We start from the raw sequence: 52646 nt of genomic DNA on the forward strand, positions 1-52646 counted from the left end.
CTTATTATACATTTACTTGCGGTCCGGTAGATTTGAAACTGACATTTACCGCTCCTATGTTCATGGATAATCTGGACTTGTTGTCACGTCCGGTCAACTACATTTCTTATGAAGTAGCCTCCAATGACGGTCAGAAACATCAGGTTGAGTTGTATTTCGAAGCATCTCCACAATGGGCAATCGACCAACCTCACCAGGAATCTGTTGCTGACAGCTTTACTGACGGTGATTTGTTATTCCTTCGTACCGGAAGCCGTAATCAGGATATTCTGAAGAAAAAGGGTGATGATGTTCGTATCGACTGGGGACATTTCTATCTCGCGGCAGAAAAGGAAAACAGCACTTATGCAATCGGTGACGGCAGAGAGCTGCGGAAGAACTTTGTAGCCAATAAACTGGAAGCTCCTACCACAAATGGTTATGATAAACTGGCTTTGGTACGTTCATTGGGCGAAACACAAAAAGCTGATGGCCACCTGTTGATCGGATATGATGATATTTATTCTATCCAATACTTTGGTGATAACCTGCGTCCCTACTGGAACCGTGAGGGCAATGAAACGATTGTTTCCCAATTCCAGAAAGCGGAGAAAGAATACAAGACGCAAATGAAGAATAGCGCTGCTTTTGATAAGAAACTGATGGAAGAAGCTACTGTTGCCGGTGGACGTAAATATGCTGAACTTTGTGCATTGGCTTATCGCCAGGCATTGGCAGCTCATAAACTGGTACAGGCTCCGAACGGTGACTTGGTATTCCTTTCTAAGGAGAACTTCAGTAATGGTTCCATCGGAACGGTCGACCTGACTTATCCGGGAGCTCCGTTGCTTTTATACTATAATCCGGAATTGGTGAAGGCTACTATGAACCATATCTTCTATTATAGCGAAAGCGGAAAATGGGCGAAACCATTTGCTGCACATGATGTCGGTACTTATCCATTGGCTAACGGCCAGACCTATGGCGGTGATATGCCTGTAGAAGAATCGGGTAATATGGTAGTGCTGGCTGCTGCCATTGCAAAGGTAGAAGGTAATGCAGATTACGCACAGAAACATTGGGAAACTTTGACCACATGGACAGACTATCTGGTAGAGAACGGACTTGATCCGGCCAACCAACTTTGTACCGATGACTTTGCAGGTCACTTTGCACACAATGCCAACCTTTCTATCAAAGCGATCATGGGGGTTGCTTCCTACGGTTATCTGGCAGATATGCTGGGTAAAAAAGACGTGGCTGAAAAGTACACACAGAAAGCGAAAGAAATGGCTGCCGAATGGGTGAAAATGGCTGATGATGGTGACCACTATCGTCTGACATTTGATAAGCCGGGAACATGGAGCCAGAAGTATAACTTGGTATGGGATAAACTGTTGAATCTGCAAATCTTCCCTAAAAATGTTGCAGAAACGGAAATAGCTTACTATCTTTCGAAGCAAAATAAATATGGTCTTCCGTTGGATAACCGTGAAACATACACAAAAACCGACTGGATCATGTGGACAGCTACATTGGCAAATGACAAGGCTACCTTTGAGAAATTTATCGAACCCGTATATCTGTTTATGAACGTTACACCTAACCGTGTTCCGATGTCCGACTGGGTGTTTACAGATGAACCGAATCAGAGAGGCTTTCAGGCACGTTCCGTTGTAGGTGGATATTATATTAAGATGCTTGAAGGAAAATTGATTAAATAACACACACCATGAAGAAACTAGCTCTATTCGCTTTTACGTTACTTAGTGCGTGGAGTATGACTGCAAAAACAATTACCGGACCGGTGGACTACGTTAGTCCACTGGTTGGTACGCAGTCAAAGCACGCATTATCTACCGGAAATACTTACCCCGCCATTGCGCTACCCTGGGGAATGAACTTTTGGGTTCCGCAGACTGGTAAAATGGGCGATGGATGGGCGTATACGTATGACGCTGACAAGATCAGAGGATTCAAACAAACCCATCAACCAAGTCCCTGGATCAATGATTACGGTCAATTTGCCATTATGCCGGTAACCGGTAAGGCAGTATTTAATCAGGATGAGCGTGCCAGTTGGTTCTCTCACAAAGCTGAAACGGCTACTCCTTATTATTATAAGGTATATCTTGCCGATCATGATGTAGTGACCGAAATCGCTCCGACAGAGAGAGCGGCTGCTTTCCGTTTCACTTTCCCCGAAAACGACCATTCTTACGTAGTGGTAGACGCCTTCGATAAAGGCTCGTTTGTGAAAGTAATCCCTTCGGAGAACAAGATTATCGGCTATACCACAAAAAACAGCGGTGGTGTTCCTGCCAACTTTAAAAACTACTTTGTACTGGTATTCGACAAACCGTTTACTTATACGGCTGCCGTAGCCGGCGGTGTGATTGACACCAACAAACTGGAAGCGACAGACAATCATGCCGGCGCACTGATCGGTTTCAAAACCCGCAAGGGCGAACAGGTAAATGTGCGTGTAGCTTCTTCTTTTATCAGTCCCGAACAGGCGGAGCTGAACCTGAAAGAACTGGGTACGGACAATATTGAACAGATTGCAGCAAAAGGCCGCAAGGTATGGAACGATGTTCTGGGACGTATTGAAGTGAAAGATGATGATATCGATCATTTGCGTACCTTCTACTCTTGTCTGTATCGTTCGGTATTATTTCCCAGAAGTTTCTACGAGATAGATGCAAAAGGAGACGTGATGCATTATAGCCCTTATAACGGCGAAGTACTTCCGGGATATATGTTTACCGATACCGGTTTCTGGGATACGTTCCGTTGTCTTTTTCCATTTCTTAACCTGATGTATCCATCCATGAATACGAAGATGCAGGAAGGACTGGTGAACACTTATAAGGAAAGCGGCTTCCTTCCGGAATGGGCGAGCCCCGGCCATAGAGGTTGTATGGTTGGAAACAACTCCGCTTCCATCGTTGCCGATGCTTATTTGAAAGGATTAAAAGGATATGATATCGAGACGCTGTGGGAGGCCGTGAAACATGGAGCGAATGCGGTGCATCCGAATGTTCGTTCTACCGGACGTCTGGGATATGAATATTACAATAAACTGGGATATGTGCCTTATAACGTAGGTATTAACGAAAATGCAGCCCGTACATTGGAATATGCTTATGATGACTGGTGTATCTATCAACTGGGCAAAGCCTTGAAGAAGCCGAAAAAAGAGATCGAGGTCTTCGCAAAGAGAGCGATGAACTATAAGAATCTTTATGATCCCGAACACAAGTTGATGCGCGGTAAGAATGAAGACGGTACGTTCCAGTCTCCGTTCAATCCGTTGAAGTGGGGTGATGCCTTTACGGAAGGTAACAGCTGGCATTACACCTGGTCGGTATTCCATGATCCTCAAGGTCTGATCGACCTGATGGGAGGTAAAGACGGATTCAACCAGATGATGGACTCTGTATTTATTCTGCCTCCGATTTTCGATGAAAGCTATTACAGAGCCGTTATTCATGAAATCCGTGAGATGCAGATAATGAATATGGGTAACTATGCACATGGTAATCAACCGATTCAGCACATGCTCTATATGTACAACTATTCCGGGGAACCCTGGAAAGCGCAACATTGGATTCGTGAAGTGATGGACAAACTTTATACTCCTGCTCCCGACGGTTACTGCGGTGATGAGGATAACGGTCAGACTTCCGCCTGGTATGTATTCTCTGCCATGGGATTCTATCCGGTATGTCCGGGTACGGATGAATATGTTTTGGGTACTCCTTACTTCAAGGAGATGAAGCTGCATCTGGAAAACGGAAAGACGGTGTCTATCTCTGCTCCGAATAACGGAGACGACAAGCGTTACATTTCATCGATGACGTTGAATGGCAAAGAATACACCAAAAACTACCTGACTCATCAGGATTTGTTGAATGGCGCCACCATTTCTTTCAAAATGGACGCAACCCCCAATCAGCAACGTGGTACCAAAGAGTCCGATTTCCCTTATTCTTTCTCTAACGAACTAAAAAAGAAGAAGTAATCATGAAGAAACAAATCAAATATATCAGCGCAGGTATGCTGGCAGGTATGCTTCTCTGTGGCGGGGAGCTGCAAGCCTCCAACCGTATGCCGGAAATGCATGTATGTCTGGCGGATGCCATTCAGAAAGATAACCGCCCGGAAATATCCAATCGCCTGTTCCGTTCCAATGCGGTAGAGAAGGAGATTCTCCGTGTACAGAAACTTTTAAAGAATGCGAAGTTGGCATGGATGTTTACCAACTGTTTCCCGAATACACTGGATACAACCGTACATTTCCGTAAAGGAAGCGATGGCAAACCGGATACGTTCGTATATACGGGCGATATTCATGCCATGTGGTTGCGTGATTCCGGTGCGCAGGTATGGCCTTACGTGCAATTAGCTAATTCGGACCCCGAACTGAAAGAAATGCTGGCAGGAGTTATTCTCCGTCAGTTCAAATGTATCAATATCGATCCGTACGCGAACGCTTTTAATGACGGTGCTATTCCTGACGGTCATTGGATGAGCGACCTTACGGACATGAAACCGGAGTTGCACGAACGTAAATGGGAAATTGACTCCTTATGCTATCCGTTGCGCTTGGCCTATCATTACTGGAAGACTACCGGAGATGCGAGCATATTCAATGAAGAGTGGATTCAGGCAATCACTAATGTCCTGAAAACATTCAAAGAACAACAACGCAAAGACGGAGTAGGTCCTTATAAATTCCAACGTAAGACGGAACGTGCACTGGATACTGTGAGCAATGACGGTCTGGGAGCACCGGTGAAACCAGTCGGTTTGATTGTTTCCAGTTTCCGTCCTTCGGACGACGCTACTACGCTTCAATTCCTGGTTCCCTCCAATTTCTTTGCCGTATCTTCCTTGCGTAAGGCTGCCGAGATCCTGGAGAAGGTAAACAAGAAGACAGCCTTGTCTAAAGAATGTAAAGACCTGGCGCAGGAGGTGGAAACAGCTTTAAAGAAATATGCGGTGTATAATCATCCTAAATATGGTAAAATCTATGCGTTCGAGGTGGATGGTTTTGGAAATCATCATCTGATGGACGACGCCAATGTGCCGAGTTTGCTTGCGATGCCTTATCTGGGTGATGTGAATGTGAACGATCCGATTTATCAGAATACCCGCCGTTTTGTGTGGAGTGAGGACAATCCTTATTTCTTTAAAGGCAAGGCAGGCGAAGGAATCGGCGGACCGCATATCGGTTATGACATGGTGTGGCCGATGAGTATTATGATGAAGGCTTTCACAAGTCAGAATGATGCCGAAATCAAGACTTGCATTAAGATGTTGATGGACACAGATGCTGACACCGGCTTTATGCACGAATCTTTCCACAAGGATAATCCGAAGAAATTTACCCGCGCATGGTTCGCCTGGCAGAATACTCTTTTCGGTGAGTTGATTTTGAAGCTGGTTAATGAAGGAAAGGTAGATTTATTGAATAGTATACAGTAATATGCTGACATAGTAAATTGAACGCTGATAACGCGGATGATGCGGTTCTTTTTCTGATGCAAGATTAGAAAAAACGTGTTATCCGCGTCGTCTGCATCTAAATATGAATAGCTGAAAACTAATATTAAAAAAAACAATTGTATCATGAAAAAGTTATGTGTATGGGCAGTTGCCGCCCTTTTAATGGCAGCTTGTACTCCGAAAGCTGAAAAGGTTACAGATTCCGGTTTATTGCAGAGTAAATTCCAGACAGAAGTAGATGGAAAGAAGACTGATTTGTTCACTCTGCGTAACAAGAACAACATGGAAGTTTGTATCACGAACTTCGGTGGACGTATTGTTTCAGTGATGGTTCCCGACAAAGACGGACAGATGCGTGACGTTGTTCTCGGTTTCGATTCTATTCAGGACTATATCAGCAAACCTTCGGACTTCGGTGCTACTATCGGACGTTATGCCAATCGTATCAACCAGGGCAAGTTCACATTGGATGATGTAGAATATCAGCTTCCCCGCAATAACTACGGTCATTGTCTGCACGGCGGACCGCAAGGATTCCAATACCAGGTGTTTGATGCAGAATTGTTGAACCCGCAGGAATTGCAGTTGACTTACCGTGCAGAAGACGGTGAAGAAGGTTTTCCGGGAAACATCACTTGCAAGGTGTTGATGAAACTGACGGACGATAATGCCATTGATATTCAATACGAAGCGGAAACAGACAAACCGACGATTGTAAATATGACCAACCATTCCTATTTTAACCTTGAAGGCGATGCCGGCAACAATTCCGGTCATTTGCTGATGGTGGATGCGGACTATTATACTCCGGTGGACAGCACCTTTATGACGACTGGCGAGATCGTTCCGGTAGAAGGAACTCCGATGGATTTCCGTACCCCGACTCCGGTAGGCGAACGTATCAACGATTATGATTTCGTACAGCTGAAAAACGGCAATGGCTACGATCACAACTGGGTATTGAACACGAAAGGCGACGTAACCCGTAAATGCGCTTCTTTGAAATCACCGAAGACTGGTATCGTACTCGACGTTTATACTAACGAACCGGGTATTCAAGTATATGCAGGTAACTTCCTCGATGGTTCACTGACCGGAAAGAAAGGCATTACTTACAACCAACGCGCTTCCGTATGTCTCGAAACGCAGAAATATCCGGATACACCGAACAAACCGGAATGGCCGTCGGCTGTACTTCGCCCGGGCGAAAAGTATACAAGCCAATGTATCTTCAAATTCTCTGTTGATAAATAGGTTATAAAGGCAGTTCATGCCATTGAAGAACGGGTTGTCTGATCAGAGATTATCCGTTCTTTGCTTCGAATGTAATTTGTTGGTGTTCGATAGGGCTCATAGGAAAATTAGGATGATTTCCGGAATCAGTAGAATAGACGAAATGAAAAAAAATAAAACTAAAGGACTTTTTGCATCGATAGTGCTTGGAGTGGCAGTTACAGCTTGTGCGCCTGCTTCTTCTAGTGGTACGGTGACGGTAGTGGACAGACCGGACATACAGTCAGTCAATATCAATTATATCGGGTATCGTGCTCCGCTTCGACCGTTGAATTTTATAAAGTTACCAGTAGGTAGTATCCAGCCCGAAGGTTGGGTAAAGAAATATTTGGAATTGCAGCGTGATGGTCTGACCGGACATTTGGGAGAAATCAGTGCTTGGTTGGAAAAGGATAATAATGCCTGGTTGACGACTGGCGGAGACCACGGTTGGGAGGAAGTTCCTTACTGGCTCAAGGGGTATGGCAATCTGGCATATATCCTGAACGACCCGAAGATGATAGAAGAAACCAAATATTGGATTGAAGGTGTATTTGCCAGTCGCCAGCCGGATGGCTATTTCGGTCCGGTCAATGAACGTAACGGCAAACGCGAACTTTGGGCACAGATGATTATGCTTTGGTGTCTGCAATCTTATTATGAGTACTCTCAAGATCAACGTGTCATAGACCTGATGACGAATTACTTCAAGTGGCAGATGACCGTTCCCGACGACCAGCTTCTGGAAGATTATTGGGAAAAAAGCCGTGGCGGTGACAATATCATCAGTATCTACTGGCTTTATAATCATACCGGAGATGCTTTCCTGCTCGAGTTAGCCGAGAAGATTCACCGTAATACTGCCGACTGGACGAAATCCACCTCCTTACCTAACTGGCACAATGTAAATATCGCTCAATGTTTCCGTGAGCCTGCTACTTATTATATGCAGACCGGAGATTCAGCGATGCTGAAAGCCTCTTATAATGTCCATCATCTGATTCGACGTACTTTTGGTCAGGTTCCCGGAGGTATGTTCGGTGCGGACGAAAATGCCCGTTTAGGATATATTGATCCCCGTCAGGGAGTGGAAACTTGCGGCTTGGTAGAACAAATGGCTTCCGACGAAATCATGCTTTGCATGACAGGAGACCCCATGTGGGCGGAACACTGTGAAGAAGTGGCATTCAACTCTTATCCGGCTGCCGTGATGCCGGACTTTAAAGCATTGCGTTATATCACTTGCCCGAATCATGCTATCAGTGATTCGAAGAACCATCATCCGGGCATTGACAATCGTGGTCCGTTCCTTTCAATGAATCCTTTCAGCAGTCGTTGCTGCCAACACAATCATGCACAAGGCTGGCCTTACTTTGCCGAACATCTGGTATTGGCAACTCCTGACAACGGAGTGGCAACAGCTATTTATGCAGCTTGCAAAGCTACAGTGAAAGTGGGTGACGGTAAGAAAATCACTCTCTGTGAAGAGACGAATTATCCTTTTGAAGAAGGCATCACTTTCACGATTTCTACCGATGAAAAGGTCGCTTTTCCATTTTATCTTCGCATTCCTTCATGGACTCGAAAGGCGGAAGTTCGAGTGAATGGCAAGAAGGTAAGTGCAGCTCCTGTAGCGGGAAAATATCTTTGCGTCAATCGCGAGTGGGCGAATGGTGATCGTGTGGAATTGACTCTTCCGATGTCTTTGTCTATGCGTACCTGGCAGGTTAACAAAAACAGCGTGAGTGTAGATTACGGACCTTTGACTTTGTCTCTTAAGATTGCAGAGAAATATGTAGAGAAAGACAGCCGTGAAACTGCTATCGGTGATTCTAAATGGCAGAAAGGTGCTGATTCGAAGAAATGGCCTACTACTGAAATCTATCCGGATAGCCCTTGGAATTATTCATTGGTACTGGATAAGAAAGAGCCTTTGAAGAACTTCAAAGTAATCCGTAAATCCTGGCCGGCCGACAACTATCCTTTCACAGTAGCCAGTGTACCTTTGGAAGTGAAAGCTACCGGTCGTTTGGTTCCTGAATGGAAGATAGACGAAACAGGACTGTGTGGCGTATTGCCGGAAGAAGATGCGGTGAAAGGTGATAAAGAAGAAATAACATTGATCCCTATGGGTGCAGCACGGTTGAGAATATCTGCGTTCCCGAATACAAAAGAATAAACTAATAAATAGAAAACATAGAATAAATGAAACGTATTGTTTTTTTAGATTACATCCGTGTGTTTGCATGCTTTCTCGTCATCCTTGTTCATGCCAGTGAGAACTTCTACGGTGCTCCCGGATCCACTGATATGGCGGGACCGCAGTCTTTTCTAGCGAATGAAGCAGACCGGCTATGGGTATCAGTATACGACGGTTTTTCACGTATGGCGGTACCCCTGTTCATGATAGTCTCTGCCTTCCTGCTTGCACCGATGAAGGAAGAGCAGTCTATGTGGCAATTCTATCGCCAGCGCTGTCTTCGCATCCTTCCACCGTTTTTTATATTCATGCTACTGTACAGCACTCTACCTATGTTGTGGGGACAGATAGACGGAGAAACATCTATGAAGGACTTGTCGCGGATATTCCTGAATTTCCCGACGCTAGCCGGACACTTGTGGTTTATGTATCCCCTGATAAGCCTTTACTTGTTTATCCCTATTATATCCCCATGGTTGAGAAAAGCCACGGCTAAAGAAGAACGTTTTTTTATAGGGTTGTTTGTGTTGTCAACCTGTATACCTTATCTCAATCGTTGGTGCGGTGAAGTGTGGGGACAATGTTTCTGGAATGAATATCACATGTTGTGGTACTTCTCCGGTTATCTGGGCTATCTTGTTCTGGCGCATTACATTCGCGTACACCTTACCTGGAATCGTTCCAAACGTTTCACTATAGGAACCATTTTAATGGTAATCGGTGCTGTATGGACTATTTATTCATTCTATGTGCAGGCTATACCCGGCGAAATCCATTCCACACCTGTAATAGAAATAGGATGGGCTTTCTGTACGATTAACTGTGTGCTTCTCACAACGGGTACATTCCTTATGTTTACATGTATCAAACGTCCGCAAGCTCCCAGGTTGGTGACGGAAACATCAAAACTTAGCTATGGTATGTATCTTATGCACATATTCTGGCTCGGACTGTGGGTGACTGTGTTCAAAGATACGTTGGCGCTTCCCACTGTTGCCGCTATACCATGTATCGCAGTGGTTACATTTGTCTGTTGTTTTGTAACAACTAAGATCATATCGTTTATACCGGGCAGTAAATGGATAGTAGGATAAATATCCGGAAATAGTAAGAATCTGAATAGATCATCATGTTTTTTCTGATTTTCTATTCAGATTCTTATTATTTGTAGCTTATCTTCTCCTAATACTCTTTATTTCTTTTCACCTCTTTCACTCCTTTGTAAACTGTTATTTCCCAGTTTCTTACGGGTGAACCCTCCCTCTGTCTAGAGCTTTATGCCGCTTTCATCGGTTTCACCAAATATACATTCCCATATTTGGTGTGTTTGCGGGTGACCCCTGCCGCAAGCAAAACTTGCGCGAACGTAGCCGGATTACTTCCACGCATGGCAGCGGGGTTATACATCTTCAGTCTCCTGAATATGTCCGAAGCCGAGAGCCGTTCGCTTCCCTCTTCATCATCTTTAGCTATCCGGAAGCAGGCATGAAAGACTTCCTCTGCCGGACACGGATGATAAAAAGCAGCGTTATGGTGTTGCAGTTCTCGTTCCTCTTCTTTGGTGAACCAATAGCGAATGCCGGAGAGCAGTTCAGCTTTCAGTTGGGCATAGATCTGATCGTGCATGATACCTTCGCAATCGATCAGATGTTCTGCTTCAATGCAGATGAATCGCCGGCTACCGGTGGGATCGGTGAGCAAGTCAAAGCGGTTGCTTGTACCGATGAAAGAAGCGATGCGCGGCAAGTTGCGGAAATTCTTTTGATAAGCTTTGCAGATATTCAGGTTTGCCATTTGCATCAGATTCTTCAATAATGGCATTTGCTGTGTGCCGTACTTGTCAAATTCATCCATGTTCAGAAGTCCCATTTCGGCAAGTAACCTTTCGGATTTTCCTTGTGCAGACAGCTTCAGGTTGTCCATGTAATAACGTGACAGTGCCGGCGGCATCAGTGCCTTGCAAAATGTGGATTTTTGTCGTCCTTGCTCGTTGCTGACAAGTATGGGGGCTACGCTGTTGGCATGTATTCCCGTCATGCCTAACCATTGGGCGGTGAGTCCCAGCATCCAGGTATGGAAGCTTTTTATCCAGAGCTGATTGTCAGAGACACGCTGCGCCAAAGCCTCCAGTCTGTCTGTCCCATCCCAGCCGGGTAGTTCTTCCATGTAAAGCCGGAAAGGATGGTATTCAGGAATACAAGTGGAATAAATGTAACGGCTCAAGTCTTTATCCCAGCAGGATATGCCCTGGTCGTGTGCTTCCATACAGAAAGTGTTCAGTTCCCGCTTACTTACAGGTTCGAAAGGAACGGCACGCTTGTTGGCAGGACGATATTCCGTTTCTTCCGTCAATAGGTTGTAACGAAAATCATACTGTTTTTGCAGGAATGTACGTACCTCTTGGGTTAATCGGACCGGTTGTTTTCGTTCTGTCTCCTTCTCTCTTTCAGTAGGCGGTACTGTGTCCGGCAGGGGAACGGTATATTTATCTTCATGACATTTTAGCGTTTTCTGTAGCTCTTTGTCTGTTTTCTCAACTGCATCTTCTTTGTTCTCCTTCATCTGAAACAAGTTTAGTTCCTTCAATACCTGTCTCCATATCAATGTTATTGCATTCATTATTTTTTCTATTTTTAAGTGATTAAAATCGGTTTATTGTTCAGCGCTGATACTGCGAATGTACTATAGGATGATACCGGTTTGCAAGTATTTCTCCGGAAAAAATATTAATTTCTACGTACCTGAAGAAGTCGGCTTCTTATCATCCTTTTCTCTATTTTTTATCGTATCTTTGACGAAGAGTTATTGTTGATTCACTTTCGTGGTTCAATCAAATGACAAGAGTGATCTAATTGGATAACGATTGTGATTTAAATGAACCACAGTAGTGGTTTGATGATAAACTTAAAGTTTTTACATGAAATGTATTCACTATCAAAACGTTAACTGCTGATGGCTATACTTTACGATTGGTATGAGAATCCCGGTGAGTCCGACGATTCGGAAGAGAAAGGTTTGCATCCCCGCATTTTTTTGAATGGTAAGGTGGGAACGGATAAACTGTGCCGGATGATTCACGGACGCAGTTCGCTTTCCGTAGGTGATGTAAAAAATGCGTTCGAGATGCTTGCCCAAATTTGTGGTGAAGAACTGCGCGAGGGACGTGAGGTACATATCGAGGGGCTAGGCTATTTTGCCCCTATTTTGAGGAGCACGCAAAAGGTGACTCGCAGCACTAAGAACAAATGGTCGAAAATGGAGTTGAAAACAATCGGTTTTCGTCCCGATGCCCGTTTGCGGGGAGAACTGGTAGGTGTTAAGGGCAGCCGAAGCAAGTATGCACGCCATTCGGAATCCTTGTCGGCAGTGGAGATAGATATGCGGCTGAAGGAATATTTCGCCGATCATGACGTAATGCTTCGCTACGATTTTCAGGAAGTATGCTGTATGACACGGACTACGGCGAATCGTCATCTCCGGCGATTGCTGGAAGAAGGTAAATTGCGAAATATCGGCAAACGTATGCAGCCGATTTATGTGGCTGCGGCGGGTTATTATGGGGTATCTCGTGATGTGCTCCGGCGGTAAATGGAAACGATTTGAAGTGTGTCGGTGAAAGTGGTGAAAGCGTGATAGAAGGGCTTTTGTATGGTCGCTTTCACCCGCTTTCCTGCTTAGAATAGAGGTTTCAGGAAGAAGGTGAAAGCGGTGAAGGATGTAGTCTTATAGATGATTTACTTTCATTGTTTGATTGAATAGTAAGTTTTTTTGGGTTATCTGCTAAATTGATAATATATCTGCTTAGAGGGGATTATTTAATAGCATCGAACTTCAGTGTCCCGTTTACGTCGATAATTTTCAAAGTACGGTTACCCTTTATTCCCATATCAATGAAATTGACCTTGTATAAACCATTTCCCAATGCAGCTACTGATGTTACTTTAGATATGTCGCTTGGTCCGTCTTGCATACCTGTTCGGAAGTTCCATATCGCATATCCTTCGCCGTCATACTCGTAGTTATCTTTCAGCTGCTTTTGCAATTTGGCTGTACAATGCTTTTTTACTGCCGGAACATAATTCTTTGCTCCAAAAACGTAGTTTGCGTAGAAATCTTTGATGAACTGAATGGTTTTGCTATTGTCCACTTTAGGGATATGGATGCTAAGATAAAGATTGGCGAACGTTTCTTGGATGCTAAAGTGAAAGATAATATAGGTAACACGAAGCTCTTGTCCGATTATGTAGGTAAGGGAAAATATGTATTGATTGACTTTTGGGCTTCATGGTGCGGACCTTGCCGGCATGAAATGCCCAATGTGAGAGCTGCTTATGAAAAATATGCTTCTAAGGGATTTGAGGTGATTAGCATATCTACAGATCGGAAACTGAAACCTTGGAGGGCTGCTATTGAAGAACTTGGAATGAATTGGGCACAATTGTTGGATGTGGATGCTTCTGATATATATGGTATCTATGCTATACCCAGAACTTTCCTTGTAGATCCTACGGGGATTGTTATAGACAAAAATTTAAGGGGTGAAAAACTGGAGGAAGCTTTATCGAAGTTGTTTGAATAATCGTTGCTTTGTTTTTATTGTATGGGTGAATTGATAGTTGAGAATTATATAATAGGATAACAACTATCAATTCACCAATGACTTTTATTAGATCAGAAGTCCGTCCAATAACTCTAAATAAAGTCCGATAGCTTCTTCTATTTCTTTTAACATGATATATTCTTCTGCCGTGTGTGAACGTGACGAACGGCCCGGTCCAATTTTTACCGATGGGAAGGACATTAATGCCTGGTCGGACAATGTTGGAGAACCAAAAGGAACGCGTCCTAACTTCATAGCTTTCTGTACAAATGGGTGTTTCTCGTCAATTCGTGAAGAATTGAGACGGAATGAACGAGCTTGGGCTTCACAGGAAATATGCTTTTTGATTTCAGCAAACAATTCTTCGTTTGAGTAAAGCTCGTTACTCCGGACATCAACGATGAAAGTACATTTATCGGGAATCACATTGTGTTGTGTGCCGGCATTGATGACAGTAACACTCATTTTCACGGGACCTAACAAGGGTGATTCTTTCTCAAAACGATAGTCACGGAACCAGGCAATATCATCCAATACCTTGTAAATAGCATTGTCTCCTTCGTTACGTGCTGCGTGTCCCGCTTTACCTGTTGCGGTCACATCCAATACCATTAATCCCTTTTCGGCAATGGCAGGTTGCATTTCCGTCGGTTCTCCTACGATAGCGAATGAGACTGGAGGAAGTCCCGGCAATACACTCTCAATCCCGTCCTTGCCTGAAACCTCTTCTTCGCAAGAAGCAAGGTAAATCAGATTGTATTTTTGCGAAGTACGACATAGTTGCAGGAACACCTGTAATAACGAAACAACGCTGGCACCGGCATCGTTGCTTCCTAATCCATAGATCTTGCCGTTTTCTTCACGTGGAGTGAACGGATCTTTCCGCCATCCATTAACAGGTTTCACCGTGTCTATGTGGGAGTTAAGTAAAATAGTCGGCTTCTTCAGATCAAACATCGGACTAAAGCACCACACATTATTACCTTTACGTCCAGTCTGCATACCCGCCATTTCAATATAGTTTTGCAGGAAATCCGCAGCCTGGGTTTCTTCCCGACTGATTGAGGGGATGCTAATCAGTGATTTAAGTAGGCTTACAGCCTCTGTTGACATATACGGAATATCATATTTCATAGTGCAAATCTTTTATCTATATCTTAATCTTTGCACAAAGATAGTCGTTTTGAACAATAGTTTCAAATAAAACAACAGGCTTTCAAGAAACTGTTTTTTTTTGAAAGATTATATAAAAACATTATCTTTGCTTTCATTATAATCATGAAATGATTTTTTCAATACTATGAACGTGGAATATATTGCTATACAAGAAAGGAAGCACAATTATATCATATATGTTTTATGTTTACTATGGATATTGTTAGTAAGCTCTCGTTGCTTGGCGCAGGGACTTCTCTTTTGTGGGAATGAGAAAAAAATTGCAGAAAGGTCTTCTTATCAAGTTTTTACGGATGATAAGCTGCCGGATTTTTCTAATGAAATAAAAATTAGTTTTGACTGTTCGATACAAAATATATGGAGTCCTGGTTATATCCTTTTGTTGAAAGATAATCGTAATAATAAGTCTTACAATTTTACTTATTTATGTGGGGAAAAGGAGGCTTTTTTTATATTTTCGGAGGATGGTAAGAGATCTTATTATTCGACAAAGTATGCTATTGACTCGTTGAAAAATAAAAAAGTGATTCCTATATCTTTGCGTCTGTTGGTATCACAAAACCGAGCAGAAATCAAGATAGGAAAAGACAGTGTGTCGCTTGCGGGAGTAGGTCTCGATGATGGGCGTTTTTCACCTATGGTATATTTTGGAATGTGCGACTATATTCTTGAAACGGCTTCTTTTTCTATTTGGAATCTTTCAGTATCTAACGGAAAGAAGACTTGGAAAATTCCTCTGGACGAGAGTAGTGGTGAAGATGTACATGATGATAAGGGAGAGGTAATCGGACAAGTAAAACAACCTGTTTGGCTGATCAACCAGTCATATTATTGGAAGTCCGAATTCTGTTATTGCTCTTCTACTCCAGTTGGGGTGAATTTTAGCGAAAGAGAACAAAAACTGTATATTTATAATAAGGATTCTTTGATTTCCTATGATATACAATCTAAGGCATTAGAAGCTGAGCCCTATAGAAATTTTTCTGCTTTTCCTGGGGACCTTTGTTTGGGGATGAATTTTTTAGATGATCAGTCCGGTAAGATTTATGCTTATGAACTGACTTGGGAGAAAATGGTGGCGGAACTCTCACTTGATACTATGCAATGGAGACTGGCTTCTATGGATCCTTTCGCTACTTGTATCTGCTTACATCATCATTGTGGTTTTTATCATCCTTACCAGAAAAAGTTCCTGTTGTTTGGTGGTTATGGTATGCGGCGATATAGTGATTGTTTTTTGTCGTATGAGGTGGAAAAGGCCCGTTGGGATACTATCCAGTTTTCCGGTGATCGAATTACTCCCCGTTTTTTTGCAGGGTTGGCAGTTTCTGATAATTATAAGTATGCCTATATTTATGGTGGAAAAGGGAATGAGGCAGGAGATCAGAATATCGGAGTACAATATTATTATGATCTTTATCGTGTTGATTTAGAGCAACAGACAATTCGAAAATTGTGGGAACAGAAACCGATGTCCGGTAACAATCGTGTAGTGGCACGTAACATGATCTTGTCTGAAGATGAGCAGTCAATTTATTTTTTGGGTTATCCGGAATATCTGCCTCAATCGTATGCGTTGCTTTATCGCATGAATATAGCAGATGGAAGTTGTGAGGAGTTGGGGGATAGTATTCCTTTTATTTCGGAAGAGATTGCTACGAATGTCAATTTGTATTATAGCAACAAACGGAAAGAGTTTTATTGTTTGGTACAGGAGTTTGAGAAACAAGGAGAAGCAGCTGTTAGAATGTATTCTTTGCAAGCTCCTCCTGTTTCGCTAAATGAAATGAAGCGTTATGAGTTGGAAGCTACACGCGAATTGTGGCAGGTATATGCTGCCATGGGGGGATTGGTATTAAGCGTTTTAGTTGTATTATGTTGGGCGGTATATAAGAAAAAAAAGAACGTAGCGAAAATTGCTGATGCACCTTCCGAACAGGAACAAAAAGAGGCGGAAAGGTTGGTAAAGGTGGATAAAGTTGAGGAAGCTAACTTGATGGAAATCCATTATAGGGATCGGAATGCCATTTATCTTTTTGGCACCTTTTCCGTGCTTGATCGTGAAGGACGGGATATTGCATATATGTTCTCTCCAAAGTTACGCACTATTTTTCTGTATATTTTGTTGCACAGTATTTGGGACGACGGTATTTTCTCTTCTGCAATGAATGAAATATTTTGGCCGGAAAAAACGAATGATAAGGTTAAGAATTTGAAAGGGGTTGCAATCAATCATATTAGAAAAATATTGCAGGAACTTGATGGAATAGAACTTATACACGTGCACGACAGAGGTCGTTTTATCTTGAAAACTTGTGATGATTTCTATTGTGATTATGCTAGTTTCGCGCATATTCTTAACTCGGGCAATACTTTGGATTCGGAAGTTGTTGGCAGGCTTTTGAAAATATGGATTCGTGGCCGTTTCTTAAATGCGATAGACCATGAATTGTTTGATAGTTATAAATATAAAGTAGAGGAAACAATCTTGACTATAGTTCCTGTTGAGGTAAACAAAGCATATAATATAGCTAATTTTGTGTTGGTGATTAAACTCTGTAATGTATGGGCTTACGCAGATCCGTTGAATGAGCAGGGATTATTTTATATGGTATGTGCTTATCGCAAAATGGGAAATCCGGAAGAAGCGTTGAGGCGCTATAACTCTTTTGTCAATCTCTATAAAAAAACGATGAACGTAAACTATTCAATTGGATATGAATCTATAAAACTTCCCCAGATTTTATAATTTTATTTCGCTACATATATTCGAATTATCTTATGGCATATTGGTTACTTTTAAATAAAGCCCAATATGCCTGCTAAATGTGTATTTATCCTGGAAAGCTCGTTTAAATATCTCTTGTAATAAACTGCTTTTCTTTAGACTTATTATACTCCTTTGATTGCTTAATCTGTTTATTCATAGTGATTTATGGGTGTGTTAATAAAAAATGTGCAGGGTTAATAAGTTTGCTAACCCATATTTAGACATTTTATTAACATGGCTCAAATATATTTGCCTTGACTTCTTCAAAACGAAGAGGTGATTTGATTCTATTATATAAAATTCTTAAAGCTATGAATGAACACGGTAATACCTCATGATGAATTTATACGATTTTTCGTGGGAAGAATGTCAGAGTGAAATATTCTATCATATCAATTATGACGAAGGATATATTTAAGTTCTAATCTAATTTATTATGTAAAGCATGGGAAAATACAAATTGCTTAACAAAACGGGCTGGCTGAAACGCCCTCTTTTTTGCTTGTTGTTAACTTATCCTCTTATGGCTATGGCTGATGAAGCACCTATAGAGGCGGTAAAAGAAACGGTGGAACTGGAAGTTGCACAGCAAAAGAAAGTAGAAATGCGTACTGTGGTAGGAACAATTGTCGATAATTCTGATAATACGCCTGTCATAGGGGCAAATGTTCGGATTAAAGATGAAAAAATCGGTGTAATTAGTGATGTAGACGGACATTTCTCTATTCAGATACCAAGGGGAAAGCATGTGACTTTAGAAATTAGTTACATCGGTTATGCAACTCAAACTGTTTATATAACAGATCAGGGTGAGGTAAATATAAAGTTGGTGTCTGACGATAAGATATTGGAAGAGGTGGTTATTGTAGGAGCCGGAACACAAAAGAAAGTTTCTGTAACGGGGGCTATCACTTCTATAAAAGGAACAGTCCTTAATGCTCCGTCCTCTTCTCTTACTAATAATATAGCAGGTAAACTGGCCGGTGTAATATCCAAGACGACTAGTGGTGAACCAGGATCTGCTTCAGAATTTTATATTCGTGGTATCGGAACATTCGGCGGACGTGCTACACCTCTCATTTTATTAGACGGTGTGGAGATTTCTAAAGAAGACCTTAACCGTATACCTGCAGAAAGTATTGAGAGTTTTTCTTTGTTAAAGGACGCTTCTGCAACGGCTATCTATGGTGCTCGTGGAGCAAACGGAGTGATGATGGTTACGACGAAAGAGGGAGAACTGAATCAGAAAGCCAGAATAAGCGTATCGGCAGAAGCCTCCATGCAGAAAAGTATGAAATTTGTGGAATATGTTGACGGAGCGCAATGGATGGAGATTTATAATGAAGCTGCGATGGCAAGAGACAAAAATCCGAGGTATACTGTTGACGAAATAGATTTTACAAGAAGTGGAAAGTATCCATATCGTTATCCTAGTGTAGACTGGCAGGATGTAATGTTCAAGAATTCCACATGGAATGAACGTGCTAACATTAACATATCCGGAGGTGGATCGAAAGTTACGTATTACATGAGTTTACAGGCTTCTCATGACACTGGTATGTTGGATATCCCGAAAACATATTCGTTTGACAACAATATTAGTCAATGGACATATGTATTTCAGAACAATATAAATTATACTTTGACTCCTACTACAAAGATAAGTTTGAAAATGAATACTCAGATAGGTCATCAGAAAGGACCGGGAAATTCTGTATCTTCATTGTTCGATGCTGCATGGAAGGTTAATCCTACAGCTTTTCCGGCAACATATCCGGCTCGTGAAGGTGATACACATATTCGTTTTGGTAATGATATCTTATCAGGATGGGAACTTTATACCAATCCTTATGCCTTGATGCTTAGTAAACTGACGGAAACAAACTACAATACATTAAATACCGTAATGGACATTGAGCAGAAATTGGATTTTATAACCAAAGGACTTAAGGTTACAGCTCTTGTAAACTTTAAGAATTGGTCTTCGTCCAGTTTCGATAGATGGATGGATCCTTATTACTATAGAATGAATAAGAGTACATGGGATCCGAACAGTCCTGATACGTATGAAATGGAAAGACTGGGAGAGAGTGGTACCGATTATATTAATGAACAGGATAAAGGGTATTCATCTGATAATACTTTCTATTTTGATGCTAGATTGGATTACAATCGTGCCTTTGGTAACCATAATGTTTCCGGTATGTTGATGTACATGCAAAGGGAATTCAGAAATGGAGTACGCCCCAATCGTCTTCAAGGCTTTTCCGGACGATTTACTTACGATTATAAGCATAAATACCTTGCTGAATTCAACTTTGGATACAATGGTACGGAACGACTTGCGAAAGATAACCGTTTTGAATTCTTCCCTGCAATGTCATTAGGATGGGTGCCGAGTAGTGAAGACTTTTGGGAACCTTTGCAGAAATATATAAATCATTTTAAGATAAGAGGTTCATACGGTATTGTAGGTAGTGACGGGCTTGATGAAGGTGCAGGACATTATCTTTATGTGGATAATGTAGCTCTTTCAGGAAATACGTTCCATACAGGTTATCATGGAGAATATGCTTATAGTGGTCCGGTTTTCAATACATTTGCAGTAGAAGATGCTTGTTGGGAAAGAGTGAACAAACTGGATATTGGTGTTGACCTGGAGTTATTCAACCAACTGAATATAACATTCGACTATTTCTATGATCGCAGACACAAAATATTGATGAAACGCGGCTCATGGCCTATACTTACCGGTTATGCTAATACAACTCCGTGGAGTAATATTGGTAAGGTAGATAATCAGGGGGTAGAATTTAGCGTAAATTGGCGTAAGGAACTTGTTAAAGATTTAGTAATGGACCTTAGAGGAAACTTTACTTATAATAAGAACAAATATGTTTATTACGATGACCCCAACTATTCGTCAGTATGGCATAAGAAAAACAACCAGCCGTTGAGCATTTCGTGGGGATATCTGGCTGAAGGATATTTCCAGAGCGATGAAGAAGTTGCACAATGGGCTGACCAAACAGGACTTGGAAGCCAGCCACGGGCAGGTGATATTAAGTATCGCGATGTAAATGGTGACGGTATCATCAGCAACGATGATAAGGTGATGCTTTCTCCTTATGGAACAACACCTAGGATACAATATGGTTTCGGGTTGAATCTGACTTATAAGAAGTTTGATTTTGGTGTGTTCTTCAACGGATCGGCAAAACGTAATATTATGATTCATGGATCGTTTACAGATTTCGGACAATATAACTCGAACGTTATGAAATGGATTGCCGATGATCATTGGACAAAAGATAATCAGAATGCTCAATTCCCTAGGCTTGGCTTGTCTTGGTCCGATATAGGAAACAACGCTCAAGAAAGTAGTCATTGGATGCGTAATGGTAACTTTATCCGTTTCAAAACACTCGAAGTAGGGTATCGCTTCCCACATTGTCGCGTTTACTTCAGCGGTGATAACTTAGCTGTTTGGAGTCCGTTCGATTTGTGGGATCCGGAATTGAGCTGGAACTCTTATCCGTTGCAACGCACATTTAACATTGGTGTACAAATGAATTTTTAACTGGAAATTTTAATTGTTATGAGAAAACATAAAGCAAGGAATATAGCATGTAGCATGATTTTAGGTCTTAGTGTATGTGTGACATCATGTGATTATCTTGATGTGGTTCCACCGGAACAGGCTACAATAAACGATACGATGAAAGACCGGGAAGATGTTGTAAATTTTATCAACTCATGTTATGTGGCGGTAGAAAATACGTCTCCTTTTTTCTATTCTATTTTTGAATGGTCGGCTGATGAAACTGTATCTCCTCCCCTTTGGAATGATAATAACCAGAATACAGCGTGGAATTTACGTTCGGCTTCTAATGCTGGTGGGTATTGGAGCGATCTGTATAATTCAATAGGACAATGTAATATGTTCCAAAAATTGCTTGCAGGTAGTTCTCCGTTAGGAGCTACGGAGCAAGATATAAAACGTTGGTATGCGGAATCCGAATTTTTGAAGGCCTATTATCATTTTCGTCTGTTAGAAATGTATGGTCCTATTCCTATTATAGATGAAAGACCGTCACAAGGTACATTGCCGGAAGAATTTCCGGGACGTTCGCATTTCGATTATGTGGTAGACTATATAGTAAATCAGAAATTAAAGGATGAGACTATCAATGCGCTGCCGGATGTAGGCAATGCAGATGATTGGGGGCGTGCTACCAAAACGACTGCTTTGGCTTTGAAAGGACGTACGTTGTTGTATGCTGCTTCTGATTTATGGAATGGTCGTTTCCCTTATCCTGACTGGAAAAATGACAAATATGAGACTCCAGGGTATGGAAAGGAACTGGTGAGTACTACCAAAGACAGGAAAAAATGGGAAACAGCGCTTGCGGCTAACCTTGCTGCTTTAAAATATGCAGAAAGTGAAGATGGAGGAAAACGCAAGTTAATAGATTTGGATAATATGCCCAAAACATTGATGGATGTAGGTTTGCCATATATCCCGGGAGTAGATACATCGACGCCGGAAGGAAAAGAGTTTGCACAAAGAGTACTTATGTTACGCTCTATCACTGCTTCCAATGAGGATGACGGAAACAGAGAGACTATTTGGGGATTATTCTTGCAAGGCAATGGCTCTCATGACAGAATAAATTTCGAAGCACAGTCACCGAAACATATCGTTTGTTATAATCAAGCAAATAATAGTTGGATGGAAGGATGGTGCGGACTGGCTCCTACTCTTTATAGCGCGGAACATTTTTATACAAAGAATGGGAAATTGCCTGAAAAAGATAGCGAGTTCGCTCCCAAGACTGAATGGCTGGAAAGTGCTAATTTAGATCGACCGGAAATTATAAAGCTGAATGCTTATAGAGAACCTCGTTTTTATGCCACAATATCTTTTGACGGCGACGATTACTCTACGGAAATTTGTGACGGAGAACCTTTGAGGATAAACTTAAGAGATAAGGAAAAACAAGGATATAATCCTAATCACGCGAACCGTGACTTCACTGTTACAGGTTTCTTTATGAAAAAGCATATAGCGCCAAACATAAAAATATCAAGTGTAACAGGAGCAATAAGCAACAAAAATTATCCTAAACCTTTATTCCGTTTGGGCGAACTTTATTTGAACGTGGCTGAATGCTATGCTGAACTTGGAGAGATAGGTAATGCGATTAAGTATTTAAATCCTATACGTAAACGTGCGGGAGTGCCTGAATTGACAGAGGCGGACGTTACGAGCGAAATGACAATTGTTGACTGGGTACGTTCGGAACGATTCATTGAGCTTTGGGGAGAAGGGCATCGTTATTACGATGTACGTCGCTGGATGATTGCTCCCGAACAGTTGAAGGCTGGGGCAAGAGAAGGGCTTAATGTCGAAAATGCAGGTATGGACCCTAAATTTGGGGAATTGAATAGAAGAGTAACGATTAATCAACCTTTCCAATGGGATAACCGTATGTATATGTGGCCTATTGATTGGAGTGAAATTGCAAACGATCCTCAGTTAGTTCAGTGCCCGGGATATTAATCGTATAAAGAAATTTAGTATGAAAAAGAAAATATTAGTAACGTTATTGACAGGAGGCTTGATTTTACTGGCTTCTTGTAATAAATCAGATTATGATCTGGAGAAAATGATTCCAGAGGAGTTCCATAAAATAGTGTATTTGAAAACATATGGTAAACAGGAACTGAATTTACTCGTTACAGGAAAGAAAAATGTATTTAATTATTCAGTTTTGAAGGGTGGAGTGATGCCTGAACTTACAGCGACGGCTGATTTGAAAGTAATGACCCAGAAAGAATTGGATGAAAAATATAGCAATCTGGAGAATGTAAAATATAAGTTGATCACAGAAGAAGCTTATACGATTAGTAACACTCATTTTGATTTTACGTCAGAAGAAAACTATAAAGAGTTCAATATATCATTTGATCCTCAAATAGTGGCTGATGATAGTGAAGACGATCCGGATGCTGTGTGGGTACTTCCGCTGTATTTGAGCAGTGATACGGACTCTGTAAATGCAAATAAAAATAATATATTTTTGCAGGTAACAGATATTGTAAGACCTCTTGTCGGGTTTAAAACTACTGCTTTGGAATATCATGAAGAAAGTTTAGGTAGTCCATTACAATCTATATCATTGCCTGTCCCTGTTGTTTTGAATGTAGAAAATACGGGTTGGAACATTGATTGCAGTTTCGCAACTAATGCTGATTATGTAAAGTCATACAACGAAACACATGGAACCAGTTTTCAACTGTTGGAAAGCGGATATTCATTCGATGAGTCTTTGACATTGTCTCAAACTACTCCCGAGGCTTCTATCAATGTCAAAGTCGATATTAAAGATTTAGGTCCGGGAGATTATCTGCTGCCAATAGAGATTGTGGGAACTTCTATATTTGGCATACAGAATGGAAAGAACATATACCCTTTAGCTATACGTATCATGGGTTATATACAAAATAGGGATAAGTGGGAAGCAAAAGCCTCTTCGGATTCTAAAGGTGCTGAAATGGAAGGTGATTATCAAGGTGGGGCAGAACATGCGATTGATGGTAACGTGAATACGTTCTGGAATTCCAGATGGAAAAATCCTATACCTAATCCACCTCATTATTTATGGTTTGACACGAAGAGAGAAACTTTATTCACTCACATTCGTATTGTTCCTAGAGATGTGTTTAAAAACGAGATGTCAGGTAAATTCTATGTAAGTGACAGTGACGTTGCTATCTCTAGTGATGACAGTTCATGGAAAGAAGTGGGTTCATTTACCATGTTAGATACTCCGATTACTCAGATATTTGGTATTGTTCCTACTAAAGGACGTCAGATAATGATTAAAGTTGAATCAAGTACTGATGGTAATAAGACCGCATGTTTTGCTGAAGTCTATGCTTATGGCATGTAAATAAAAACTGGAAAAAGTTGCCATACATATGGCAGACCCCGCAAGATTTTTCTAACTTTATTGCTTGATTTTGCGGGGTTTTCTTATTTAGAGAATATTATTAACAAAATAGCTGATACATGAAGATGAACAGGAAAAGAACTTTATTAATAACGGGACTGACAGCTTTGTTTATGCAAACTTTTGCACAAAAAGCTCCGGAACCCTACGGATTAGTTCCGAGTGAAAGACAATTGGAATGGTATGATCGTGAGATGATTGCTTTTTTTCATTTTGGTATTAATACATTCGAAGAATATGTAAATGAAGGAGATGGGAGAGCGCCGGCCGCTATTTTCAATCCTACCGCTTTAGATTGCCGGCAGTGGATGGAAACACTGAAATCGGCTGGTATTCCATGTGGTATTATTACTGCAAAACATGCTGACGGATTTTGTCTTTGGCCAAGCCAATATACTGATTACTGCGTAAAAAATGCTGCATGGAAAGGGGGAAAGGGAGATGTCGTTCGTGAATTTGTGGATGCTTGTGAGGAATATGGTGTAAAGGCCGGCATATATCTTGGACCTCACGACAGACATGAGCATCTCTCTCCACTTTATACAACTGAACGATATAAAGAGTATTATGCTCATCAGTTAGAAGAACTTATGGGTAATTATGGTAAAATATGGGAAACATGGTGGGATGGTGCAGGAGCAGATGAACTGATTACTCCTGTTTATAAACATTGGTATAAGATTGTGCGCGAAAAGCAGCCTGATTGTGTCATTTTCGGAACGAAAAATTCTTATCCTTTCGCTGATGTGCGTTGGATGGGAAATGAGGCGGGGAAAGCCGGAGATCCTTGTTGGGCTACAACGGATTCTGTAGCGATACGCGATGAAGCTCAATATTATAAGGAGTTAAACGAGGGTGTACTTGGTGGTAATGCATATGTCCCGGCTGAAACGGATGTTTCCATTCGTCCTAGCTGGTTCTATCATGAGGAAGAAGATGAGAGAGTGAAAAGTGTGAAAGAACTTTGGGAGATCTATTGCTCGTCTGTAGGACATAATAGTGTATTACTGCTAAATCTTCCGCCGGACAGACGTGGACTTATTCATTCTACGGACTCTCTGAATATGGCTTTATTAAAGAAAGGTATAGACGAAACGTTCTCGAAAAATTTATTGGCGGGCTCAAAAATAAATGCAACAAATGTACGAGGTAGTAATTTCCGGCCGGAGAATCTGATAGATGCAGATAAAAAAACGTATTATGCCGGTAAAGATGGTCAAGCAAACTCCGATATTACATTTAAATTACCCCGTACTACGGAATTTGATTGCTTGATGTTGCAAGAAGTTATTCAGTTAGGACATCGGACCACTAAATGGAGTGTAGAATATTCCAATGATGGAAAGAATTGGAAGTCCATACCGGAGGCAAGCGAAAAACAGACAGTAGGGAATAAGTGGATCATTTGTTTTAGTCCTGTGAAAGCTGGTTATGTGCGTCTGCGTATTCAAGATGGTTTGGCATGTCCGGCCTTGCATACATTCGGAGTTTACAAACAATCTTCACTTTTTAAATAATCGGAATAGGTATATTTAATAAAATTATATCAATGAGAGGAATTGCAGGAATATACTTTATCTTCTTTTGTCTACTTTCCGTTTCGGCACAGAAATTTGATCCTAAACAAGGGTATGAAATTCATACTGTAAATGGATTGGTATTAGATAATCAAGAAAGCTACAGTCCGAATTCAAATATTTTTATAGCTAAACGTGAATCTAACAAAGGTTCACAAGTCTGGAATTTGCGTCCGACAGGAAGAGAGGGGTATTATAGTATTGTAAGCCCGCTTACTGAAATGGGGATAGACAATGCAGGACTCGGAGAAAAAGAAGGAGCTATTATTCAATGGGATGCGGATGTAAAAAACTTAAATCAGCAATGGAAAGTGACTAAACTCGATAACGGGAATTATACGTTTTCCAGTGCTACTAGTGGTTATTGTCTAGGGTTTTCAGGGGCAGGTCTTGTGGGAGAACCTGTATTTCAGGTAGAACCGGATGATGCAAAAAGCAATCAGCAATGGAAAATAGTAGAGTCTTCTATGAAAATAGAGCCTGCTCCATTGAAGACTGAAAGCGATAACGACTGGGAAAATGAACGTATCTTTGCCATAAACAAAGAGGATGGGCGTTCTACATTTATTCCATTTGTCAATACGGAGGAGATGAAGAAAGACCCCATTTATCAGTATCCCTGGGAACGTACTAACTCGTCGCGTTACTTCTTGTTGAATGGGAATTGGAAGTTCAGTTGGGTGAAACAGCCTTCTGAACGTCCGAAGAATTTCTATCAGCTTGACTATGATGTGTCTGACTGGAAAGAAATACCTGTTCCGTCCAATTGGGAAATGCATGGATATGGGACTCCTATCTATACCAATATCGCTTATCCTATTCGTAATAATCCTCCTTTTATTCAATCCCAAAGGAAATATACAATAGAGAAAGAACCCAATGCAGTCGGGTCTTACAGACGTGATTTCAGATTGCCGGACGAATGGACAGACAAACAAATATTTATTCATTTCGATGGCATATATAGTGCTGCGTATGTATGGATTAACGGGAAAAAGGTGGGATATACTCAAGGTGCAAATAATGATGCCGAATTTGACATTACGAAATATGTGAAACGGGGAACTAATACGGTAGCTGTAGAAGTCTATAGATGGAGTGATGGCAGCTATCTTGAAGATCAGGATATGTTCCGGATGAGCGGGATTCATCGTGATGTGTATTTGATTGCTACTCCTAAGGTTCGTCTGCGTGACATCAAATTGACTTCTGTGATAAGTGACAGGCTGGATAAGGCAGAATTAAAGGTAGAGGCTGACGTGCGTAACTATACTTTGAAAAAAACGAATGCTTTACTGCGTGTATCTTTGCTTGATACTAAGGGTATTACGGTACGCTCATTCGTTATTGGTGCAAATGGAATTGAAAGCACCAAAGAAGTGAGATGCGAGGGAAAGACAGTCATTAGAGATCCTCTTTTATGGAGTGCGGAAATGCCGAATCTCTATACCGTAAACTTTGAACTGATGGATGAAAACGGTCATGTGTTGGAGGCGACAACCCAGAAATATGGTTTCCGTAAAATAAATATGTGGAATAAGAAGGTATATATAAACAATAAGCTGACTTATTTTAAAGGGGCTAATCGACATGATACCCATCCTCAATTCGGTAAAGCTGTACCAGTGGAAAGTATGAAAGAAGATGTGTTGTTATTTAAACGATTCAATCTCAACACGCTTCGGACGAGTCATTATCCCAATGATCCCAAAATGTATGCTTTATGCGATTATTATGGTATTTATGTAATGGACGAAGCTGATCTGGAATGCCACGGAAATATGTCACTGAGCAATCTTGAAAGTTGGGAAGGTGCCTATGTTGATCGGGTGGTTCGTATGGTAGAAAGAGATAAAAATCATCCTTCTGTGATCTTCTGGTCTATGGGTAATGAGTCTGGAGGCGGGCGTAACTTCGAAGCTTCTTATAAGGCGATAAGAGCATTGGATGACAGGCTTATACACTATGAGGGGATGAATGACGTGGCAGACATCGATTCGCGCATGTACCCTTCGTTGGAAAGCATGATAGAACAAGACAAACAAGAACGGAATAAACCGTTTTTCCTTTGTGAATATGCTCATGCTATGGGAAATGCTGTAGGAAATCTGGAAGAGTATTGGGATTATATTGAAAATCATTCCAACCGTATGATTGGCGGATGTATTTGGGATTGGGTAGATCAAGGTATCAATATGCCCGGACAAGCTACTGACAGATATTATTTTGGAGGAAGTTTTGGAGATTATCCTAACGACAATGATTTCTGTTGCAATGGGCTGATTACTCCGGACCGACGTATTACTGCAAAACTATGGGAGGTGAAGAAGGTATACCAGTATATCACCTTTGATAAGAATGGGGAAAACAGCATAGGACTGCGTAATCGCTATTGTGTATATAATCTACACGATTTCAACCTCCATTATACACTGTTGAAGAATGGAGTTCCATTCAAAGAAGAAGAGTTCTCGCTACCGGACGGAAAACCGGGAGAACACAGAGCTGTACAGGTTTTATATGAACGCTATTTAACGGAAGATGCTGACTATCATATTAATTTGGAGGTAAAACTTAAAAAAGATTGTGTATGGGCAAAAGCAGGACATGTGGTGGCTACAGAGCAATTCCAGCTTAAAAAAGGTCCTGAGGAAAGCATAACTCCTATGCAGGTCGGAACTAATGATTTGATTAAGATTGTCGAAGAAAGAGATCATGGTGTATATATCCGCGGTAATATGTTTGAAGTCGTGTTCGACTCTAAAGAAGGAAAAATGACCGCTTTAAGATATCATGGTAAGAACATGATACATCAGCGCGAAGGCTGGGTTTTCAATGGGTATCGCTCTATAAATAATGATCCGCGGGAGTGGATTGCTTCACAAAAGGAACTTTCATCATTCAAATGGGAAATGGCAGAAGACAAACAATCGGTGACGGTCATCGTTCAATTAGTGGAAAAGTTCGGAAAACAAGACGTAGCTTATTCTGTCTCCTATTGCATACATGGAGACGGAAAGGTGTTTGTTGATGCTTCATTCAAAACAGGATCCGGCTTTGACTTGCCGCGTTTGGCATTGCAGAGTTTCCTGAATCCTGAATTGGAAAATATTGAATGGTATGGACGTGGACCAATAGAAAATTATCCGGATCGTAAGAACGCTGCTTATATCGGTCGGTATAAGAGTACTGTCTCGGACATGGGGGAATATTATACACGTTCTCAAACAATGGGCGGACGTACGGATACACGTTGGATTGCATTAACAGCTAACAATGGAAAAGGACTGAAGATTACTTCTACAGATGTTTTTGATTTTAGTGCTTTGCATTATACAGACAAGGATTTGTGGAATGTAAAATATGGACATGACTTAGAGGATATTCGTCGTTCCGAAGTTGTTCTCAATTTAGATTGTATACAACGAGGATTGGGCAATGCCAGCTGTGGTCCGGGACCTCGTCCGCAATATGAAATAAAGAAAGATACAGTATATCGATATTCTTTTTGGATAGAACCAATTGAATGAAAGACTGTATGATGTGATAACTTGAAAATTAAATAGTGAAATGAAAAATATAAATAGATTCTTATTGTTCTTCTTCTTAAGCAGTGTATTATTGGCTTGCTCCGAGGATGAAGGCGATTCTAGGAGTGAAACGTCATTGCCATATGCCATAATAGGGGAGAATCAGAATATGCCTTCAGGTGGTATTATTATTGCGGAATTCGATGATGCTCCGCGAGGGCAGGATATTAGTAAAATAGTTGACGCTAATGCGGACACTAAATATACTACGGGACACAACACATTTTCTATTATATGGAACGGTGACCAAAGAGCGACTGTGTCCAGTTATTCTTTAACTTCAGCTGACGAGGCTGCAGGGAAAGATCCGAAATCGTGGACTCTTTCCGGATCAAATGATAACAAGATTTGGGTTACGCTTGATTCTAAAGAAGGAGAAATTTTTGAGGAAAGAAAAGAAACGAGAGTTTTCAATATTACAAATGGTACGGCATATAAGTATTATAAGCTGGATATCAATAACAATAATGGAGGCTCCGGGACGCAGATCGCAGAGTGGACATTGAAGCAAGAGGAGGCTATTATTAATATAGATGACTTAATCGAGAAATATGGCAGTGGTTTTACGTATAGTGACTCCAATCCTATGGGGACTCAGTACGAAAATAAGCATGTGACTACAAAGGAAGATCGGGAATGGCTGGCAAATCCTGATAATGAACCGTTACTTCTTCCGGGGACACCAAGTCTGACTCAATTCAAGGAGTTTTATGTGAATCTGTATCCGTTTGGTGAACCTGTGCCGGCAGATGTGAATCAGCATGCTATTGGCGACTGTTGGGCTTTGGCTATTTTTGCGTCTTTCGCTTATCAGTGCCCGGATTTTATCAAATCTATTATCACAAAGAATGACGGTAATACATTTACTGTAAAGATGTTCGATCCTCAAGGTAAACGGGTAGATGTTTGCATCAGATCCACATTCTTGGCAGATGCTTCCGGTAACATTGGAGCTACTACGGGGAAAGGAAATGTTCCGACATGGGCTACTGTATTAGAAAAGGCTATGATGAAATGGGAAAAAATATATCAGGTAAATCCGGATATTAATGGCATAGGCGGTTATCTGGTATCGCCGATGTTTACTGGTGCAGGAGGTAGTTTCTCTTTTGGTCCCGGACAGCTAAAAGCGGCAGAACTTGAACGGGTAGCAAAAGCGTGTTTGCAACAAAGAAAAATTTCAGGAGGTGGCTTTAATGTGGGTGATTTACCGGCCGGGCCGTTGACTACAGTTACATATCATGCTTTCACACTTATGCATTCAGCTGATCCTGATGCCTTATTCTCAATGCGTAATCCATGGGGAATAGATGCGGGCAATGGAGATAAAGTTGACGGAGTCTTGAATATATATGATGACGGAGTTGTGCCTCCGACTGTTGATTTTAGTATAATTGAACCAGGCATAGCTGTCAATTATATGAAGAAAAATTTAGGAGCGTATATTCCTCCTCGATATTCATCTGCCCCTTTATATAAAGCATTACCCTATGAGGTAAGAAAATAATAAAAAGCCATCCCTGGAATAGACGAAAACAGGGATGGCTTTTTAGTTGCACGTTTACTATTCTCAAGCAAAACACTGATTTTCAATACTCATTATAAAACTTCTGGCTAATTTTGCCTAAATGAGATAAAACTAATACCTTTGCACCATATTTACTAATACAAAGAGTATGACTTATCATCATTTATCTGTCCTGGTCCATCGTCAAGCCGAAAAATATGGCGACAAGGTAGCCTTAAAATACCGTGACTATGAGACAGCTCAATGGATTCCTATTTCATGGAAGCAGTTCTCAGGAACAGTACGGCAAGTAGCTAATGCTTTCGTGGCATTGGGAGTAGAAGAACAAGAGAATATCGGTATATTTTCACAGAATAAACCCGAATGGTTCTATGTCGACTTTGGCGCGTTTGCCAATCGGGCTGTTACCATTCCGTTTTATGCAACGAGTTCACCTGCGCAGGCGCAATATATCATTAATGATGCGCAGATTCGTTTCCTTTTTGTAGGCGAGCAATACCAGTATGATGCTGCTTTCAGCATCTTTGGTTTCTGCACCTCTCTGCAACAACTGATTATCTTTGACCGTTCGGTTGTGAAAGATCCCCGTGACGTATCATCTATCTATTTTGATGAATTTATGGCGACGGGAGAGGGATTGCCTCATAATGATACGGTAGAAGAACGTACGGAGCGGGCTTCTTATGATGACTTGGCAAACATTCTTTATACATCCGGTACAACGGGTGAGCCGAAGGGCGTCATGCTTCATCATTCCTGTTATCTGGAACAGTTTCATACACACGATGACCGTTTGACAACAATGTCGGATAAGGATGTATCCATGAACTTCCTCCCCTTGACACACGTGTTTGAGAAAGCATGGTGTTATCTCTGTATTCATAAAGGAGTACAGATTTGTATCAATCTCCGTCCGGCGGATATTCAGACAACGATTAAGGAAATTCGTCCGACACTGATGTGTAGCGTTCCCCGTTTTTGGGAGAAAGTGTATGCAGGCGTACAAGAAAAAATAAACGAAACAACAGGGTTGAAGAAAGCACTGATGTTGGATGCTATCCGAGTAGGTAGGATTCATAATCTGGATTATCTGCGTTTGGGTAAGACTCCTCCGGTGATGAATCAACTGAAATATAAATTCTACGAAAAGACAATCTATTCTCTACTGAAAAAAACAATTGGTATTGAGAACGGTAATTTTTTCCCAACTGCCGGTGCTGCCGTACCTGATGAAATCAATGAATTCGTCCATTCAGTAGGAATCAATATGGTGGTGGGATATGGATTGACGGAATCTACGGCTACTGTATCTTGTACGCTGCCGGTTGGCTATGACATCGGTTCGGTTGGTGTCGTATTGCCGGGACTTGAAGTGAAGATCGGTGAAGACAATGAAATCCTGCTTCGGGGCAAGACGATTACCAAAGGTTATTATAAGAAAGCAGAAGCTACGGCTGCTGCCATTGAACCGGATGGCTGGTTTCATACAGGTGATGCCGGTTATTTTAAGAACGGACAGTTATTCCTAACCGAGCGCATCAAGGATTTGTTTAAAACATCGAATGGAAAGTATATCGCTCCACAAGCTTTGGAAACGAAACTGGTTATAGACCGTTATATCGACCAAATCGCTATTATTGCCGATCAGCGTAAATTTGTTTCAGCCCTGATAGTACCTGTATATGGATACGTAAAAGAGTATGCAAAAGAAAAAGGTATTGAATATAAAAATATGACTGAGTTGCTGCAACATCCGAAGATTGTAGGATTGTTCCGTGCACGGATTGATACACTCCAACAGCAGTTTGCACACTATGAGCAAATCAAACGTTTCACTTTGCTTCCCGAACCGTTCAGCATGGAACGTGGAGAATTGACTAATACGTTGAAATTGAAACGGGCGGTAGTTGCCAAGAATTATAGTGAGCAGATCGAAAAGATGTACGAAGAAAATGAGAAATAAGCGACAGACGGTGAACGTAAGTATGAAACAATAAACCGTAAATAGTAAGTCGTGAACAATAAAACGGTGAACAATCTGTGTAATAGACAGGTCTGTTCACCGTTTGTTATTTATGCGAATCAGAGTTCAACTACTGATTCGCATTATTTATTGTTTACTCGTTTTTACTTAGTATCCGAAGATCTGCTCCTGTGTCAGTTCTTCAATAGGACCTACAGCTTTCAGCTTGTCCAGTTCCAAATCTTTCTTATCTCCCAAAATGCAATACACATACGTGCGTCCTTTTACCCATTGCTTTTGGAAGTCGGCAATGTCTTTCAGTGTCATGTTCTGTATATCATTGTAGAGCTTGATACGCGGGTCTATGTTTTGGCCTAAATCCTGTGCATTGATATAACTCCAGATGATGTCACCTTTGACAATACGTTCAGTACGCAGGCGATTCGTTAATCCGTCTTTAGCCAGTTTGAAGGCAGCCTCCGATTCAGGCATATTGTTGATGATGTCATTAAATGTGGTGACGGCATCGATCATCTTGTCGTTTTGCGTTGCGATCTGTGTACGTAATATATAGGGGTACTTCAAGTAGTTCGGCGGTAGTATGCTAGCCCAAGCAGAATAAGCCAATCCACGTGTCTCACGCATTTCTTGGAAGACGATGGAGTTCATGCCACCTCCGAAATATTCATTATATAATTTGCGGGTAGGCTCGATGGCTGGATCATACTTCTTGCCGAGATTGGATATCTGCGCCATGTATATTTGTTTGGCGTCATAAGGAGCTATCAGAACTTTAGTAACAGGCGTTTCAAGATAAGAATATTCGTTTCCGGCAGGAATGTCTTTCAAGACTGCCGGAACCTGATGATACTGATTGATGGTAGCTAACAAATCTTTGCTGCTGCTTGGACCGTAGTATAAAATGCGGTGCTTGTAACTGTTCTGATTGTGAATCCGGTCTACTAACTCTTGTGGATTCATATTTGTCAGTTCCGCTTCCGTTAGCAGATTGGTGGCAGGTGATTGGGGACCGTACATGGCATAGCTCATCAAACGGGAGAAATTCTGGCTCTGATTCAACTTGGCATCAGAACGGGCTTTCAGTATATCTCCAGCCATATTCGCATAGGCTTCTTTGTTTACTTGTGCATCTGCCAGTAGCTTCTCGAATAATTGTACGGCAGCCGGCATATTCTCATTCAGTCCGGAAAGTACGACATACGTGCGTTCGTAGCCCGGAGATACGTAGAAAGTACAAGCCAAGCGATAGAATTCACTTTTCAGTTCCTCCGGTGTCATATCCGAAGTTCCCAGATATTCGAGATAGTCAAATGCTGTTCCTAAAGCCTTGTCATGGTTGTTCCCCATGTCAAAGACATAGATCAACTGGAACAGATCATTGGCTACATTCTGCTTGTAAAGAACCGGAATATCAGATTTCGCCTTTAACTGACTCATGTCTTTCTGATAGTCAAGGAATACAGGCTCGATCGGTTTTACTGCACTTTCCTGTACTTTTACAAGGAACGGACTGGCTACATCACGATTAGTGATGATAGGAGTAATCTCCGGTTTCGTCATCTTCTTTTCGTTCGGGTCTTTCCCTTGTTTCTTGTAGATAACGGCGTAGTTATCTTCTTTCAGGTATTTGTTGGCAAATGTTACAATGTCTTCTTTGGTCAGTTTGGCCATACGGTCGATAGCGGTCACTTCGTCTTTCCAGTCTGTACCATTGATAAATGAGTTGACAAACATGTCAGCACGTCCTTCATTACTTTCCATATTTTGCAGTTCGCCGAGTTTGAAGTTGTTGATGTTGGCTTCCAACATTTTTTCGTCGAAATCGCCGGCGCAGAGCTTTTTGATTTCGCCGAGCAGTAAGTCTTTCACTTCTTCCAGCGTTTGTCCCTGTTTGGGAAGTCCTCCTAACAACAATGCCGAGTAATCCGCCAGTCCCATCGGATAGCCATAACTATTCAGCACTTTCTGCTGTTGATTCAGATCGAGGTCAATCAGTCCCGCTTTTCCGTTGTATAACACTTGGGAAACGACTTGTAGGATTTCAAAGTCTTTGTCAGACACACCGGGAAATCTCCAGGCCAGTGCAACACTTTCAGCATCCGGACCTAATACCTCTTTCACAACAGGTTGTGTGATTGGTGCTTCTTTCGCTAAGTTTAGCTTCGGAAGGTCCGGGTTGGGTTTCAGACCGCCGAAATATTTGTCAATGAGTACAATTGTCGCATCCGGGTCTAAATCACCGGACATGCAGATTGCCATATTATTGGGTACATACCATTGTTTATAGTAATTCTTGATATTCGTGATAGAAGGATTCTTCAGGTTTTCCTGTGTACCCAACACCGTTTGCGTCCCGTAAGGATGCTTTGGGAAGAGAGAGGAGAAAATGGCTTCCTGCACTTTACTGTTATCACGGGTGAGTGACATGTTTTTCTCTTCGTATACAGCTTCCAGTTCTGTGTGAAAACCACGAATGACATTGTTTTCAAAACGATCTGCCTGAATCTTTGCCCAGTTTTCTATCTGGTTGGAAGGAATGTCTTCCTGATAAACCGTCTGGTCGTACCAGGTATAAGCATTGCTGCCGGTAGACCCGATGGCTGCCATTAATTTGTCATATTCATTAGGGATAGCGTACTTGGAGGCTTCGTAAGAAAGGCTGTCGATGGTGTGGTAGATAGCTTTACGTTTCGCTTCATCCGTAGTCTTGCGATAAATCTCGAATTGTTGTTCGATTGCATCCAATAGAGGCTTTTCTGTCGCGTAGTCTTGTGTGCCAAACTTGTCAGTGCCTTTAAACATCAGATGTTCGAAATAATGAGCAAGTCCGGTTGTTTCTGCCGGGTCATTCTTTCCGCCTACCCTTACTGCGATAAATGTTTGTATGCGCGGAGTTTCCTTGTTTACGGTGAGGTAAACTTTTAGTCCGTTGTCCAGTGTGTAAATGCGGGCTTTTAGCGGGTCATTGGGCACTGTTTCGTAGCTATACTTTTTTTGTGAGCTACAACTGCAAATCACTACTGCCAGGAAGAGTGATAAGCAAGAAAGTTTCAGTAGTTTGTTCATAATATGACAACATTTTAATAACAAAAACAAAGGTAGCAGATTTTTGCTTATCTTTGTCCCCTGATATCTGAAATTTGTAAATAATAAAATTGTAAATCAAATGATTACTATTGAACAACTTAAAGACGTGAAAGAGCGCACTGATGCGCTGAGGAGGTATCTTTGACATCGACGGGAAGAAAATTCAAGTCGAAGAAGAGCAATTAAGAACACAAGCTCCGGGATTTTGGGATGACCAGAAGAGGGCTGAAGCTCAAATGAAACTGGTGAAAGACCTGCAAAAGTGGATTGAAGGCTACAACGAACTCAAGACACTGGCAGATGAACTTGAACTGGCATTTGATTTCTATAAAGAAGAACTGGTGACCGAGGAAGATGTAGACGCTGCTTACGCAAAAGCCAGTGAAGCAGTAGAGGCACTCGAACTCAAAAATATGCTTCGGGACGAAGCCGACCAGATGGATTGTGTGTTGAAAATCAATTCAGGTGCCGGTGGTACGGAAAGCCAGGACTGGGCTTCTATGCTGATGCGTATGTATCTGCGTTATGCCGAGACGAACGGCTATAAAGCTACCATTGCCAACCTTCAGGAAGGTGATGAAGCCGGAATCAAAACCTGTACTATCAATATTGAAGGTGATTTTGCATACGGTTATTTGAAGGGAGAGAACGGTGTGCACCGCCTGGTTCGTGTTTCTCCATACAATGCACAAGGTAAACGTATGACTTCCTTTGCTTCTGTATTCGTTACTCCGCTGGTGGATGACAGTATCGAGGTAAATATTTTGCCTGCCAATATCTCTTGGGATACATTCCGAAGTGGTGGTGCCGGTGGTCAGAATGTAAATAAGGTAGAATCCGGTGTCCGTTTGCGTTATCAGTATAAAGATCCTTATACCGGTGAGGAAGAAGAAATCTTGATTGAAAATACCGAAACCCGTGACCAGCCAAAGAACCGTGAGAATGCAATGCGTCAACTACGTTCCATCTTGTATGATAAGGAATTGCAGCATCGCATGGCAGAACAGGCGAAAGTGGAAGCCGGTAAGAAGAAGATCGAATGGGGATCCCAGATCCGTAGCTACGTATTTGATGACCGTCGCGTGAAAGATCATCGTACCAACTATCAGACTTCAGATGTGAACGGTGTGATGGATGGCAAAATAGATGGTTTTATCAAAGCTTATCTGATGGAGTTTTCTTCACAGGAATCATAAAAAATAAAATTATCAAGTGTTATTTTTGGAAAGTTAAAAGATTTGTTCTTACTTTGTTAGCGTTGAACTTAAAAGCTAACTATTATGAGTAAGGGGAAGAAAAAAGTAGCGATTAGTAAGAAAGAAGAAGAACAAGCCCAGAAGGTTGTCAGAATAGTGTTCGTCTCATTAATTATTTTGGCATTGATTATGCTGATTGCATTTTCCTTTTTCGGCTGATAAGTTCACCACAAATTACACAGCCGGTCCAGATTGTTTGGCTATTGATATGATGAATATCAAATTCAATCTGTGGTAATCTGCGTAATCTGTGGTGAACTCTTTGTTTTGTAATGCATTTGTATTCTATGTAATATGAATGTAACTTTTCTGTCATTTTCCTGTATTCGATTTGTCATCTTCGTGTATCCTCACAGTTGTACTTTTGCCGTGAATTTAGTAGCATACAACTGAAATGAGTAGAATCACAACAACCGTCGTCATGCTTTTGCTGGCGACAATGGCCTTTGGACAGGCAAAAGAAGATGCCGGGGATGGCAAGAAGCTGGATAAGCAGACAATGGAATTTAAGGATTACCTGCCGGAGATTCACGGAACTATCCGGGGAAAATATGAATACCAGACAGAAACAAGTGAAAGTCGTTTTGAAGTACGTAACGCGCGCTTCAGTGTTTCGGGGAATGTACATCCGTTAGTTGCCTATAAAGCGGAAATCGACCTTTCCGACGAAGGTTCCATTAAAATGCTGGATGCGTATGCACGTGTCTTCCCGATAAAAGACCTGAATTTTACGATCGGTCAGATGCGCGTTCCTTTCACGATAGATGCTCACCGCTCGCCACATCAGCAGTATTTTGCCAACCGTTCATTCATTGCCAAGCAAGTAGGAAATGTGCGTGATGTCGGTTTTACGGCTGGTTATACGAATAAAGACGGTTTTCCATTTATTCTTGAAGGGGGATTGTTCAATGGCTCCGGTCTGACGAATCAAAAAGAATGGCACAAAACGCTGAATTACTCCATGAAAGCGCAGTTGTTGCCTAATAAGAACTGGAATCTGACACTTAGTACTCAAATGATAAAACCGGAAAATGTACGGATTAATATGTATGATGCCGGTGTCTATTATCAGAATGACCGTTTTCATATTGAGGCGGAATATTTATATAAAATGTACGGCCACGAAGCGTTTAAAGATGTTCATGCGGTAAATAGTTTCATTAATTACGATTTACCATTGAAGAAAGTATTCAATAAAATCTCTTTTCTGGCTCGCTATGATATGATGACCGATCATAGTGATGGCAAGATGGATGAAACGACAAAAGCTCTGATTATAAATGATTATGCCCGCCATCGTGTGACGGGTGGAATCACACTAAGTCTTTCCAAAGCTTTCATTGCCGACCTCCGATTGAACTTCGAGAAATATTTCTATAAGAACTCCGGCGTTCCAAAAGAATCAGAACGGGACAAAATCGTGATTGAGTTCATGACGAGATTCTGAAATAAATTGAGACTTGAAAATTGAGAATTAAGAATTGTAGTTTTCTGATACATGATGTGAGGTATCAAACGATCATTTTTTTATTCTCAATATTCATTTTTTAATTTATCTTTGTGCCATGGCACAGGAAATAGAACGTAAATTTTTAGTTATCGGTGAATTTAAGTCTTCGGCTTTTGCGCAAAGTCACATTGTGCAGGGGTATATCAGTAGTGCTCGCGGGCGTACTGTCCGGGTTCGTATTCGGGATGAAAAAGGTTATCTGACGATAAAGGGAGCCTCTAATGCTTCCGGTACCAGTCGTTATGAATGGGAAAAGGAACTGGCCTTATCAGAAGCAGAAGAATTGATGAGGCTTTGCGAACCGGGGATTATTGACAAGACCCGTTATTTAGTACGTAGTGGCAAACATGTATTTGAAGTCGATGAGTTTTATGGTGAGAATGAAGGACTTATTGTGGCAGAAGTAGAGCTGGAATCGGAAGATGAGGCTTTTGTAAAACCCGACTTTATCGGTGAGGAGGTAACGGGCGATATACGCTACTATAACTCACAGTTAATGAAAAAACCGTATAAAACGTGGTGAGCGTTAACAAATAAACCGTATATTTGTTCTTATATAAAAAAGAGAGCAGTGTATGGATATGGAACAGTTGTACAGCTATGTGCCGCGTGAATTGGTTACTTTTGTTTTAGTAACCTTGTTTTCTTTATTAATCGGACTTTCGCAACGTCGAATCAGTCTGAAGCGTGAGGGTGAAACTACTCTTTTCGGAACCGACCGCACTTTTACCTTTATTGGTATATTGGGTTACTTGCTTTATATCTTAGACCCTACGGATATGCGCCTGTTTATGGGAGGCGGAGCGGTATTGGGATTGCTGTTGGGATTAAACTATTATGTAAAGCAATCGCAATTTCATGTTTTTGGTGTAACTACCATTATTATTGCCCTGATTACTTATTGTATGGCTCCTATCGTAGCTACCCAACCTTCCTGGTTTTATGTCATGGTAATTGTGACTGTGCTCCTGCTGACCGAACTTAAACATACTTTTACAGAGTTTGCGCAACGGATGAAGAATGATGAAATGATTACGTTAGCCAAGTTCTTGGCTATTAGTGGTATCATATTACCGATGCTTCCGCATAAGAATCTGATTCCGGATATTAATCTTACTCCTTATTCTATCTGGTTGGCAACAGTAGTGGTATCCGGCATTTCCTATCTCTCTTATCTATTAAAGCGATATGTATTCCATGAATCCGGAACGTTAGTTTCCGGTATTATTGGCGGATTATACAGCAGTACGGCTACGATCTCGGTACTTGCCCGTAAAAGCCGGAAAGCCTCTGAACAGGAAGCTACTGATTATGTTGCTGCCATGCTGCTGGCTGTCAGCATGATGTTTCTGCGCTTTATGATACTGATACTTATTTTCAGTAGAGAAATCTTCCTGTCTATTTATCCGTATCTGTTGACTATGGTGGTGGTGGCAGCTATTGTAGCCTGGTTTATTCACTCCCGGCAAAAACGCCCGGAAGGCCAGTCTGCTGAAACAGAAGAGGATGATAGCAGCAACCCGTTGGAATTTAAAGTTGCTTTGATTTTTGCCGTACTCTTTGTGATATTTACTTTCTTAACTCACTATACGTTGGTTTATGCGGGCACAGGTGGATTGAATCTCTTGTCTTTTGTTTCCGGTTTTAGTGATATAACTCCTTTTATATTAAACTTGTTGCAAAATACAGGTAGTGTGGCTGCATTGATAATTACTGCTTGTAGTATGCAGGCTATCATTAGCAATATAATGGTAAATATGTTCTATGCTCTATTCTTTGCAGGAAAAGGAAGTAAACTTCGTCCTTGGATTTTGGGAGGATTCGGTGTGGTAATTGCTTGTAATCTCGTTTTGTTGCTGTTCTTTTATATTTAAGAAAAGGGAACAATTGATCGTTTTTCATTGGTCTTAGTTCTAGTAATTTTCTATTTTGTCGAATATAGTCGATAAAATAGAAGTGTTTTTATCGGCTATATTCGATAAAGTGAAATGGATAAAAAATGAAGAGTAAATTTCATTAAAAAGGAAACTTACTCTTCATTTAAATTCAAAGTGAGATATTTGTTGAATACCTTTAAGTAGTGGTATGACTTGTTACCATTTCCAGTTGTCTTTACTCTTTTCTACGTCTTTTTCTATGTCGGAAGGAAGATTAGGGAAAAAATCAATATCCGTATTAGCTTCTAACTCGTCTATGGTAACCTCATATTTAGAAAAGGGTTCTTTACTATTATAAGATTTATGCTCAAACCAATATCCTATGGCAGAGTATTTTCCATCTTTAAGGGATAACAGTGCCATAAAATAGTATTTGGGAACAGCTATATTATGAGAGCCATCAGATATATATTTTAGTATCTGGTCATCCCTAATTGTTCCCCCTTTTACTACATATAATGTATCTTTTGAATTAGTAATGCTATAGCCTTTACTTTGAACTTGTCTTTCTAAATTTAGCCAAATACCTCCGTTGAATCCATCTTGAATTTGTGGACTCATATTTGACATATAGAATGTTTTCTTGTTGGCTGCTACTGAATATTGTCTGTCTTCAGAGGCGATTAAATGTCCTCTACTGTAGCTAGAACCAGAAAAAGCTTTTTCTCCAAGTCTGTATGCTGGAGGTAATGAAAGATCTTCTGTGAAGCTCTCATGCCTTCCAACGTCTTTGTCAGAAGTGGCAGTGCTAAAAGTGCATGCGACCCAACGAGAATGCATTTTACTACAATCATACTCATAACTATAAGTAATAACCTCTTTGTTATTCTCTTTAGTGGTGTGCGTAATAAACTTATACATATTTCCGGAACGTAAAGCTGGAATTTCAATCCTGCCTGCATATCCCGAAGGCTTTTCAGGATCTGGGTCTGGATCCGGATTTGAGCTATTGCCAGCTAATTGTTTGAGTGTAAACTCTGCTTTTTCTTTCCCAGCTATGATTGTAATAATGACGTTCCGTTCAGCTCCGGTATTTGCTTTCATATATCCACTGATAGAGCCATTTCCATTGCCAGATGCTCTACTCAATGTACACCAAGTCTCACTGCTTGAAGCCTGCCATGTGCCGTCCGCTTTTACACGGATGATAAATCCGCCTCCATTTGCATTGATTTGCGTTTGGTCAATAGAGGCAATTCCTTGATTGGTATTGCCCGGATTGTCCGGAAGGTCAGGAGAATCCTGTTCACTACATGAGATTGCTGTGCTACAGGTTATGAACAGGATGAATAGTCTAAATAATGCTTTTGTCATTTCACTTCTTTGATTAGATAAATAATAGTAGGCAAGTGATCGCTATATCCGTTTAGCCATACACCACCTGCTTGCGTCCGTTTAGGATAACCTTTGTATTTCCCCTCTTTTTGGAACATAAAATCACGGCGGAAGATTTCATGTTTATAGAATTTCAGTGTACTGCGGTCAGTGCCCAATAAATTCCCGGTGAATACGATTTGATCGAATAAATTCCATTTGCCTTTGTACATCAGAGTTCCGTATCCTTTTTTCAAAGTATCCCACCAAGGATTGTACAAGTCTGTAGGTCCTACATCAGCAGGCTTACGTTTAGCTCCAAGTGCTACAGCCATACTTTTATCCATTGGGTCATCATTCATATCTCCCATAATGACAATTTTGGCTGCGGAGTCTTCCCTTAACAGTGAATCTTTGATAGCTCTAACCTGTTCTCCTGCGCGTTCACGTGCTGGAGAAGCGGCAGCTCTCGAAGGCCAGTGATTGACGATAAAGTGCATTTTCTCACCTGCGATATTGCCACTGGCAATCAGGAAGCCACGTGTCTTATGCACCGTATCATTGATATATACATAAGGTACGAGTTTACTATTTGTCAGTTCGAACAATTTGGGATTATAGAAGAAGGCACAGTCCACACCACGTTGGTCTTCTCCTTCGTAGTGAACATATTGGTAACCTCTGTCCGCTAAAGCCGGTTGCTTCAGTATGTCTTCCAGTACTCTGTAATTTTCGATTTCAGAAACGCCGATAATGGCGGGACCCATTGGTAACTTGTCGGTACTTAACATACTCAATATTTCCGACATGTTTTTCAGCTTAGCCTTATACTTCATCGTATTCCACTGATTAGTACCATTAGGAAGATACTCGTAGTCATTCTTGCCTTCATCATGAATGGTGTCAAACAAATTTTCCATATTGTAGAACGCTACACTGTAGAGGGCAAATTTCTTTTCTTGTCCGTAGGCCATGAGGACGAAAAGAGCGAGTACACCTAAAGTCATTAAGCTTTTTTTCATCTTTAAAATTGATTTTAAAAGTGGGTAATTTGTCATTTGTATGACAAATATCTAAAAAGAAAACGGAAAAACCACCCTTACTAGTTACTTTTTTTGCAAAAAACATTGTTATATATAAAATTCTTTGTTATTTTGCGTAATAGCTTATTTCTTTTATGTTGCAAAACGAAAGACCAATTAACATTAATATAAATTAAATTATGAAACAACGACTAGGGTTAGCGATCGTGCTATTTTGCTTAATGCCAGCACTTTTTGCGCAGCAAAAGGCAAAGCAAAACGCCCGTGAGGACAATGCTTCTTTCATGTTTACAGAATCACAATTGGATGAGGATGATGATGCAGCACAGAGCACATCTGCATTGGTCACTTCTAACAATGATGTTTATCTGTCAAATGTAGGTTATCTGTTTAGCCCAATGAGATTTCGTGTAAGGGGATATGATTCCCAGTATAGTGACATGTATATCAATGGGGTACAGTTTAATGATGCAGAAACAGGACGTTTCAGTTACGGATTAATAGGAGGATTGAACGATGCTACCCGTAATAAGGAGGGGATCGGTCCTTTTGAATTTAACAACTTTACTTTTGGCGCGATAGGAGGTGCCACCAATATCAATTTACGTGCCAGCCAATATGCGGCCGGCTCAAAACTAACACTGTCAGGTAGTAACCGCAACTACATTTTGCGTGGAATGTATACTTATTCTACAGGTCTGATGAACAATGGCTGGGCATTTACCGGATCATTGGGTTATCGCTGGGGTAATGAGGGAAATATTGAAGGAATCAAATATAATTCTTTTTCTTACTTCCTCGGTGCGGAGAAAGTATTTAATGATCGCCATAGTCTCTCTTTGGCAACTTGGGGAACACCGACAGAGAGAGGACAGCAAATGGCGGCAACCGAAGAAGCTTATTATTTAGCGAACAGTCATTATTATAATCCGAACTGGGGATATCAGAATGGAGAAAAACGAAATGCACGTATTGTACGTCAGTTCGAACCATCGGCTATTGCTTCATGGAATTTCACTATTGATGATAATAAGAAATTAGTGACAAGTGCCGGATTCAAATATTCCAACTATGGGAAAAGTGCTCTAGGTTGGAATGGTAATGCGGCCGATCCACGCCCGGATTATTATAAAAAGTTGCCTAGCTCAATCTTTGATGTATGGGAATCTGTTCCTACTGCCGATGAATTGCAGCAGTTTAATGAAGTCACAGATAATTGGAAAAATAATAAAGCTTATCGTCAGTTAGATTGGGATGCTCTTTATTTTGCCAATAAACAGGCGAATGCATTAGGTAAAGAGACACTTTATTATGTAGAAGAACGTCATGATGACCAGTTGGCATTCAACCTTAGTTCTGTATTCAACCATCAATGGAATGAACGTAACAGCTATGTTGCGGGAGTTGCCGTGAATACAACGAAAGGTATGCATTATAAAAAAATGAAGGATTTGCTGGGCGGACAGCTTTATACTGACGTCGACAAATTTGCGGTACGCGATCATGGAGCTAGTTCCAGTATGGTGCAAAATGACCTTGATAATCCTAACCGTCGTATTGGTGAAGGTGATAAATTTGGTTATAATTATAACATCTATGTGAATAAGCAAAGTGCATGGGTACGTTATCAGGGCAACAATGGCGGATCATTAAACTATTTCGCTTCCGGTAAAATAGGATCTACACAAATGTTCCGTGACGGACTGATGAGAAACGGACGTGCTCCGTTGAAATCACTTGGCAGCAGCGGTACGGCGAAGTTCCTTGAAGGAGGTATAAAAGCCGGTATGAATTGGGCTATCAATGGTAACCATTCTTTCACGCTGAATGCCGGATATGAAGAACGTGCACCACTGGCTTATAACTCCTTTATCGCTCCTCGTATTAAGAACGACTTTGTGAGAGACTTGAAAACAGAGCGCATCATTGGTGGTGATTTGACTTATAACTTCAACACTCCATGGGTGATGGGACGTTTGACTGGTTATTATACTCGCTTCCAGAATCAGGTAGAAATGGATGCTTTTTATAATGATAGCGAAGCACGTTTCACTTATCTTTCTATGAATGGCATTGAAAAGGAACATTGGGGAATAGAAGCAGCGGCTACCTTTAAGTTGACAAGCGAACTTTCATTGACGGCTATCGGTACTTGGAGTGAAGCTAAATACACCAATAATCCGGATGCTGTATTGACATATGAAAGTGAGAATGAGTCAAACCTCGATCGTGTTTATGCTAAAGGTATGCGTGCTAATGGTACTCCGCTTTCGGCTTATAGCCTTGCTTTGGATTATAACGTAAAAGGTTGGTTCTTCAATTTGACCGGAAACTATTATGATCGTGTATATATCGATTTCTCAAGCTATCGTCGTCTTGGCAGCGTATTGGATAAAAATGGTGCCGGTGTAGATGCTAATGGAAATCCGGTTCTCCATGTACCGGGTCAGGAGAAACTGGATGGTGGATTTATGTTGGATGCTTCCATCGGAAAATACATTCGTTTACGCAATGGAAAGAGCATTAGCCTTAATTTGAGTTTGACTAATATCTTGAACAATACAGATTTGCGTACAGGTGGTTTCGAACAGAACCGTGATGATAATTACAAAGACGGTGACGCACGTGTTTACAAGTTTTCTAAGAACTCTAAGTATTTCTACGCATTCCCGTTCAACGCTTTCTTGAACATTGGTTATAGATTTTAAGAATGTGTAGTTATCAATCCAAAACAATAAGAAAGGAAGAAACAATTATGAAGAAATTACTATCTATATTATGTACCGGATTGCTGCTATGTGGCGCAGGTCTCACTTCCTGTGAGAACTATGATGATCCGGTGACGGGAAATGCTTATGGCAATAATTCAATCCCGGAAGGACGCACCATTTCAATAGCTGCGCTGAAAGAGAAATACAATGATTTCATTGATACGAGTACTGATACGTATACTACTATTGAGGATGAGACACGTATTGAAGGTGTAATAATTGGAGATGATGAAAGTGGAAACATCTACAAACAGCTTGTCGTTGGTGATGAAACAGGTGCTATTATTGTAGGAGTTAATAATTCCGGATTATATGCCTTTTGTCCGGTAGGTCAAAAAGTCGTAATTGACTGTAAGGGATTGCAAATCGGTAGTTACCGTAAGCTTGCACAAATCGGTTCAATTTATGAAGGTAAAGTGGGACGTATGCCCGAATATGTATGGAAACAGCATGTACGTTTGATTAATGAACCGAAGTTGTTTTATGATGAATTGAGACCTTTAGAAATCTCTACGGCTGCAGAATTGACCGCTGTGGATATGAAGCAGGCGCCATTGCTTGTTACATTAAAAAATGTAAGTTTCCCGGATGCAAATGGTACTACAACTTATGCAGCAGAGGAAGATGTAGCCAATCCAAATCTTTCTTTTGTAGAACGCAATATCAACTATGCTGATGGTACTAAGTCTGCGGCTGTGGCACATACCAGTATCTATGCTAACTTTTCAAAAGATATTCTTCCGCAAGGTACTTTAAATGTGACAGGTATACTGACCCGATATAACAATGCTTGGCAATTGATTATTCGTACTGGCAGTGATGTAAAACGCAATAAATAATTCAAATAACAATATACGATTATGAAAAAGATTCTAAATGCTTTATTCTTGACACTGCTTGCAGTGTTCACATTTAGTTCATGTAGTGATGTACCGGCTCCTTATGATATATTGGGAGAGGGTGATGTTCCGGGGCTGACGGGTGATGGTTCTAAAGATAATCCATATACTGTATCAGATTTAAAGGCTAAGGCCGATGGTACTACTGTAGCTTGGGTACAAGCATATATTGTAGCAGGTATTAAGTCTTCTACCGATATGTCCATAAGTTCTGAAAATGATGTTGTTTTTGGAACACAACCCACAGGTGTGAAAGCTACTGCATTCCTGATTGCAGATGACCGTGGAGAAAGCGATTATAAGAATTGTTCAGCGGTTAATTTAAGTGGTAAAACTGCTGGCTGTTCTGAAGTTAAGGCAGCTTTAAATTTAGTTGATAATGCAACAACTCCTCTTCCTCGTTTAGTGACTTTGAAAGGAACCTTAATGAAAAATACATGGGGATTACCGGGATTGAAAGAAGTTACAACTGCGATATTGGAAGATGGCACTATTATTGGTGAAGGGGGAGATGAGCCTACGCCTCCGGTTGGCGGAGTTACATTCTTTGAAGAATCATTTGCTTCAGATAAAGGTACATTTACTATTGAAGATAAGACACGTCCTACTCAAGTAAGCGAAATCTGGAAATGGGAGTCTTATACACCGGAAGGTGGCACAGCCAGTACATATATGAAAGCTAGTGCCTATATCTCTGCAACAGAAAAAGAAGCATCAGAAAGCTGGTTGATATCTCCTGTTGTAAATCTGACAAAAGCGACCAAAGCTTCATTGACATTTGAACATGCTCATAAATTCTGTGGTGATCCTGCAAAAGAGTTGACTATATGGGTGAAGGAAAGTACTGCTTCTGATTGGACTCAAGCTACTATACCAACTTATGGAACTAATCAGGATTGGAAATTTGTTTCTTCTGGTAATATTGATCTTGCTAGCTATATAGGTAAAAATGTTCAATTTGCTTTCAAATATATAAGTACTACTTCTAATGTAGGTACATGGGAAGTGAAGAATGTGAAGATTGTTGGAGAAGGTGAAGGTGGTGGTGAGCAGCCAACACCTCCCGGTGAAGAGGGTACTAAAGTCTTTGTGGAGACTTTTGGTACAGTTACTGCTAATACAAATGTAGAAGGTTATACAGGCTGGAGTAATTCAGACTTTACTTTTAGTGTAAATAATACAAAGGTGAATCTTCGTACTATTCTTCATAAAACAGAAGCAAATAAGACGGAATCGACAGCAAAAATTAGTCATATTTGGTTCCCGAACGCAGGTGATAATACGTTTACGATTTCTAATATTAATGCGGCAGGCTATAATAAGTTTGTTTTGTATTATGAGGAAGCTGCAAATACGTACGATGTCGGTTCTTCGATTGATCTGAATGTGTTGAAAATAAAATTCAATGGTACGGAAGTAGTAGCTGATAGTAAGATTGTAACTGCAACGGTGAAGGCTGCCGATGCTAATATATTTTACGAAATGCAGGTAGAACTAGATGTAGAGGGAACTGCAAATTCTACATTAGAGTTCTCTGCTTTAGCCGCTGATAATACTTTAGGATTGCGTTTAGCTAACATTAGACTGTATGCTGTAGGGGAAGGTGGAGGAACAGAACCTGAACCTACAGGAAATCTATTGACTAATTCTGGATTTGAAAATTGGACAGCTGATACTCCTGATGATTGGGCGAGAGTTTCAGTGACTTCTGCCAATACATGGGAAAAGAGCACTGATGCGTATAATAATAGTAGTTATTCTATTTTAATTAAAGGAAATAATTCGAATAATCGTTTTGGTGCAAAGGAAGTACAGTTAGAAGTTGGAAAATATACTATTGATGTATATGCTAAGATTGCCGATAGTGTTTCTAGTGGAGCAAAACTTAAAACGGGAATCGTGCCTATTAACGAAGTAGGTTCTCCTGGTACATATAATTATGGTGAGACAACTCAGACTGCATTTGAACCAACTGATAGTTGGGCGGTTTATACAAACACAATAGAGGTAAAGGCTGCTGGTTTATATTCTGTGTTTTTAGTAAACGCTAAAAGTGGCTCAAATAAAAATGTGTTGCTTGATGATGTGACTCTTAGAAAGGCTGTGGAATAATATTGAATTTGAGTTTTAAATAAAAATTATAAAAGCTGTCGTTCTCTTCAGAAAGACAGCTTTTATAATAAAAGAATATAATATGTTATATACAAAAAAAATATGGATTGGGTTGAGCCTGTTATGTATAAGCTTCTGTGCTTGTGATAAAGACGAGAATAACAACTCCAATAATTTTGCCACCGGCATCGTAGAACTCCCTGCTCTTCGCAATGGTGTAAACGATGTGTTTGTAACACACTACACCACATTCAATGGGCAGAAAGTAACTTCTTTCAGTATGGAATACGATAAGAGTAAGAAACATTCCCGTTGGATTGCCTTTCGATTTGACAATCAAACAAAGCAACAAAATGTATCACGTAGTGATGAGCCTTTTGATGCAGATCCTGCTATCGGTTCACAATACCAACGTGTGCAAGCAGATTTTGGAAAACAAGGTTATGATAGAGGGCATCTTTGTGCCTCTGCCGACAGGCTTTATTCACGTGAGGTGAATGAACAGACCTTCTATTACACGAACATGAGTCCTCAACGGAATAAATTTAATACAGGTATATGGTTGACTTTGGAGGGACAGGTGCAATCATGGGGACGTAGCTGTACATCTTCAGATACTTTATATGTGGTAAAAGGAGGAACGATTGATAAGGAAGATCAGATCAGAGGATATATTAGTAACGACCGTAGCAAGCCCATTCCTAGATATTATTATATGGCTTTGTTGTTTAAAAAAGGAGATTCATTCAAAGCGATCGCTTTTTGGATGGAGCATACCGACTCTCCGAAATCAACAAAGTTAGTTGACTATGCATTATCAATAGACGAACTGGAAGAAAAGACAGGAATCGATTTCTTCCCGAGTCTGAATGATAATTTAGAAAATGCGCTTGAGGCTACGTATTCAACAAAAGCGTGGCCGGGATTGGAATAAGATCACCACGTTAATAATAACAGACTCTTTGTCAAGGCAGGGTATACTTCAGGAATCTACCACCCATTTTTCGATATTACGGGTTTTCTCACTGAAGTTAATCCCTATCTTGAATAGTTTCCGTCCATCCGCTTCGAAAGGCAGCGCATAGTGTTTGTCATTAATTTGCTGTAAAGCCTCTTCTGCTGTTCCGTTTAGCTTGAATTCCATAATATAAATGAATTTGTCTGTTTGCAGAATGAGATCTACGCGTCCGTTATTGGTGTGGTATTCCACTTTGGTATAGAAACCAACCAATTTGAAAACAATGAAAAGCACGTTCTCATAATGTAATTCCTGATCTCGGATAACTTCGTAAGTCGTATCGGCGAAGAAACTCTGAAGGCGGCGGAAGAAAGAATCGTAGTCTCCGGAACGCACTTCATGGACAAACTTTTGAATCTCAAACGGGGATTCTACCTTATTCACATTCGCATAAAAAGGAAGTAGAAAACGAATAAATCCTTCTTCCACTTCACGATTGGGGAAACCTAAACGATATATCCCAAATTCTTCATCATACCCTTTGATAGTGAGATATCCGCTTTGGTAAATCACCGGGATCGGGTTGGTTGATTCGGAGTCGATGCTGTTCAATACTTGCACGTCGGTTTCTTCGTGTGCCATCTGTTCCAGATCATAATGATGCTTTTTCAGTAATTTCACCAGATAGGTAGGTGTCCCCGTTTCAAACCAATAACTGCCGAACTCTTTACGCTTAAATGCATTGAGCAGGCTGAACGGATTGTACATGCCGATAGAATTATGCGTAAAGTGATAACCGTCATAACATTCTTTTAACTCTGTACATATCTTGTCATATGTTGTTCCTCGTGCATCGGCGAATTCATGAAGTTCCGCTTCCAGATTTTCGTGAATTTCCCGTTCGCTGACACCGCAAATTTCTATATACTCGTTCCACATTGAGATGTCATCCAAATTATTCAAGTCGCTAAACACACTGACTTTGCCGAACTTTGTAACGCCGGTCAAGAACGCGAACTTTATATAGCCATCCATTGTTTTGAGTGCCCCATAGAAAGGTTTTAAGGTATTCCGGAATTGTTTTTGCAACTCTTCGTTGCCGATAGCTTGTAACATGGGTTTGTCGTATTCATCTACCAAAATAACTACCCGCTGCCCTGTCAGCTTGCAGGCGCGTTCTATGATGCCGGCAAAACGCAAGGAAAATGAGCGTTCGGATGGCTCGGCACCATAAAGCTTTTCCCATGCAGTCAACGATTTTTCGAGTATATTATCCAGACTTTCCGGTACATCATATTTTTCGATATTAAGGTCTAGGTGTAATATCGGATATTTAATCCAGTCTTTTTCCAGCCTTTCTATAGCTAGTCCAGCAAACAGTTCCTTTTTTCCTTGAAAATAGGCTTCCATCGTAGAGATGAGCAGGCTCTTCCCAAAGCGGCGTGGGCGGCTTAAGAAATAGTAACTACCGGTTTTTACCATTTGATACATCAATGCCGTTTTATCAATATAGAAATAACCATCATTACGAATCTTTTCGAAATTCTGTATGCCGATGGGATAAATTTTAGTGCTCATATACTCCGGTTTTATAAATCAATTACACAAAGGTAATAAATTTCCGGGTACTTCATTGCTTTTAAAAAGAGGAAAGTATAAGTATAGTTGCTTTTAACTGAATGAAGTGTAGAAAACAGTACGTACTGTTTGAAGTCTATATTTTAATGCCTAAATTTGTCTACATTTCAATTTTATAAGGATAGGCATTATGGATACTACTTTCAGAATATACCCGATAGGAATACAGAATTTTGAGCAGTTTTGCAATAATAACAACGTCTATGTAGATAAGACGGAGTTGGTTTATCGTTTGGCTAATACCAATAAGGCTTATTTTTTGACTCGTCCCCGTCGTTTCGGAAAAAGTTTGTTGGTATCCACTCTTCATGCTTATTTTCGGGGAAAGAAGGAATTGTTTCAAGGTTTGGCAATGGAGCGTTTGGAGAAAGAGTGGAATGTCTTCCGGTGTTGCACCTTGATTTCAGTATGACAAAGTACACAGCACTTTCCGACCTCTTGGGACAGTTGAATCTGAACTTATACGATTGGGAAAACTCTATGGAAAGGAAGAAATAGAAGGTACGCCCGCGGAACGTTTCCGGGGAGTGATTCGTCGTGCTTATGAACAGACGGGCAAACCGGTAGTAGTACTTATTGACGAATACGATGCTCCTTTATTAGACAGTAACCATTTGCCGGAACTACAAAATGAACTTCGAGAAGAAATGCGGAAATTCTTCAGTCCCTTGAAAGCGCAAGGAGCACATTACACGCGTTTGGTTGCAGGTGGCAGATGTTTTTATGTTTTTCAACTTTATAGAGGAAGGATTACGCATCAAAATTAGGGTCACAACCGTAAGTCATAAACCCAATTCACCTCTGTGTCCTCCGTGTCCTCTGTGGTGAAAAGAATCAAAACTGCATAGAAACGAGTTAAACGTTGCGCTAATGAATGGGTCAAGGGTGAGGGGTGGTGAGGGTAGATTTATAACTTTC

31 protein-coding genes and 2 pseudogenes (1 of these 33 only partly in view) are annotated in these 52646 nt (G+C 40.9%); 26 read left to right on the top strand and 7 right to left on the bottom strand.

Going from position 1 to position 52646, the window contains the following annotated elements; genetic code table 11:
- The 6 genes from I2I04_RS18705 to I2I04_RS18730 all read left to right on the top strand — a co-directional run.
- On the top strand, positions 1-1703 hold the 3' portion of the coding sequence (locus I2I04_RS18705; protein WP_195655652.1) for a glutaminase domain-containing protein. It extends 775 nt beyond the left edge of the window; 1703 of the gene's 2478 nt are visible here — the last part of the coding sequence; its start codon lies off the left edge, out of view; it ends in the stop codon at positions 1701-1703.
- Positions 1704-1711: 8 nt separating this feature from the next.
- Positions 1712-4003, top strand: coding sequence for a GH92 family glycosyl hydrolase (locus I2I04_RS18710; RefSeq protein WP_195655653.1), 2292 nt, complete (start codon positions 1712-1714; stop codon positions 4001-4003).
- 47 nt (positions 4004-4050) lie between these two features.
- The gene (locus I2I04_RS18715) at positions 4051-5469 is read left to right on the top strand and encodes a glycoside hydrolase family 125 protein (protein WP_223225813.1); all 1419 of its coding nucleotides are present in this window, start codon (positions 4051-4053) and stop codon (positions 5467-5469) included.
- Between the two features lie 144 nt (positions 5470-5613).
- Complete coding sequence (locus tag I2I04_RS18720) at positions 5614-6744, top strand: aldose epimerase family protein (RefSeq protein ID WP_143256857.1); 1131 nt, start codon at positions 5614-5616, stop codon at positions 6742-6744.
- A 142-nt stretch (positions 6745-6886) separates the two neighbouring features.
- Positions 6887-8941 carry a beta-L-arabinofuranosidase domain-containing protein gene (locus I2I04_RS18725; protein WP_195655654.1) on the top strand — a complete coding sequence of 685 codons (2055 nt, stop codon included), beginning with the start codon at positions 6887-6889 and terminating at the stop codon, positions 8939-8941.
- Positions 8942-8967: 26 nt separating this feature from the next.
- Positions 8968-10056, top strand: coding sequence for an acyltransferase (locus I2I04_RS18730; RefSeq protein ID WP_195655655.1), 1089 nt, complete (start codon positions 8968-8970; stop codon positions 10054-10056).
- 181 nt (positions 10057-10237) lie between these two features.
- On the opposite strand, the gene I2I04_RS18735 is transcribed toward I2I04_RS18730, so the two are convergent.
- Positions 10238-11581, bottom strand: coding sequence for a VapE domain-containing protein (locus I2I04_RS18735; RefSeq protein ID WP_195655656.1), 1344 nt, complete (start codon positions 11579-11581; stop codon positions 10238-10240).
- A 333-nt stretch (positions 11582-11914) separates the two neighbouring features.
- On the opposite strand from I2I04_RS18735, the gene I2I04_RS18740 reads away from it, so the two are divergent.
- A complete protein-coding gene (locus I2I04_RS18740) occupies positions 11915-12550 on the top strand; it encodes an HU family DNA-binding protein (RefSeq protein WP_143256861.1) in 636 nt (211 codons plus the stop codon).
- 223 nt (positions 12551-12773) lie between these two features.
- On the opposite strand, the gene I2I04_RS18745 is transcribed toward I2I04_RS18740, so the two are convergent.
- Positions 12774-13109 (bottom strand): hypothetical protein, encoded by a 336-nt coding sequence (locus tag I2I04_RS18745; protein WP_229127017.1) that lies wholly within the window; start codon positions 13107-13109, stop codon positions 12774-12776.
- Positions 13110-13112: 3 nt separating this feature from the next.
- On the opposite strand from I2I04_RS18745, the pseudogene I2I04_RS18750 reads away from it, so the two are divergent.
- Positions 13113-13541: pseudogene (locus I2I04_RS18750) on the top strand (TlpA family protein disulfide reductase); the annotation flags it as partial.
- Positions 13542-13628: 87 nt separating this feature from the next.
- Here the strand turns inward: I2I04_RS18750 and I2I04_RS18755 are convergent.
- Positions 13629-14696: a M20 family metallo-hydrolase gene (locus I2I04_RS18755; RefSeq protein WP_195655657.1), complete on the bottom strand. Its 1068-nt coding sequence runs from the start codon at positions 14694-14696 to the stop codon at positions 13629-13631.
- Positions 14697-15261: 565 nt separating this feature from the next.
- Here I2I04_RS18755 and I2I04_RS18760 point away from each other — a divergent pair.
- From I2I04_RS18760 to I2I04_RS18795, 8 genes are all read left to right on the top strand, one after another.
- Entirely contained in the window at positions 15262-17487 is a 2226-nt protein-coding gene (locus I2I04_RS18760; RefSeq protein ID WP_195655658.1) for a hypothetical protein, read from the top strand.
- A 466-nt stretch (positions 17488-17953) separates the two neighbouring features.
- A complete protein-coding gene (locus I2I04_RS18765; protein ID WP_143256885.1) occupies positions 17954-21088 on the top strand; it encodes a SusC/RagA family TonB-linked outer membrane protein in 3135 nt (1044 codons plus the stop codon).
- An 18-nt stretch (positions 21089-21106) separates the two neighbouring features.
- Positions 21107-23071, top strand: coding sequence for a RagB/SusD family nutrient uptake outer membrane protein (locus I2I04_RS18770; RefSeq protein ID WP_143256886.1), 1965 nt, complete (start codon positions 21107-21109; stop codon positions 23069-23071).
- Positions 23072-23090: 19 nt separating this feature from the next.
- Positions 23091-24464 carry a BT_3987 domain-containing protein gene (locus I2I04_RS18775; RefSeq protein ID WP_195655659.1) on the top strand — a complete coding sequence of 458 codons (1374 nt, stop codon included), beginning with the start codon at positions 23091-23093 and terminating at the stop codon, positions 24462-24464.
- A gap of 125 nt (positions 24465-24589) precedes the next feature.
- Entirely contained in the window at positions 24590-26041 is a 1452-nt protein-coding gene (locus I2I04_RS18780; protein ID WP_195470181.1) for an alpha-L-fucosidase, read from the top strand.
- 32 nt (positions 26042-26073) lie between these two features.
- Positions 26074-29631: a glycoside hydrolase family 2 TIM barrel-domain containing protein gene (locus tag I2I04_RS18785; RefSeq protein ID WP_143256888.1), complete on the top strand. Its 3558-nt coding sequence runs from the start codon at positions 26074-26076 to the stop codon at positions 29629-29631.
- Positions 29632-29671: 40 nt separating this feature from the next.
- Complete coding sequence (locus I2I04_RS18790) at positions 29672-31198, top strand: C2 family cysteine protease (protein ID WP_143256889.1); 1527 nt, start codon at positions 29672-29674, stop codon at positions 31196-31198.
- A gap of 169 nt (positions 31199-31367) precedes the next feature.
- Entirely contained in the window at positions 31368-33182 is a 1815-nt protein-coding gene (locus I2I04_RS18795) for an AMP-dependent synthetase/ligase (RefSeq protein WP_195655660.1), read from the top strand.
- Positions 33183-33350: 168 nt separating this feature from the next.
- Here the strand turns inward: I2I04_RS18795 and I2I04_RS18800 are convergent, their stop codons facing one another.
- The gene (locus I2I04_RS18800; RefSeq protein WP_195655661.1) at positions 33351-36269 is read right to left on the bottom strand and encodes a M16 family metallopeptidase; all 2919 of its coding nucleotides are present in this window, start codon (positions 36267-36269) and stop codon (positions 33351-33353) included.
- A gap of 100 nt (positions 36270-36369) precedes the next feature.
- On the opposite strand from I2I04_RS18800, the gene prfB reads away from it, so the two are divergent.
- The 5 genes from prfB to I2I04_RS18820 all read left to right on the top strand — a co-directional run bounded on the left by prfB (position 36370) and on the right by I2I04_RS18820 (position 40930).
- Positions 36370-37486, top strand: a protein-coding gene (gene prfB, locus I2I04_RS18805) for a peptide chain release factor 2 (RefSeq protein WP_143256892.1) whose coding sequence is annotated in 2 segments (ribosomal slippage) — positions 36370-36432 and positions 36434-37486 — 1116 coding nt in all. Because the reading frame shifts where the segments join, the coding sequence is not laid out codon by codon here.
- An 84-nt stretch (positions 37487-37570) separates the two neighbouring features.
- Positions 37571-37705, top strand: coding sequence for a hypothetical protein (locus I2I04_RS23435; RefSeq protein WP_255435730.1), 135 nt, complete (start codon positions 37571-37573; stop codon positions 37703-37705).
- Between the two features lie 235 nt (positions 37706-37940).
- Positions 37941-38993: a porin gene (locus tag I2I04_RS18810; RefSeq protein ID WP_195655662.1), complete on the top strand. Its 1053-nt coding sequence runs from the start codon at positions 37941-37943 to the stop codon at positions 38991-38993.
- Between the two features lie 118 nt (positions 38994-39111).
- Complete coding sequence (locus tag I2I04_RS18815) at positions 39112-39579, top strand: CYTH domain-containing protein (RefSeq protein WP_004305204.1); 468 nt, start codon at positions 39112-39114, stop codon at positions 39577-39579.
- A 58-nt stretch (positions 39580-39637) separates the two neighbouring features.
- Positions 39638-40930: an MgtC/SapB family protein gene (locus tag I2I04_RS18820; RefSeq protein WP_195655669.1), complete on the top strand. Its 1293-nt coding sequence runs from the start codon at positions 39638-39640 to the stop codon at positions 40928-40930.
- Between the two features lie 219 nt (positions 40931-41149).
- On the opposite strand, the gene I2I04_RS18825 is transcribed toward I2I04_RS18820, so the two are convergent.
- Positions 41150-42307, bottom strand: coding sequence for a DNA/RNA non-specific endonuclease (locus I2I04_RS18825; RefSeq protein WP_195470151.1), 1158 nt, complete (start codon positions 42305-42307; stop codon positions 41150-41152).
- Positions 42304-43329 (bottom strand): endonuclease/exonuclease/phosphatase family protein, encoded by a 1026-nt coding sequence (locus I2I04_RS18830; RefSeq protein ID WP_143256895.1) that lies wholly within the window; start codon positions 43327-43329, stop codon positions 42304-42306. The genes I2I04_RS18825 and I2I04_RS18830 overlap by 4 nt, the downstream gene beginning before the upstream one ends.
- 200 nt (positions 43330-43529) lie before the next feature.
- Here I2I04_RS18830 and I2I04_RS18835 point away from each other — a divergent pair, with 200 nt between their 5' ends.
- From I2I04_RS18835 to I2I04_RS18850, 4 genes are all read left to right on the top strand, one after another.
- Positions 43530-46058 carry a TonB-dependent receptor gene (locus I2I04_RS18835; protein WP_195655663.1) on the top strand — a complete coding sequence of 843 codons (2529 nt, stop codon included), beginning with the start codon at positions 43530-43532 and terminating at the stop codon, positions 46056-46058.
- 47 nt (positions 46059-46105) lie between these two features.
- Positions 46106-46960 carry a DUF5689 domain-containing protein gene (locus I2I04_RS18840; RefSeq protein ID WP_032842892.1) on the top strand — a complete coding sequence of 285 codons (855 nt, stop codon included), beginning with the start codon at positions 46106-46108 and terminating at the stop codon, positions 46958-46960.
- Between the two features lie 21 nt (positions 46961-46981).
- Positions 46982-49132 (top strand): choice-of-anchor J domain-containing protein, encoded by a 2151-nt coding sequence (locus I2I04_RS18845; RefSeq protein WP_195655664.1) that lies wholly within the window; start codon positions 46982-46984, stop codon positions 49130-49132.
- Positions 49133-49214: 82 nt separating this feature from the next.
- Positions 49215-50066: a DNA/RNA non-specific endonuclease gene (locus I2I04_RS18850; protein ID WP_195655665.1), complete on the top strand. Its 852-nt coding sequence runs from the start codon at positions 49215-49217 to the stop codon at positions 50064-50066.
- Positions 50067-50114: 48 nt separating this feature from the next.
- Here the strand turns inward: I2I04_RS18850 and I2I04_RS18855 are convergent, their stop codons facing one another.
- The gene (locus I2I04_RS18855) at positions 50115-51668 is read right to left on the bottom strand and encodes an ATP-binding protein (protein ID WP_195655666.1); all 1554 of its coding nucleotides are present in this window, start codon (positions 51666-51668) and stop codon (positions 50115-50117) included.
- Between the two features lie 190 nt (positions 51669-51858).
- On the opposite strand from I2I04_RS18855, the pseudogene I2I04_RS18860 reads away from it, so the two are divergent.
- Positions 51859-52441, top strand: a pseudogene (locus I2I04_RS18860) (AAA family ATPase); the annotation flags it as partial.
- Between the last annotated feature and the right edge of the window lie 205 nt (positions 52442-52646).

This window comes from Bacteroides sp. 1001136B_160425_E2 (assembly GCF_015559655.1).
In the GTDB taxonomy this organism is placed as follows: domain Bacteria; phylum Bacteroidota; class Bacteroidia; order Bacteroidales; family Bacteroidaceae; genus Bacteroides; species Bacteroides luhongzhouii.

Bases quoted from the DNA above. Each gene is read 5' to 3' on its own strand.
- I2I04_RS18710 (WP_195655653.1), top strand. From the start codon at position 1,712: ATGAAGAAACTAGCTCTATTCGCTTTTACGTTACTTAGTGCGTGGAGT.
- I2I04_RS18715 (WP_223225813.1), top strand. From the start codon at position 4,051: ATGCTTCTCTGTGGCGGGGAGCTGCAAGCCTCCAACCGTATGCCGGAA.
- I2I04_RS18720 (WP_143256857.1), top strand. From the start codon at position 5,614: ATGAAAAAGTTATGTGTATGGGCAGTTGCCGCCCTTTTAATGGCAGCT.
- I2I04_RS18725 (WP_195655654.1), top strand. From the start codon at position 6,887: ATGAAAAAAAATAAAACTAAAGGACTTTTTGCATCGATAGTGCTTGGA.
- I2I04_RS18730 (WP_195655655.1), top strand. From the start codon at position 8,968: ATGAAACGTATTGTTTTTTTAGATTACATCCGTGTGTTTGCATGCTTT.
- I2I04_RS18735 (WP_195655656.1), bottom strand. From the start codon at position 11,581: ATGAATGCAATAACATTGATATGGAGACAGGTATTGAAGGAACTAAAC.
- I2I04_RS18740 (WP_143256861.1), top strand. From the start codon at position 11,915: ATGGCTATACTTTACGATTGGTATGAGAATCCCGGTGAGTCCGACGAT.
- I2I04_RS18755 (WP_195655657.1), bottom strand. From the start codon at position 14,696: ATGAAATATGATATTCCGTATATGTCAACAGAGGCTGTAAGCCTACTT.
- I2I04_RS18765 (WP_143256885.1), top strand. From the start codon at position 17,954: ATGGGAAAATACAAATTGCTTAACAAAACGGGCTGGCTGAAACGCCCT.
- I2I04_RS18770 (WP_143256886.1), top strand. From the start codon at position 21,107: ATGAGAAAACATAAAGCAAGGAATATAGCATGTAGCATGATTTTAGGT.
- I2I04_RS18775 (WP_195655659.1), top strand. From the start codon at position 23,091: ATGAAAAAGAAAATATTAGTAACGTTATTGACAGGAGGCTTGATTTTA.
- I2I04_RS18780 (WP_195470181.1), top strand. From the start codon at position 24,590: ATGAACAGGAAAAGAACTTTATTAATAACGGGACTGACAGCTTTGTTT.
- I2I04_RS18785 (WP_143256888.1), top strand. From the start codon at position 26,074: ATGAGAGGAATTGCAGGAATATACTTTATCTTCTTTTGTCTACTTTCC.
- I2I04_RS18790 (WP_143256889.1), top strand. From the start codon at position 29,672: ATGAAAAATATAAATAGATTCTTATTGTTCTTCTTCTTAAGCAGTGTA.
- I2I04_RS18795 (WP_195655660.1), top strand. From the start codon at position 31,368: ATGACTTATCATCATTTATCTGTCCTGGTCCATCGTCAAGCCGAAAAA.
- I2I04_RS18800 (WP_195655661.1), bottom strand. From the start codon at position 36,269: ATGAACAAACTACTGAAACTTTCTTGCTTATCACTCTTCCTGGCAGTA.
- I2I04_RS23435 (WP_255435730.1), top strand. From the start codon at position 37,571: ATGAGTAAGGGGAAGAAAAAAGTAGCGATTAGTAAGAAAGAAGAAGAA.
- I2I04_RS18810 (WP_195655662.1), top strand. From the start codon at position 37,941: ATGAGTAGAATCACAACAACCGTCGTCATGCTTTTGCTGGCGACAATG.
- I2I04_RS18815 (WP_004305204.1), top strand. From the start codon at position 39,112: ATGGCACAGGAAATAGAACGTAAATTTTTAGTTATCGGTGAATTTAAG.
- I2I04_RS18820 (WP_195655669.1), top strand. From the start codon at position 39,638: ATGGAACAGTTGTACAGCTATGTGCCGCGTGAATTGGTTACTTTTGTT.
- I2I04_RS18825 (WP_195470151.1), bottom strand. From the start codon at position 42,307: ATGACAAAAGCATTATTTAGACTATTCATCCTGTTCATAACCTGTAGC.
- I2I04_RS18830 (WP_143256895.1), bottom strand. From the start codon at position 43,329: ATGAAAAAAAGCTTAATGACTTTAGGTGTACTCGCTCTTTTCGTCCTC.
- I2I04_RS18835 (WP_195655663.1), top strand. From the start codon at position 43,530: ATGAAACAACGACTAGGGTTAGCGATCGTGCTATTTTGCTTAATGCCA.
- I2I04_RS18840 (WP_032842892.1), top strand. From the start codon at position 46,106: ATGAAGAAATTACTATCTATATTATGTACCGGATTGCTGCTATGTGGC.
- I2I04_RS18845 (WP_195655664.1), top strand. From the start codon at position 46,982: ATGAAAAAGATTCTAAATGCTTTATTCTTGACACTGCTTGCAGTGTTC.
- I2I04_RS18850 (WP_195655665.1), top strand. From the start codon at position 49,215: ATGTTATATACAAAAAAAATATGGATTGGGTTGAGCCTGTTATGTATA.
- I2I04_RS18855 (WP_195655666.1), bottom strand. From the start codon at position 51,668: ATGAGCACTAAAATTTATCCCATCGGCATACAGAATTTCGAAAAGATT.